This is a genomic window from Amycolatopsis sp. NPDC004368, assembly GCF_053602515.1.
Genome location: NZ_JBSGDT010000019.1, coordinates 115,344 through 160,720 on the forward strand (window position 1 = coordinate 115,344; position 45,377 = coordinate 160,720).

41 protein-coding genes and 2 pseudogenes (1 of these 43 only partly in view) are annotated in these 45,377 nt (G+C 71.5%); 26 read left to right on the forward strand and 17 right to left on the reverse strand.

Translation table 11 applies throughout. The features are described 5' to 3' along the window. From ACWEOE_RS25160 to ACWEOE_RS25175, 4 genes are all read left to right on the forward strand, one after another. A protein-coding gene (locus tag ACWEOE_RS25160; protein WP_452012985.1) for a S8 family serine peptidase crosses the window boundary here: on the forward strand, positions 1 to 2,789 show its 3' portion. 1,363 nt of this gene lie to the left of the window's left edge; the window shows 2,789 of its 4,152 coding nt (coding positions 1,364–4,152); the start codon falls outside the window, past its left edge; the stop codon is at positions 2,787 to 2,789. Positions 2,790 to 2,979: 190 nt separating this feature from the next. After that, positions 2,980 to 3,492 carry an SDR family NAD(P)-dependent oxidoreductase gene (locus tag ACWEOE_RS25165; RefSeq protein WP_452012988.1) on the forward strand — a complete coding sequence of 171 codons (513 nt, stop codon included), beginning with the start codon at positions 2,980 to 2,982 and terminating at the stop codon, positions 3,490 to 3,492. Next, positions 3,377 to 3,835 carry an SDR family NAD(P)-dependent oxidoreductase gene (locus ACWEOE_RS25170; protein ID WP_452012990.1) on the forward strand — a complete coding sequence of 153 codons (459 nt, stop codon included), beginning with the start codon at positions 3,377 to 3,379 and terminating at the stop codon, positions 3,833 to 3,835. Before ACWEOE_RS25165 ends, ACWEOE_RS25170 begins: the two co-directional genes overlap by 116 nt. 394 nt (positions 3,836 to 4,229) lie before the next feature. Then, the gene (locus ACWEOE_RS25175) at positions 4,230 to 4,790 is read left to right on the forward strand and encodes a hypothetical protein (RefSeq protein ID WP_452012993.1); all 561 of its coding nucleotides are present in this window, start codon (positions 4,230 to 4,232) and stop codon (positions 4,788 to 4,790) included. A 5-nt stretch (positions 4,791 to 4,795) separates the two neighbouring features. Here the strand turns inward: ACWEOE_RS25175 and ACWEOE_RS25180 are convergent, their stop codons facing one another. Further along, positions 4,796 to 5,524: a M24 family metallopeptidase gene (locus tag ACWEOE_RS25180; protein ID WP_452012995.1), complete on the reverse strand. Its 729-nt coding sequence runs from the start codon at positions 5,522 to 5,524 to the stop codon at positions 4,796 to 4,798. A 174-nt stretch (positions 5,525 to 5,698) separates the two neighbouring features. Here ACWEOE_RS25180 and ACWEOE_RS25185 point away from each other — a divergent pair, with 174 nt between their 5' ends. Both ACWEOE_RS25185 and ACWEOE_RS25190 read left to right on the forward strand, forming a co-directional pair. Next, entirely contained in the window at positions 5,699 to 7,324 is a 1,626-nt protein-coding gene (locus tag ACWEOE_RS25185; protein ID WP_452012997.1) for a S1C family serine protease, read from the forward strand. A 600-nt stretch (positions 7,325 to 7,924) separates the two neighbouring features. After that, on the forward strand, positions 7,925 to 9,481 hold the full coding sequence (locus ACWEOE_RS25190; protein ID WP_452013090.1) for an AMP-binding protein: 1,557 nt from the start codon (positions 7,925 to 7,927) through the stop codon (positions 9,479 to 9,481). A 1-nt stretch (position 9,482) separates the two neighbouring features. Here ACWEOE_RS25190 and ACWEOE_RS25195 read toward each other — a convergent pair whose 3' ends face one another. Together ACWEOE_RS25195 and ACWEOE_RS25200 are read right to left on the reverse strand one after the other, a co-directional pair. After that, positions 9,483 to 10,532: a class I SAM-dependent methyltransferase gene (locus ACWEOE_RS25195; protein ID WP_452013000.1), complete on the reverse strand. Its 1,050-nt coding sequence runs from the start codon at positions 10,530 to 10,532 to the stop codon at positions 9,483 to 9,485. Positions 10,533 to 10,616: 84 nt separating this feature from the next. Continuing rightward, positions 10,617 to 11,057: pseudogene (locus tag ACWEOE_RS25200) on the reverse strand (glycosyl hydrolase family 18 protein); the annotation flags it as partial. Here ACWEOE_RS25200 and ACWEOE_RS25205 point away from each other — a divergent pair. Beyond that, positions 11,020 to 11,652, forward strand: a complete 633-nt coding sequence (locus ACWEOE_RS25205; RefSeq protein WP_452013092.1) for an IS3 family transposase — start codon at positions 11,020 to 11,022, stop codon at positions 11,650 to 11,652. The pseudogene ACWEOE_RS25200 and the gene ACWEOE_RS25205 overlap by 38 nt on opposite strands. A 56-nt stretch (positions 11,653 to 11,708) precedes the next feature. On the opposite strand, the gene ACWEOE_RS25210 is transcribed toward ACWEOE_RS25205, so the two are convergent. From ACWEOE_RS25210 to ACWEOE_RS25220, 3 genes are all read right to left on the reverse strand, one after another. Then, positions 11,709 to 12,023: a hypothetical protein gene (locus ACWEOE_RS25210; protein WP_452013002.1), complete on the reverse strand. Its 315-nt coding sequence runs from the start codon at positions 12,021 to 12,023 to the stop codon at positions 11,709 to 11,711. An 87-nt stretch (positions 12,024 to 12,110) separates the two neighbouring features. After that, on the reverse strand, positions 12,111 to 12,434 hold the full coding sequence (locus ACWEOE_RS25215; protein ID WP_452013005.1) for a hypothetical protein: 324 nt from the start codon (positions 12,432 to 12,434) through the stop codon (positions 12,111 to 12,113). Positions 12,435 to 12,504: 70 nt separating this feature from the next. After that, positions 12,505 to 12,837 carry a PadR family transcriptional regulator gene (locus ACWEOE_RS25220; RefSeq protein ID WP_452013007.1) on the reverse strand — a complete coding sequence of 111 codons (333 nt, stop codon included), beginning with the start codon at positions 12,835 to 12,837 and terminating at the stop codon, positions 12,505 to 12,507. Between the two features lie 133 nt (positions 12,838 to 12,970). On the opposite strand from ACWEOE_RS25220, the gene ACWEOE_RS25225 reads away from it, so the two are divergent. Together ACWEOE_RS25225 and ACWEOE_RS25230 are read left to right on the forward strand one after the other, a co-directional pair. Then, on the forward strand, positions 12,971 to 14,758 hold the full coding sequence (locus tag ACWEOE_RS25225; RefSeq protein ID WP_452013010.1) for a chitinase: 1,788 nt from the start codon (positions 12,971 to 12,973) through the stop codon (positions 14,756 to 14,758). 85 nt (positions 14,759 to 14,843) lie between these two features. Continuing rightward, on the forward strand, positions 14,844 to 15,593 hold the full coding sequence (locus ACWEOE_RS25230; protein WP_452013013.1) for a short-chain dehydrogenase/reductase: 750 nt from the start codon (positions 14,844 to 14,846) through the stop codon (positions 15,591 to 15,593). Positions 15,594 to 15,598: 5 nt separating this feature from the next. On the opposite strand, the gene ACWEOE_RS25235 is transcribed toward ACWEOE_RS25230, so the two are convergent. Beyond that, on the reverse strand, positions 15,599 to 16,423 hold the full coding sequence (locus ACWEOE_RS25235) for an oxidoreductase (protein WP_452013015.1): 825 nt from the start codon (positions 16,421 to 16,423) through the stop codon (positions 15,599 to 15,601). A gap of 83 nt (positions 16,424 to 16,506) precedes the next feature. On the opposite strand from ACWEOE_RS25235, the gene ACWEOE_RS25240 reads away from it, so the two are divergent. Further along, a complete protein-coding gene (locus ACWEOE_RS25240; RefSeq protein WP_452013018.1) occupies positions 16,507 to 17,046 on the forward strand; it encodes a MarR family winged helix-turn-helix transcriptional regulator in 540 nt (179 codons plus the stop codon). 90 nt (positions 17,047 to 17,136) lie between these two features. Continuing rightward, the gene (locus ACWEOE_RS25245; RefSeq protein ID WP_452013020.1) at positions 17,137 to 17,532 is read left to right on the forward strand and encodes a MerR family transcriptional regulator; all 396 of its coding nucleotides are present in this window, start codon (positions 17,137 to 17,139) and stop codon (positions 17,530 to 17,532) included. Positions 17,533 to 17,576: 44 nt separating this feature from the next. On the opposite strand, the gene fdhA is transcribed toward ACWEOE_RS25245, so the two are convergent. After that, positions 17,577 to 18,791, reverse strand: a complete 1,215-nt coding sequence (fdhA, locus tag ACWEOE_RS25250) for a formaldehyde dehydrogenase, glutathione-independent (RefSeq protein WP_452013022.1) — start codon at positions 18,789 to 18,791, stop codon at positions 17,577 to 17,579. A gap of 226 nt (positions 18,792 to 19,017) precedes the next feature. Here fdhA and ACWEOE_RS25255 point away from each other — a divergent pair, with 226 nt between their 5' ends. The 3 genes and pseudogenes from ACWEOE_RS25255 (at position 19,018) to ACWEOE_RS25265 (ending at position 21,847) form a co-directional block, all read left to right on the forward strand. Further along, positions 19,018 to 20,016 (forward strand): acetamidase/formamidase family protein, encoded by a 999-nt coding sequence (locus ACWEOE_RS25255; RefSeq protein ID WP_452013025.1) that lies wholly within the window; start codon positions 19,018 to 19,020, stop codon positions 20,014 to 20,016. A gap of 10 nt (positions 20,017 to 20,026) precedes the next feature. After that, positions 20,027 to 20,788 (forward strand): SDR family NAD(P)-dependent oxidoreductase, encoded by a 762-nt coding sequence (locus tag ACWEOE_RS25260; protein ID WP_452013027.1) that lies wholly within the window; start codon positions 20,027 to 20,029, stop codon positions 20,786 to 20,788. Between the two features lie 116 nt (positions 20,789 to 20,904). After that, positions 20,905 to 21,847: pseudogene (locus tag ACWEOE_RS25265) on the forward strand (IS481 family transposase). Here the strand turns inward: ACWEOE_RS25265 and ACWEOE_RS25270 are convergent. The 4 genes from ACWEOE_RS25270 to ACWEOE_RS25285 form a co-directional block, all read right to left on the reverse strand. Next, positions 21,844 to 22,527, reverse strand: a complete 684-nt coding sequence (locus tag ACWEOE_RS25270; RefSeq protein ID WP_452013030.1) for an alpha/beta hydrolase family protein — start codon at positions 22,525 to 22,527, stop codon at positions 21,844 to 21,846. The pseudogene ACWEOE_RS25265 and the gene ACWEOE_RS25270 overlap by 4 nt on opposite strands. 80 nt (positions 22,528 to 22,607) lie before the next feature. Next, a complete protein-coding gene (locus ACWEOE_RS25275) occupies positions 22,608 to 22,883 on the reverse strand; it encodes a YggT family protein (RefSeq protein ID WP_452013032.1) in 276 nt (91 codons plus the stop codon). Between the two features lie 99 nt (positions 22,884 to 22,982). Next, a complete protein-coding gene (locus ACWEOE_RS25280; protein WP_452013034.1) occupies positions 22,983 to 25,277 on the reverse strand; it encodes a beta-glucosidase in 2,295 nt (764 codons plus the stop codon). After that, positions 25,274 to 26,293, reverse strand: a complete 1,020-nt coding sequence (locus tag ACWEOE_RS25285; RefSeq protein WP_452013036.1) for a LacI family DNA-binding transcriptional regulator — start codon at positions 26,291 to 26,293, stop codon at positions 25,274 to 25,276. Before ACWEOE_RS25285 ends, ACWEOE_RS25280 begins: the two co-directional genes overlap by 4 nt. 133 nt (positions 26,294 to 26,426) lie before the next feature. Between ACWEOE_RS25285 and ACWEOE_RS25290 the strand changes: the two genes are divergently transcribed. From ACWEOE_RS25290 to ACWEOE_RS25305, 4 genes are all read left to right on the forward strand, one after another. Next, positions 26,427 to 27,719 carry an extracellular solute-binding protein gene (locus ACWEOE_RS25290; RefSeq protein ID WP_452013038.1) on the forward strand — a complete coding sequence of 431 codons (1,293 nt, stop codon included), beginning with the start codon at positions 26,427 to 26,429 and terminating at the stop codon, positions 27,717 to 27,719. Then, a complete protein-coding gene (locus tag ACWEOE_RS25295; RefSeq protein ID WP_452013041.1) occupies positions 27,716 to 28,684 on the forward strand; it encodes a carbohydrate ABC transporter permease in 969 nt (322 codons plus the stop codon). Before ACWEOE_RS25290 ends, ACWEOE_RS25295 begins: the two co-directional genes overlap by 4 nt. A gap of 1 nt (position 28,685) precedes the next feature. After that, positions 28,686 to 29,510 carry a carbohydrate ABC transporter permease gene (locus ACWEOE_RS25300; RefSeq protein WP_452013043.1) on the forward strand — a complete coding sequence of 275 codons (825 nt, stop codon included), beginning with the start codon at positions 28,686 to 28,688 and terminating at the stop codon, positions 29,508 to 29,510. A 68-nt stretch (positions 29,511 to 29,578) separates the two neighbouring features. Continuing rightward, positions 29,579 to 31,315 carry an IlvD/Edd family dehydratase gene (locus ACWEOE_RS25305; protein ID WP_452013046.1) on the forward strand — a complete coding sequence of 579 codons (1,737 nt, stop codon included), beginning with the start codon at positions 29,579 to 29,581 and terminating at the stop codon, positions 31,313 to 31,315. Positions 31,316 to 31,607: 292 nt separating this feature from the next. On the opposite strand, the gene ACWEOE_RS25310 is transcribed toward ACWEOE_RS25305, so the two are convergent. Further along, entirely contained in the window at positions 31,608 to 34,076 is a 2,469-nt protein-coding gene (locus ACWEOE_RS25310; protein WP_452013048.1) for an ATP-binding protein, read from the reverse strand. A 167-nt stretch (positions 34,077 to 34,243) separates the two neighbouring features. Between ACWEOE_RS25310 and ACWEOE_RS25315 the strand changes: the two genes are divergently transcribed. From ACWEOE_RS25315 to crcB (ACWEOE_RS25345), 7 genes are all read left to right on the forward strand, one after another. Beyond that, positions 34,244 to 35,572, forward strand: coding sequence for an alginate lyase family protein (locus ACWEOE_RS25315; protein ID WP_452013051.1), 1,329 nt, complete (start codon positions 34,244 to 34,246; stop codon positions 35,570 to 35,572). A gap of 122 nt (positions 35,573 to 35,694) precedes the next feature. Further along, positions 35,695 to 36,720, forward strand: coding sequence for a 4Fe-4S binding protein (locus ACWEOE_RS25320; RefSeq protein WP_452013053.1), 1,026 nt, complete (start codon positions 35,695 to 35,697; stop codon positions 36,718 to 36,720). Between the two features lie 133 nt (positions 36,721 to 36,853). Continuing rightward, entirely contained in the window at positions 36,854 to 37,096 is a 243-nt protein-coding gene (locus ACWEOE_RS25325; RefSeq protein ID WP_452013055.1) for an isoamylase early set domain-containing protein, read from the forward strand. Between the two features lie 68 nt (positions 37,097 to 37,164). Then, a complete protein-coding gene (locus ACWEOE_RS25330) occupies positions 37,165 to 37,803 on the forward strand; it encodes a helix-turn-helix domain-containing protein (protein WP_452013057.1) in 639 nt (212 codons plus the stop codon). A gap of 105 nt (positions 37,804 to 37,908) precedes the next feature. Further along, complete coding sequence (locus ACWEOE_RS25335) at positions 37,909 to 38,571, forward strand: enoyl-CoA hydratase/isomerase family protein (protein WP_452013059.1); 663 nt, start codon at positions 37,909 to 37,911, stop codon at positions 38,569 to 38,571. A 129-nt stretch (positions 38,572 to 38,700) separates the two neighbouring features. After that, the gene (crcB, locus tag ACWEOE_RS25340) at positions 38,701 to 39,174 is read left to right on the forward strand and encodes a fluoride efflux transporter CrcB (protein ID WP_452013062.1); all 474 of its coding nucleotides are present in this window, start codon (positions 38,701 to 38,703) and stop codon (positions 39,172 to 39,174) included. Further along, a complete protein-coding gene (gene crcB / locus ACWEOE_RS25345) occupies positions 39,171 to 39,539 on the forward strand; it encodes a fluoride efflux transporter CrcB (protein ID WP_452013065.1) in 369 nt (122 codons plus the stop codon). The genes crcB (ACWEOE_RS25340) and crcB (ACWEOE_RS25345) overlap by 4 nt, the downstream gene beginning before the upstream one ends. 4 nt (positions 39,540 to 39,543) lie before the next feature. Here crcB (ACWEOE_RS25345) and ACWEOE_RS25350 read toward each other — a convergent pair whose 3' ends face one another. From ACWEOE_RS25350 to ACWEOE_RS25365, 4 genes are all read right to left on the reverse strand, one after another. Further along, a complete protein-coding gene (locus tag ACWEOE_RS25350; RefSeq protein WP_452013067.1) occupies positions 39,544 to 40,137 on the reverse strand; it encodes a class F sortase in 594 nt (197 codons plus the stop codon). 5 nt (positions 40,138 to 40,142) lie between these two features. Beyond that, on the reverse strand, positions 40,143 to 40,985 hold the full coding sequence (locus tag ACWEOE_RS25355) for a hypothetical protein (RefSeq protein ID WP_452013069.1): 843 nt from the start codon (positions 40,983 to 40,985) through the stop codon (positions 40,143 to 40,145). 263 nt (positions 40,986 to 41,248) lie between these two features. Then, entirely contained in the window at positions 41,249 to 42,481 is a 1,233-nt protein-coding gene (locus ACWEOE_RS25360) for an alpha/beta fold hydrolase (RefSeq protein WP_452013072.1), read from the reverse strand. 475 nt (positions 42,482 to 42,956) lie between these two features. After that, entirely contained in the window at positions 42,957 to 43,250 is a 294-nt protein-coding gene (locus ACWEOE_RS25365; RefSeq protein ID WP_452013074.1) for a hypothetical protein, read from the reverse strand. A 229-nt stretch (positions 43,251 to 43,479) separates the two neighbouring features. Here ACWEOE_RS25365 and ACWEOE_RS25370 point away from each other — a divergent pair, with 229 nt between their 5' ends. Then, positions 43,480 to 45,306: a coagulation factor 5/8 type domain-containing protein gene (locus ACWEOE_RS25370; RefSeq protein WP_452013076.1), complete on the forward strand. Its 1,827-nt coding sequence runs from the start codon at positions 43,480 to 43,482 to the stop codon at positions 45,304 to 45,306. The last annotated feature ends 71 nt before the right edge of the window (positions 45,307 to 45,377 follow it).

Consider the following 45,377-nt stretch of genomic DNA (forward strand, 5'->3'; position numbering starts at 1 on the left):
ACGGCACGCGCCTCTACACCCCGACGGCCGTCGGCCCGGACGGCGGCAGCACGCCCACCGACGTGACGCGCGATGCCCGCGCCACCACCGACATCGCGGACGACCAGTTCTCCACCACACCCACGAAGGTGCTCGACAGCGGCGCGATCGCCGTCGGCGGCACCACGCTCGACGACACGCTCGCCGTGCCGCAGCCGGCCGGCGGCGCGGCCGTGCACAACCCGACGTTCGCCACGACCCGCACCGACGGCGGCGGCATCTTCTCCTCGGGCTTCGGCACCCGAGTGGACGTTTCCGCGCCCAGCGACGGAATCCTGGTGATGGAGCACACGCAGCGCGGTGGCGCGCAGGACGTGACGCCGGTGCTCAACGGCGGCACCTCGGCGTCCGCGCCGATGACCGCGGCCGCCGCGGCGGTGGTGCTGCAGGCCGGCAAGCTCGCCGGCCGCTCGCTGAGCCCGGCCGACGTCCGGTCGGTGCTGGAGCACACGGCCCGGCCGGTGGCGTCGCCGCCGCAGATGGACCGGCCCGTGACGGTCGGCCCGCAGATCGACGTGACCGCGGCCGTGCAGTCGGTGCTCGGGGACCGCAAGGGTCGCGTCGACCCCGCGATCGCCGGGATCTCCGTGGCGCACCGGGTGACCGTGGGCGGTCTCGGGGGTTCGTTCACCGAGAACGCCGACGGCGGCCGCATCGACCTCGGCACCGACGGCACGGGGGAGGGGCTCGTGGGCCCGGTCACCGTCGGCGCCGACGTGGTGGGCGCGCCGGCCGGTGCGACCTACGTGCTGAAGATCCACGGTCACGAGTTCACCTCGGCGGTGCCCGCCGTGCGGCTGAGCCCGCAGGAAATCCTTGCGGCGGCCGGGCTTCCGGTGGTGTCCACAGAGGACCGAGCGGTGCCCGTGACCTTCGAGGTCCGCTCGGGACACCGCGTGGTCGCCTCGGCCGCGCAGACGCTCACCTTCGGGCCCACCGACGGCACGTACGCCGAGGCGCTCGCCCCGGTGGCGCCGGCGACCGTGGCCGTGGGCAAGGACGTCCGCGTGCACTACGACCTGACCGGCGTGCGGAACCTGTCGAACCCGCAGGTGGTCGTGTCGACGCTGGGGCACTGGAACCCGGTCAGCGCACCGCTGTTCGGCACGGGGTTCGTCGCGCCGCTCACCGCGACCAGTGGTGACGTGGTCGTGCCGGCCGGCGCGTTCGCCGGCGGGGCGGGGGTCTACGGGATCGGGATCGTTCAGCGGTCGGTGACCGGCACCGTGGGTGATCCGACGTACGGCGAGTTCGCGGCGATCCGCGTCGGCGGCGCGGCGCAGCGGCCCGACGCGCCGATCCTCACGGCGGGCGGCACTTCCGGGCACTTCCTGGAGATCACGCGGGCCACGCCGGCGTTTTCGCTCGGCTACGACGTGCGCGGGGTGCCGGGGGCGACCGGCGCGGCGGTGGAGGTTTCGGCGCCCGCGCCGACGTTGTACAACTCGTTCAACACCGTCACCAACGCCAACGGCGACCGGCGAGACCAGGGTGGCCCGAGCGCGGGATCCGTGGCGTACCAACAGCTTCCGGCGCGCAATGGCGTCGCGAAGCTCGACGCGGTGAAGCTCGGTCTCGAGGGCTCGGTCGGGTACGACGTGCGCGTGCTCGCCACCGGCCGCCACGGCGAGGTGCTCGGCCAGGCGTCGCCGACGTCATTCCTCGCGCTCGACGACGGGTACGCGCCCGGCGACACCGTGGTGACGAGCTTCGCCGCGGCGGCGCAGGGCATGTCGTACGTCGCGCTGCGCGAGCCCGGCGGTGGTGAAACGGTGCAGGAGTACGACGCCGTGAAGGGCACGTACGGGCGGGTGCTCACGTCCGACGCGTCCGGCGACGGCGGCTACCAGGTGCTCGGCGCGGACGCGGGTGCCCACCGGCTGGCGTTGCTGCACTTCACGAACGAGGGTTGGACGCTCGAAACTTACGACACCACGTCGTCGCAGCGGGTGGCGTCCGTGACCGCCGACGGTTTCTCGGTGCAGGGCGGCCGCGTCGACGCCACCCGCCACCGCGCGGCGATCCTCGCGAAGCGGACGGTGGACAACACCGACTTCGTGCTGCCGTTGACCTTGGCCGACGGCGCTCTCGGCACACCGCTGCTCGCGGACCCGCCGGGTGCGGTGGCGGGCACGTTCAAGATGATCGAGCTCGACGAGGCCACCGGGCTGGTCTACCTCGCGCGCACCGGCGGCGGCCCGATCTGCTTCGGCGGCGGCACCGCGTCGATGGCGGCGGTGGACCTCGATTCGGGGGAGACGCGCCTGTCCGGCGCGGGCAGCGTGTGCGCGGGCGCGATGGCGTATGACGACGGCGCGAACAGGCTGTACCAGCTCGTGTACCGCTCGGTGAGCCTGAACATCGTCGGCACCACCTCGCTCGCCTCGGTCGACGGCGCCACGCTGACGGCGGGCGACTCGTTCACGGTGCGCCAGCAGCAGGCCGCGTTCCTCGCGGTGGACGGGGTGCACCACCTCGCGCTGGTCGCGTTCCGCACGCCGCCGGTGATCTCGCAGTTCGGCAAGGTCAGCGGCGTGATCACCGACAGCAACGCGACGAGCCAGCTCGCCGTGATCGACCTGGCGACGGGCAAGCAGCTGTCGGTGGTGTCGGGGCTGAACTTCGTGTCGAGTCCCTTCGGCGGCGAGTACAACCCGCTGACCGAACGCTCGGTGCAGCTGGACCCGGCGACCCGGACGGGCTGGGTGCCCTCCTACGACGGGAGGCAGCTGCAGCAGTTCCGGTACTGAGTAGCGGGGTGACCATGCGACGGGGCCGGTCCGGGGTTGGACCGGCCCCGCTTGTGGTGCGTGCGTTGGCGGTGGTTGCGTGAGTGCGGGTTCTGGCGCGCCGCGTCTTCCGTCGGCGGTTCGCCCGCGGGCAGAGATCGTGCCATTCCGGACCAGTGGTTCGCCGCGGTCCGGCGGTTTGATGGCGATCATGACAGGAACTTTGACCGGGAAGATCGCCGTCGTCACCGGAGCGACGCGGGGTGTGGGCAAGGGCATCGCGCTCGAGCTCGGTGCCGCGGGTGCCACCGTGTACGTCACCGGCCGCACCACCTCACCCGGGCCGCTGCCCGGCACCGTCGCCGAGACGGCCGCCGAGATCACCGCCCTCGGCGGCACGGGCGTCGCCGTGCCCTGCGACCACCACGACGACGCCCAGGTCGAGGCGGTCTTCACCCGAGTCGCCTCGGAAGCCGGGCGGCTCGACGTGCTGGTGAACAACGTCTTCTCCGCGCCGGATCTGGCGGCGTGGCTGAACCGGCCGTTCTGGGGAGCTGCCGCTCGCGGCGTGGGACGAGGTCCTCGGCATCGGCGCCCGCTCGCACTACGTGGCGAGCGTGTTCGCCGCACCCCTGCTCTTCGCCGCGGGCGGCGGCCTGATCGCCAACATCTCCTCCCCGGGCGCGGCGGCGTACCAGCAGAACACCGTGTACGGCGTCGGTAAGGCCGCGGTCGACAAGATGACCGCCGACATGGCCCTCGAACTGCGCGCCCACGGCGTCGCGGCCGTGTCTTTGTGGCCCGGCCTGGTGCGCACCGAACTGCTCGCGGCGGCCGGCCGCGTGACCCCTTCGGGCCGCACCGTGCTCGACATCCCGGGCGCAGGCGAGTTCGACCTCGCGGCGGCGGAATCCCCGCGCTTCGTGGGCCGTGGCGTGGCTGCTCTCGTCGCGGATCCGTCGGTGCTGTCCCACTCGGGGCTCGTCCACACGACGACGGACCTCGCGACCCGCTACGGCTTCACCGACGTGGACGGCACCCTGCCCGGCGGGATCGCGGCTTCCTGAACTTGCGTGTAGGTCACGGGGTTCTCGACCACACCGGAGCCAGGCGCCAAGGCGGCTGTGGCAGCCGTTGCGGATTCTCGGGCCGGACACGGCCCCGCCCTCCCGAGGGGGGCGTCCCCGAGTCCATTTTACCGGCCCCCACCGACAAAAAAGCTGGTGAAGAGTGGTTCAGGCCTAGTTGTCCACAGCTGGACGGGTGATTACCAGGCCGCGGCGGCGCTGCCCGCATCATTCCCCTTTGACCGAAAAATCCCCGACATACGGAGACATCCCTCGGTGGGTTCACCGCGCAGACCGAGAGGAACACCACCCTCGACAAGTGCTTAGGTTTGCCTAAGCTCACCCGTGCCCGACCTGCCGGGCAGTCCCCTGGAGTCCGGAAAGGACCATCGCCGTGAGTACCCCTGTCACCCAAGCCGCGCTCGTCGCGGGTTCCGTGTCCCCCACCCTCCGGCGGCTGCACGCCGCGGCTGCCGCCCGGATCGTGTTCGGGGTGGTGTGGGCGATCGACGCCACGTTCAAGTGGCTGCCGGGCTTCGTGCACGGCCAGACGCTCGGCAAGGAGCTGGGCAAGGCCGACAAGATCACCACGCCTGTGGTGCACCAGTGGCTCGAGCTGTGGCACACCGTCGCAGGCTGGAGCCCGGCGGCGTTCGCCGTGGGGACCGCCGTCATCGAGACGCTGATCGCGTTCGGGCTGATCTTCGGGGTGTTCTCGAACCTGGTGTTCCTCGGGAGCGCGGTGTTCTCGTTCGGCATCTGGTCGGCGGCCGAAGGGTTCCACCTGCCGTGGACGTCGCCGGGCATGACGGACCTCGGACCGTCGGTGGGCTACATCTTCGCCTCGCTCGGCCTGTACTACGCGGCCGCCGGGTCGGTGTGGAGCGTGGACACGATCCTGCAGCCGAAGCTCGGCAAGCTCTCCTGGCTGGCCGCGAAACCCGCGGCCGGGTAGTCCGTTCAGTCCGCCGCGCCGGCGGACCGCTCGTGGCCGAGGTCGAGCAGTTCCTCGAAGAAGCCCCCGATCCGCCGTTCGCGGTCGACGAGGTGGACCTCGAGGATCCAGTGCGACGCCTGCCCGTTGCGGTCCGGCCGGCGCATCGGCCTGTCGCTGCCCGGGGCGATGTAGGACTCGATGCGCTCGCCGTCGAGGGTCTCGTGCGGGAACTGACCCACGAGGTGCCCGGCGTGCGCGCCGCCGAACTCCCAGCCGGCATCGGCGGCGAGTTCGCTGACATGCGCGTACAGCTGGGCGCCGGTCACGTCCCGGTGCGTCTCGAAGTACTCGCGCCCGGCCCGCCACACCACCGGCAGGCTGTCGCGCAGCCGCAGCTTCACGGGGTCGTCGCCGAGCACGAACGTCCGCCCGAAGTCGGCCTCGAACTCCTCGAAGATCGGGCCGAAGTCGGCGAACACGATGTCGTCCGCGGCGATCACGCGATCCGGCGGATTCTCGCGATAGGGCTTGAGCGTGTTCTCGCCCGAGCGCACGATCCGCTTGTGCCAGTAGCGGTCCACGCCGAACAGCTCGGCCGCGAGGTCGCGCACGGCGTCGCTCGCCTCGGTCTCGCGCACGCCCGGCGCGAGCAGCCCGCGCCGCTCGACCTCCTCGAACAGTTCGACGGCCTTGGCCTGCGCGTCGAGCAGCCGTGCCGCGCGCTGGGCCTCGTCCCCGATCAACTCACCCATGCCCCGAAGGTACCGCCACCCGTGGCGTCCGGTTTGGGTGCGTGCGGGGTCAATCGGGCGATTCCGGGGAGAACTCCACAGGTTGTGCACGGAGCCCGGCAAGGAAAATCTCAGGTACGGGGTGTGTCCTGATCGAGGCGACAAGCCACGAGCGGGACGAGCTGGAGCGGGAACATGAGCGAGCAGGAGCCGGGATCGACCGGCGGACAGGCCGGCGGTTGGCCGCACGGGGACCAGACTCAGCCGGGCGGGTACGGGCAGTCGGGGCCCTACGGTCATCACAACCCCTACGGCTACGGCTACGGCCAGGGCTGGGCACCGCACGGTGCGTGGGCGCCGCAGCCGGGCCCCCAGCAGTTCCCGCAGACGCCCTACCACCGCCCGCCGCGGCCGGTGCGCAGTGCGGCGATTGCCGTGGGCGCGATCGGGCTGTCGGTGATCCTTGGGCTCGGCATCGGGCACTTCGTGTGGACGCCGGGCTCGGATTCCGCCGGGGGCAACCAGAACTTCGGGTCCGTCGCGCCGCCCGGGGGCACCTCGAGCACGTCGATCGACCCCAATGCGATCGCGACGAAGGTCGACCCGGGCCTCGTCGACGTCAACACCGAGCTGGGCTACCAGAGCGCGGCCGCGGCGGGCACCGGCATCGTGCTGACCTCCGACGGCGAGATCCTCACCAACAACCACGTCGTCGAGGGCGCCACCAGCATCAAGGTCACCGACATCGGCGACGGCAAGACCTACACCGCCTCCGTGCTCGGCTACGACCGCAGCCACGACATCGCGGTCATCAAGCTCGCCGGCGCCTCCGGCCTCAAGACCGCGACGCTGGGCAACTCCTCCTCGGTCGCCGTGGGCGACGCCGTGGTGGGCATCGGCAACGCGGGCGGCGCGGGCGGCACCCCCGCCGTCGCCGCGGGCAAGGTGACGGCGCTGAACCAGTCGATCACCGCGTCCGACGAGTCCGCCAGCTCGTCGGAGAATCTCACCGACCTGATCCAGGTGGACGCGGACATCCAGTCCGGTGATTCCGGTGGGCCGTTGGTGAACGCCAACGGGCAGGTGATCGGCGTCGACACCGCGGCGTCGCAGGGTTTCCAGTTCAACGGCGGGCAGGGGCAGGGCGGGTTCGGCCGGGGACAGGGTGGTTTCGGGCAGGGTGGTCTGGGCCAGGGCCGGGGTGGTCAGGGCCAGGGTGATGGTGGTCTGGGTCAGGGTGACGACGGCGGCTTCGGCCAGGGTGACGGCGGCTTTGGCCAGGGTGATGGTGGTTTCGGGCAGGGTCAGGGCGGCCTTGGTGACGGCACCGGCGGGCAGGGCGGCTCGAGCGGCCACCAGGGCTTCGCCGTCCCGATCAACCAGGCGATCGACCTCGCCCACCAGATCATCGGCGGCAAGTCGTCCGACTCCGTCCACATCGGACAGAGCGCCTTCCTCGGTGTCTCCGTGAGCGACGCGGGTCAGCAGTCGCAGGGTGGTCAGGGGCAGGGTGGTCTCGGGCAGGGTGGTGTTGGACAGGGTGGCGCCGGCCAGGGTCAGTCCCCGTCCGCGGGCGGCGAAGGCGCTACTTCCGGTGCCCTCATCCAGGACGTCGTGGCCGGCGGCCCGGCCGCCACGGCCGGCCTCACGGGCGGCGATGTGATCACCGCCCTCGACGGCAAGGCGGTCGACTCCGCGACCACGCTCACGACCCTCATGGACACCCACCACCCGGGCGACAAGCTCACCGTCACGGTGGTGGACCAAGGCGGGCAGCAGCACGATGTCTCGGTGACTCCGGCGAACGGTCCGGTGGGCTGAGCGCTCGCTGGGATTCGCTTCGAGAGCCCCGGCCCGGCGTCCACCGCCGGCCGGGGCTTTTTGCTGTTGTTTCCGGACCGGCTTTCCCCCGGTGCGCTGCGGGGTTCTCGTGGGCCGGTCCGTCGTCCGGCGGTGGTCGGTGGCCGCACGAGCCGCCGGTCTCCCGTGCCCGCGCGAATCACCCGTCCGGCTGTGGACAACTGCCCCGGATCGCGGCTGACCCGGGTTTTTCGTCGGTGGGCGCCGGTAGAATGGGATCAGGGCCTGCCCCCTCGGGAGGGTGGGGCCTGTCGTGGGGCGGGCTGTGCGAACAAAGGCCCCGAACCGCGAGTCCGCCGGCACCACGAAGCCCCTGGAACCCGTGAGCCCCTGGAACCCGCGAGCACCCGGAACCCGCGAGCACAGAGCCCCGCCGGAACGGCGAGCCCCGCCGGTACCACGAGCGCCCGGAATCGCGAGCTCCTGAAACCACCAGGCCCGCCAAAACCCGAGCCCCATCGGAACCACTGCTGGCTCACATTCCCCGTTCCGGACCCCGCACCCGGCCTATTCTCTCCCCGGCACCGTCGCCGAAGTCGGGAGAGGGAATCCGTGGACTTCATCAGCACCCTGTCGTACGAGCCGCTCACGCCGACCGCCTACCTCGATCGCGCCGCGGCGGCGCATGGGGAGCGGGTGGCGGTGGTCGACGGGGTGGACTCCTGGACCTACGCCCAGTTGCACGAGCGGTGCCGCCGGCTGGCCGGGGCGCTGGCGCCGCTCGCGGGTGGGCGGCCGGTGGCCGTGCTGGCGCCCAACACGCACGTGCTGCTGGAGGCGAACTTCGGGGTGCCGTGGGCGGGGGTGCCGCTCGTCGCGGTGAACACGCGGCTCGCGGCGCGCGAGGTGGCCTACATCCTGGGGCATTCGAAGGCCTCGGTGCTGGTGCACGATCCGGTGTTCGACGAGCTGGTCGACCAGGCTCTCGCCCAGCTGGCCGGAGAAGCGCCGCGGCGGATCCGGGCGGGCGAGGAGTACGAGGCGCTGCTGGCCGCCGCGACGCCGAGCTCGATCGCGCCGCGGGACGAGCGCGAAGTGCTGTCCATCAACTACACCTCGGGCACCACCGGCCGCCCGAAGGGTGTGCTGTACAGCCACCGCGGGGCGTACCTGCAGGCGTTGGCGATGGTCGGCCACACGGGCCTCTCGCCCTCGGCCGTGCACCTGTGGACGCTGCCGATGTTCCACTGCAACGGCTGGTGCTTCCCCTGGGCGGTCACGGCGGCCGCCGCGACGCACGTGTGCCTGCCGAAGGTCGAGCCCGCGCGCGTGTGGCAGCTGATCCGCGAGCAGGGCGTCACGCACCTCAACGGCGCGCCGACCGTCCTCTCAATGCTCGCGTACGCGCCGGAAGCCGCGCCGGTCGAGAAGACCGTGCGGGTGGCCACGGGTGGGGCGCCGCCGTCGCCGGCGATCCTGCGGCGGATGAGCGAGCTCGGGTTCGACGTGACGCACCTCTACGGTCTCACCGAAACCTACGGCCCGGCCATGATCTGCGACTGGCGTCCCGAGTGGAACAGCCTCGGCGAACAGGAGCAGGCGCGGCTCAAGGCCCGCCAGGGCGTGGGCAACATGATCTCCTGCACCGCCCGCGTGATCGCCGACGACGGCACCGACGTGCCCGCCGACGCCACCACCATCGGCCAGATCGCCTTGCGCGGCAACAACGTCATGCTCGGCTACCTCGATGATCCCGAAGCGACACGTGCCGCCGTGCCCGACGGGTGGTTCCGCACCGGCGACCTCGGGGTGGTGCACCCGGACGGGTACGTCGAGCTGCGCGACCGCAGCAAGGACGTGATCATCTCCGGCGGCGAGAACATCGCGTCGGTCGAGGTGGAGCAGGCGATCGCCGAGCACCCGGCCGTGCTGGAGGTGGCGGTGGTCGCGGTGCCCGACGAACGCTGGGGCGAGGTGCCGGCCGCGTACGTGACGCTGCGCGAGGGCGAGACCGCAACGGAGGCGGAGATCGTCGAGTTCGTGCGAGAGCGGCTCGCGCGGTTCAAGGCGCCGAAGTCCGTGACGTTCGGCGACCTGCCGAAGACCTCGACCGGGAAGATCCAGAAGTACGTGCTGCGCGAAAAGGCGTGGGCCGGGGTCGAGCGCCGGATCCAGTGACTCAGCCCAGCCGGTAGAAGCGCCAGGTGTCGTGGTCGATCGGCAGCGTCTCGACGCGGTCGAAGCCGGCTTCGCGCGCGTACGCCGCCACGGTGGAACGGCGGATCGCCGTGCCGGTGGCCGCCGAGCCGGTGCTGCTCATGCTGTCGGGCAGGCAGACCGAGATGCTGAAGCCGTACATCAGCCTTTCGACGGCGTCGCCGGGTGCGGTGAACTCGTCCGCGACCTTCATGTCGGCCACGAGCACCGGCCCGCCGAGGCCGCGCATCGCCGCGAGCGCGCGCACGGGGTAGGGCAGGTCGTGCAGGCATTCGAACGCCATCACGAGGTCGTACGGTTCGCCTGTCACCGTGCCGATGTCCTGGCGGTGCACGGTGACCCGATCCGCGAGCCCGGCTTCGGCGACGTTGCGGCGGGCGAGCTCGACCGTCGCGGAGTCGAGGTCGTAGGCGTCCACCCGCGCCTTGGGGAACGCGCGAGCGAGGGCGATCGCGGCCCAGCCGCCGCCGCAGCCGATGTCGGCGACGCGGGACGGTCCGTCGGTGAGCCGGGCGAGCACATCGGGCATCGCGGGCAACCACTGCGACGCCAGCAGGTGCAGGAAACCGGGGCGGTTGAGCGCCGCCTGCGATTCGCGCATGTCGGCGCCGTAGCCCGCCCACGGGAAGCCGTGGCCGGTGCGGAACGCGTTCGCGACCTCGGGCACGTGCCCGGCGGCGCTCACCACCTGCCGCGCCAGCGGGCTCAGGTAGGCCAGCGCGTCCTCGTCGGCGAGCACGGTCGCGGCGCCGGGGGAGAAGCGGTAGCGGCGGTTGTCGTCGGTTCCGGAGACGTCGAGAAACCCGGACACCGCCTGCTGTTCGAGCCATTCGCGGGCGCACCGCTCGTCGGTGCCGGTCGCGGCGGCGAGTTCGCCGGGTGTGTGTTCGCCGCCGGCGAGGCGGCGGTAGTAACCGAGCCGGTCGCCGAGGGCGATGGCGATGACGTCGGAAGTCGCCACGGCCGCGTCGAACACACGCGCGGCCACGGCCTCGACCGGATCTTCGGGCATCACCCAGTATTCGCAGAACGGCACGATCCGGACAACGCCGGGCTTTTCACCGGGGCCCGCGTGGTCCGGGCCCCGGTGAAAAAGTCAGCGCGCGATGGCGCCGAGCAGTTCGGCGTTCGTGGTGTCGCCGGAGAGCTCCCAGGCGAACACGCCACCGAGCCCCTGCGACTTCGCGTAGCCGGCCTTGGCCGACGCCGTGGCGGGCGTGTCGTAGCTCCACCACTGCGAGCCGCACTTCGCGTAGGCCGTGCCGGCGATCAGTCCGTTGGCGGGGCAGGTGGTCTTGAGGACCTGGTAGTTCTCCACGCCGTCCTCGCCCGTGGTCGTGCCCTTGACCGGACCGGTCGCGCTGCCGCCGGGCTGCTTCTGCGTGACGCCGTCCCAGCCGCGGCCGTAGAACCCGAGGCCCAGCAACAGTTTCGCCGACGGCACCCCGTCGCGGCGCAGCTTCTGGATCGCGGCGTCGGCGTAGAACCCGGGCGTGGGGATGTCGTGGTACGAGCGCAGCGGCGAATTCGGCGCGGTCCTCGGCCTGTTCTGCACGGTGCGGCGTCCGCGGCGCTACCGGTCCTGGCTCGGGCAGACCGGGACGGTCGCCGAGAACGTGCTGAACCGCCAGTTCAGCGCCGAGGCCCCGGACACGAAGTGGGTCACCGACGTGACCGAGTTCCGGATCGGCGCCAGCAAGGTCTATCTGTCGCCGGTGATCGACCTGTTCGACCGGTCCGTAGTCGCCTATTCGTGCGGTCTGTCCCCGTCACTGGAGCTGACGAACTCCTCGCTGCGCGAGGCGATCGCCACCCTGCCCGCCGGGGCCGCGCCGCTGGTGCACTCCGACCAAGGCTTTCAGTACCAGCACGCCTCCTGGCGCGCCCTGCTCGACGACGCAGGCCTGACCCAGTCGATGTCACGGGGGGCCAACTGCCTGGACAACTCGATAGCCGAGAACTTCTTCGGCCGTCTGAAGGAAGAACTGTTCCACCACAACAAGTTCGACACCGTCGAAGGGTTCATCTTGGCCCTGAACGAGTACATCGACTGGTACAACACGACCCGCATCTCGACAACGCTTGAGGGCCTGAGCCCGGTCGAATACCGAGCCCAGACCCTCACGGCCTAACCTTCACTTAGCCAGTCCAACTTTCGGGACCCAGTTCACCCCGCGCCGGCCCTGGCTCAGGCCGACGTGACCTCGCAGCGCCATGCCCCGCCGGGCCCGCGGGTGCACGTGAGCTGCTGCTCATCCGTCGCGTCGCCGGGCTGGAGCCACGGCATCACGGTGTCGCCGGCGATGAGGGCGTCGAGGGTCTGCAGCTGGGGGTCGCGGGGCTCGGGGTGGTGCTCGTACCCCGCGCGTCCGAGGGCCAGCGCGATGGCCATGCCGAGCAGGTTGACGTCGTTCGCGTCGGTCGGCAGGTCGCCCGCGGCGGGGCGCAACCGCACCCCGGTCTCGGGCGAGTGGACGATCGCTGCGGTGTAGCTGTCGGACATCGGCCGGCACTCTCCGTTCGTGGACCTTCGGACTCGGCTCACCTTATTTGGCCCGGTCACCCGCGTCACGGCCGACCCGCCGGGTGCTCAGCCGAGTGCTCGCCGCACCCGGGGCGCGCGCACGAGCACGCGGCACGCGTACCGGACCTGCACCCACCGGCCACCGCGCGCCTCGGCGAGGTCGTGCAGCTCCGAGAGGAACAGTTCGGCGTACTCGGCTCGGCTCCCGGCGGGTGGCAGCGCCGCCGCGCAGGTGGCCGTGATCCGCGAGAACTCGATCACCTGCGTGCGCGTGGCGCCCGGTCCGGCCCAGCCGCTCCACCTCGGGCGGCGCGTGCCGAAGCCGTGTCCGGTGAGCACTTCGACGACGTCCGCGCGAGCCGCGTCGAGCCGGTCCGCGAGCTCGGCCACGCAGCGCCGTGCGAGTCGTGGTCGGCACGGTCGGAGCCGTCCAAGCCGAGCAACAAGTCGAGTGGCGCGTTCATCGCGCGTCCCCGGTCAGGCCCGGGCGCAGCCGCGCCAGCGCGCCCGCCGAGGTTTCCGCTCTGTGCAACGCTTCCCGGGCGGCGTCGAGCCCCTGCGGGTCCAGCCGGTAGTAGCGCCGCCGCGGGCGGCCGGCTTCCGACGGGTCGGTCTCCTCCCAGCGCGACCGCAGCCAGCCGGCCTTCTCGAGCCGCGCGAGGATCGGGTGGATCGTGCCGCTGGGCAGCCCGGCGGCGGCACAGATTTCGAGTCCGTAGAGCTCCTGGGCGGACTCCCGCAGCAGTGCGTGCAGCACCAGTTGGGTCGGGAGGGTCATTCGCGGCCCGGCCATGCATGAACTCTACCTAGCCCCCACCGCGAGGGGAAGCCCTCGGCGTCCGGGTGGCCTTCCGGAAAATGGTCTGGACATTTCTCTTGTTGGTCCAGACAATGAACTTCTCCCCCGCCGAAGCCGGAGGTGCGCGATGAGGCGTTCCCGACTGTCCGTGTTCCTGGCCGCCTTCGTGGTGGCCCTGGCGGGGTTCGTGGCCGTGCCCGGGGTGGCCGGCGCGGCGAACCTGCTGACCAACCCGGGGTTCGACGCGGGGTCGACGGCGGGGTGGGAGTGCGCGGCCGGGGCGGCGACCGTGGCCTCACCGGTGCATTCGGGCAGTGGGGCGCTGGCCGTCACGGCGTCGGCGTCGGACCCGGGGCAGTGCAGCCAGACGGTGGCGGTGCGGCCGAGCACGACGTACGCCGTCCAGGCGTGGGTGCGGGGCAATCCGGTGTACCTGGGGGTCACCGGAGGGCCGTCGACGTGGGCTGGGTCGGGTGACTACACGCGCCTGACCCTGTCGTTCACCACCGGCGCGAGCCAGACGTCCGCGCAGCTCTACCTCCACGGCTGGTACGGCGGCGGCACCTACTACTACGCCGACGACGTGAGCCTCGACGGGCCAGGCGGCGGCACGCCGGGCGCGCCACAAGCGCCCCAGGCGCCCCAGGCGCCGAAGCTCGGCACGGTCACCAGCACCTCGATCGGCCTGAGCTGGACGGCGCCGGCGGGCACCGTCACGGGCTACCGCGTGTGCGAGGACGCCGCGCTGCGCACCACGGTCACCGGCACGGCGGCGACGCTCACCGGGCTGTCTCCGTGCAGCACACACAGCTACACCGTCGCCGCGTACAACTCGGTGGGGGAGTCGCCGCGCAGTGCGGTAGTTTCGGGGAGCACCGGGGGCTGCACGAACGCAGGCCTGCCGAAGCACGCCCTCATCGGCTACCTGCACGCCAGTTTCGCCAACGGCTCCGGCTACGTCCGGATGGCCGACGTGCCCGCCGCGTGGGACATCATCGATCTCGCATTCGGCGAGCCGACCACGCCGACGTCGGGCGACATCCGGTTCGACCGCTGCCCGGCGAGCGAGTGCGCCGGCGTGGAGAGCGACGCCGATTTCATCGCGGCGATCCGTGCGAAGCAGGCGCAGGGCAAAAAGGTGCTGATCTCGATCGGCGGCGAGAAGGGCCAGGTGCAGCTCACCACCACGGCCGCGCGCGACACGTTCGTCAGCTCCGTCTCGGCGATCATCGACAAGTACGGCCTCGACGGTCTCGACGTCGATTTCGAAGGCCACTCGCTGTCGCTGAACCCCGGCGACACCGATTTCCGCAACCCGACCACGCCCGTGGTGGTCAACCTGATCTCCGCGCTCAAGACGCTGAAAGCCCGCTACGGCAGCAAGTTCGTGCTCACCATGGCGCCCGAGACGTTTTTCGTGCAGGTCGGCTACCAGTTCTACGGCGGCAAGAGCACCGCAGCCGACGCGCGCACCGGCGCGTACCTGCCGGTGATCGACGCGCTGCGCGACTCGCTGACGGTGCTGCACGTCCAGGACTACAACTCCGGGCCGGTGATGGGCCTGGACAACCAGTACCACACCATGGGCGGCGCCGACTTCCACATCGCGATGACCGACATGCTCAAGGCCGGTTTCACCGTCGCCGGCGGCGCGTTCTTCCCCGGCCTGCGCGACGACCAGATCGCCCTCGGCGTGCCGGCGACCGTCAACGCGGGCAACGGCTACACCGCGCCCGCGGATGTCCAGACCGCTCTGACCTGCCTCGCGAAGGGAACGGGCTGCGGCGGCTACACGCTGCGCGGCGGCACCCAGCCGGGCTTGCGCGGGCTCATGACGTGGTCGATCAACTGGGACCACTTCTCGGGCTGGGCGTTCCAGAACGCGCACGCGCCGTTCCTCGACGCCCTGCCCTGAGCCCTGAGACGAACGAGACATGCCGAATGCTGTTGATCTTCGCCAGACTGGTGGTCCCCCCCCCCAGAATCGTGAGGAACACCGGATGGATCTTCAGCTGAGCGGTGAACGTGCACTGGTGACCGGCGCGTCGAAGGGCATCGGCGCGGCCGTGGCCCGCGTGCTCGCCGCCGAAGGTGCCCACCTTCACCTGGCCGCACGCAACGGTGCCGCACTCGAGGCGCTGGCCGCCACGCTGCGGGAAGAGCATGGCGTCGAAGTGACCGTGCACGCCGTTGACCTGCGGGAAACCGCTTCCCTCGAACACCTCGCCGAGGCCGCGGCCGACGTCGACATCCTCGTGAACAACGCCGGCGACATCCCGGGCGGCACGCTCGACCAGATCGGCTCCGACCGCTGGCGGCACGCGTGGGATCTGAAGGTCTTCGGCTACGTCGACCTGACCCGGCTCGTGTACGCGCGGCTTCGCGAACGCGGTCACGGCGTGATCGTGAACGTGATCGGTTCCGCCGGCGAGCGACCCAAACCGGACTACATCGCCGGCGCGAGCGGCAACGCCGCGCTGATGGCCTTCACACGGGCCCTCGGTGCCGAAGGCCCGCGTGAAGGCGTGCGGGTGGTCGGCGTCAATCCCGGCCCGGTCGCCACCGAGCGGATCGCGGCGCTGCGCGCGGCCCGGCCCGACACCGAGGAGAGCTTCGCCGACCTGCCGTCGCGGCGGTTCGCCGAGCCGTGCGAGGTCGCGGACCTGGTGGCATTCCTGGCGTCCGGGCGCGCCGCCTACATCAGCGGCACGATCGTGACGATCGACGGCGGGTTGTCCGCCGCTTCCTGATCAGCTCACGCGTCCGGGTACCGTGTGTCGAGGGCGACGGACTCCCACGCGTCGAGGTCGGCCAGCTGTTGATGGAGCTTCGCCCGGATGCGCGTGACGGCTTCGGGTCCCAGCGGCAGGCGCAGCGGCGCGTCCGGGGTGTCGACCAGCTTCAGGATGGCCGCGGCCGCGCGGGCGGGGTCGTTGGGCTGGCGGCCGTCCTGGCCGGAGAACTGGGCGCGCAGCCGGCCGGCCGGGGTGTCGGCGTAGTCGGGGATCGCGGTGGCGAAGGTCATCGAGCGGCCCGCGAACTCGGTGCGGAACGGGCCCGGCTCCACGATGCTCACGCGGATCCCGAGCGGCCCGACCTCGCCGGCGAGGGCTTCGGACATGCCCTCCAGCGCGAACTTCGACGTCGCGTAGATCGCGTGCCCCGGGTTGCCGACGACGCCGCCCACCGACGAGAGCTGCACGATGTGCCCGCTGCGCCGCGCGCGCAGGTGCGGCAGCACGGCGCGGGTCACCGCGAGCACGCCGAACACGTTGGTCTCCATGACTTTGCGCGTCTGCTCGTCGGTGAGCTCCTCGAGCGCGCCGATGAGGCCGTGGCCCGCGTTGTTCACGAGCACGTCGATCTGCCCGTACTCCGCGATCGCGGCGGCGACGGCGGACCGGATGGACTCCGGGTCGGTCACGTCGAGCCGCGTGACGAGCGCGCGGTCGGCGAAGTCCTTGACGGCGTCGACGTCGCGCGCGGTCGCGACCACGCGCTCACCCCTCGCGAGCACGGCCTCGGCGAGCACCCGCCCGAAACCGGCGCTCGTGCCCGTGATGAACCAGACCCGGCTCATGTCCTTCTCCTCCGGTTCGCGGTACCTTGATACTCAAACCAAACTACCTTGAGACTCAAGGGAGTGTCCAGCGGGAGGTTCGCATGGAGCAGGACTCGGTCGGCGCCGGCCTCGCCGCTTGGCTGCGCGTGATGCCCGCCGGGGTCGACCCGGACGTCGAGGCGGCGCGCCAGCGCATCGGGCGGCTGTCGCGCCAGTTCGAACAGGTGCTCGGCCGCGCGGCCGCCGCCCACGACCTCACGCCCGGCGACTGGCAGGCCCTCTCGGCGCTGCACCGCTCCGGCGAGCCGCCCGTGCTCACGCCGAAAGAGCTCGGTGACCTGCTGGGCGTCACGTCGGGCACCATCAGCGTCCGCATCGACCGCCTGGCCCGCGCCGGCTTCGTCGAACGCGTCCCCGCCACCGACGGCCGCAGCCGCCCCGTTCGCCTCACCCGCAAGGGCCGCGCCCGCTGGGCCGCCGCCACGGAACAACGCACCGACGACGAACGCGGCCTCTTCGCGGGCGCCCTCGACCCCGGCCGGCTGGCCACCCTCAACACCCTGCTCGCGGACCTGCTGGGGCGCTTCGAGGCGGAGTTCGGTCCTGCGTCCACAGCGGACCGCCTCGGCGGCGAGTCCTGAGCGCGACCGGCCACCCCGGACCCCGAAACCGAACCCCGAACAGCACCCGGAGCTTGACCTGGAGCGCACTCCAGGTGCGACCCTGGCCAGGTGGACTCCTACTCACCCGCCGAAGTGACCGCCAGGACCGGGTTCAGCGTCGACACGCTCCGTTACTACGAGCGCATCGGTCTGCTGCGCGACGTCCGCCGCACCTCGGGAGGGCGCCGCCGGTTCACCGAGGACGACCTGCGGTTCCTGCACCTGCTGCGGTGCCTCAGGGACACGGACATGCCGATCGCCGAGATGCTGCGTTACGTGGAGTTGCTGCGCGAAGGCGACGACACCCAGGCGGAGCGCCTCGAGGTGCTGCAGGAGCACGAGAAGCGCGTGGCCGAGCAGATCGACCGGTTGCGCGGGCACCAGGCGCACATCCGGATGAAGATCGCCCTGTACGGCGGGGCCGTGCCCGAGGCGGAGAACACCGAGGGGTACGCCGCCGTCTGACCCACGCCGGCGGGGCGGCCCGAGCCGCCCCGCCGGCGCCGGGTTCAGTTGAGCAGACCGTGGGGATCCAGCACGTACTTGCGAGCCGCGCCCTGGTCGAACTCGTGGTAACCCCGTGGGGCGTCGCCGAGGGTGATGGGGGTCGCGTTCACGGCCTTCGCGATCTGCACACGATCGTTCAGGATCGCGTTCATCAGCCGCCGGTGGTACTTCATCACGGGGCACTGCCCGGTGGTGAACGAGTGCGACTTCGCCCAGCCCAGCCCGATGCGGATGGACAGCGAGCCGTGGCGCGCCGCCTCGTCGCCGGCACCCGGGTCGCCCGTCACGTAGAGGCCGGGGATGCCCAGCGCGCCGCCCGCGCGGGTGAGGTCCATCAGCGAGTTGAGCACCGTCGCCGGGTGCTCGGTCGCCGACTCGGGCCCGTGGCCGCGCGCCTCGAAGCCGACGGCGTCGACGCCGCAGTCGACCTCAGGTTCGCCCAGGATCTCGGCGATCTGGTCCTTCGGGTCGCCCTTCGACACGTCGACGGTCTCGCAGCCGAAGCTGCGCGCCTGCGCGAGCCGGTCGGCGTTGAGGTCGCCCACGATCACCACCGCGGCCCCGAGCAGCTGGGCCGACGCGGCCGCCGCCAGTCCCACGGGGCCGGCGCCCGCGACGTAGACCGTGGAGCCCACCGTCACCCCCGCCGAAACGCAGCCGTGGAAGCCGGTCGGGAAGATGTCCGACAGCATCGTGAGGTCGAGGATCTTCTCCATCGCCTGCTCGCGATCCGGGAATTTCAACAGGTTCCAATCGGCGTACGGAACCATCACGTACTCCGCCTGGCCGCCGACCCAGCCGCCCATGTCGACGTAGCCGTAGGCCGAACCGGGCCGGTCCGGGTTCACGTTGAGGCAGATCCCGGTCTTGCCCTCCTTGCAGTTGCGGCAGCGTCCGCAAGCGATGTTGAAGGGCACCGATACCAGGTCGCCGACCTTGATGAACTCGACGTCGCGGCCGGTCTCGATCACCTCGCCGGTGATCTCGTGGCCCAGCACCAGCCCCTGCGGTGCCGTGGTGCGGCCGCGGACCATGTGCTGGTCGGAGCCACAGATGTTGGTCGCGACGTTCTTCAGGATCACGCCGTGCGGGGTCTCGCGACCCACGTTCGCCGGGTTCACACCCGGCCCGTCCTTGAGCACGAAGCCGGGGTACTCGATCGTGTCGATCTCGACCTTGCCCGGGCCCACGTAGGTGACCGCCTTGTTGCCTGCCATGATTTTCTTGCCGCCTTTCCTCGTTCTCCGGTGAACAGGTGGCGCGCCGCGGGGGTTTCCCCGTCACGTCAGGCATTCCATGCTAACCCTGTCTCCGGCACCGGCGTGCTGACTTGCCCGCGGCGGCGCGGGTCGGCAAGATCGACCGCGGCGGGGGGCCGGTCGTGCGGAGCCTGGGGCATGAGAGCCGCGGGCATGAGGTGTCCCACGGGCTTAAGGAGTGACGGTGGAGATCGTCGAGTTCACCCCCGAGCGCGAGCAGTACGCGTGGACGTTCGGTGGGGTCGCCCCGATCCGGACGGTGAAGCCCGGGACGGTGTTGAAACTCTGGACCGAGGACGCGTTCAGCGGCCGGTTGCAGAGCGCGTCGGACAGACCGAGCGAGAAGCTCGACATGCGGGAGGTCAATCCCCAGACCGGACCGTTCTTTGTGGACGGCGCGGAACCCGGTGACACGCTCGCGCTGCACTTCGTGGACCTCGAACCGGCGCGCGACTGGGCCGCGTCGGCGACCATCCCGTTCTTCGGCGGCCTCACCGCCACCGACCGCACGGCGATGCTGCACGAACCGCTGCCCGAGCTGACGTGGATCTACCAGCTCGACCGCGAGAAGCAGGTCGTGGTGTTCGAGGCGCTGCGTGGCGAGTTCCGCCTGGACCTGCCGGTGGAACCGATGCTCGGCACGGTCGGTGTCGCCCCGGCGGGGCGTGAGGTCCGGACCTCGCTGGTGCCGGACATGTTCGGCGGCAACATGGACACGCCCGAGATGAAGGCGGGCAGCACTTGCTACCTCGGCGTGAACGTGCCGGGCGCGTTGTTCTCGGTCGGCGACGGGCACTACCGCCAGGGGGAGGGCGAGGCCTGCGGCACGGCCGTGGAAGGTGCCATGAACGTGACGCTGATCGTCGAGCTGATCAAGGGCGGCGCGCCGGTGTGGCCGCGCATCGAGCAGGACGAGAACTACGTGGTGGTCGCGTCTTCGCGCCCGCTCGAGGACGCGTGGCGCTCGAGCCAGCACGGCATGATCGGCTGGCTCGGCGAGCTGTACGGGCTCGACCCGCTCGACGCCTACCAGCTGCTCACGCAGATCAGCCAGGCCCCGCTCGCCAACGTCGTCGACGCGAACTACAGCGCCGTCACCAAGATCGCCAAGCGCTTGTTGCCCACGGGCGAGGCCTACGGCGGAATGCACCGGTACCTGCGCGAGCAGGCCGCGAAGCTCTAGGAGGAAACGCATGGATCTGCGGCTGGCCGGGCGCAAAGCCCTGGTGACCGGCGGTACCAAGGGGATCGGGCGCGCCGTCGTCGCCGCGCTCGCGGGCGAGGGCGCGGCGGTGGCGTTCTGCGCGCGCACCGAATCCGAGGTGCGCGCCACGGAGAAGGAGTTCCGCGACGCCGGCGCGACGGTGTCGGGCGAAACGGTCGACGTCGCCGACGGCCCGGCCCTGTCCGCGTGGGTCGAGCGCGCCGCGACCGAGCTGGACGGCCTCGACGTGGTGGTGGCGAACGTCAGCGCGCTGTCCATCGGCCCCACCGAGGAGAACTGGCGCTCGAGCTTCGAGGTCGACCTCATGCACACGGTGCGCGTCGCCGAGGCCGCGCTGCCGCACCTGGAACGCAGCGAGGCCGCGTCGATCATCGCGATCTCCAGCGTCTCGGGCCGGGAGATCGACTTCGCCGCGCCCGCGTACGGCACGATGAAGGCCGCGGTCGTGCACTACATCCAGGGCCTGGCGTTCCAGCTGGCCCCGAAGGGCATCCGCGCCAACACGGTGTCGCCCGGCAACACGTACTTCGAGGGCGGCATCTGGCACAGCACGGAAAGCGGCAACCCGGAGCTGTTCACCACCGCCCTCGGTCTCAACCCGATGGGTCGCATGGGTACGCCGGAGGAGGTCGCGTACGCGGTGACCATGCTGGCGAGCCCGCTCGCGTCGTTCATCACCGGAACCAACCTGGTCGTCGACGGCGCGTTGACGCGGGGTGTGCAGCTCTAGTTCGTCGGTTCGGGCTCGTTGGTGACGTGGCGACACGGTTGTGATGATCTTGATATAGGTGAGGACCTCGGGTTTCGGTGTGGATCACCACAACCTGCACCGACCCGGAGGCCCTCATGGTTCACCGTAATGCCCCGTTGACGCCGACCGGCAGGCTGAGGCTTGCGCGGTGTGTCGTCGATCAGGGTTGACCGCTGCGGCGAGCAGCTGAGCGGTTCCAGGTCTCACACACCACGGCGTCACGCTGGGCGGCGCGCTACCGCACGAGCGGGCCGGCGGGCATGGCCGACCGCTCCAGTCGTCCGCATCACAGCCCGAACCAGACTTCGGCCGCGGTCGAGAGCCAGGTCGTGGCGTTGCGGCGCGAGCACAAGATCGGGCCGGCCCGGCTGGCCGTGCGCACCGGGATTGCGACTTCGACCGCGCATGCGGTGCTCCGCCGGCACGGCATGCCGCCTGCGACCGCGCCACCGGTGAACCTATCCGCCGTTATGAACGAGCCCGCCCGGGCGAGCTCGTCCACGTCGATGTGAAAAAGCTCGGGCGAATCCCCGACGGCGGCGGACACAAGACCCGCGGACGCGCCGAGGGACGCCGCAACCGCAGCGGGATGGGATACGCCTTCCTGCACACCGCTCTCGACGATCACTCCCGCCTGGGCTACACCGAGATCCTCTCCGACGAGACCGCCGCGACCTGCGCGGCCTTCCTTCGGCGCGCCCGCACCTGGTTCACCCGCCTGGGCATCACCGTCGAACGAGTCCTGACCGACAACGCCTGGGCCTATCGCAAAACCACCTGGCAAACAACCTGCGCCGAGCTGAGCATCCAACGCCGCTACACCCGCCCCTGGCGACCACAGACCAACGGAAAAGTGGAGCGGTTCCACCGCACCCTGCTCGACGAATGGGCCTACCACCAGCCCTACCCTCAGAAACCGCCCGCCACCAAGCGTTCCCCGACTGGCTCGACTGGTACAACTACCACCGACCCCACACCGCAATCGGCGGCAACACCCCAGCCAGCCGCGCCACCAACCTCACCGAACAACACATCTAGTTCGTCGGTTCGGTGCCCGGGTTTTCCTGGGCACCGAGCCTGCGGCGCAGGAAGGCGACACCCAAGGCGGTCATCGCGTCTCGGTCGCGCAGGCCGTAGGCGTGGCCGGCGTCGTCGAGCCAGTGGAACTCGGCGTCGGCGCCCTCGAGCCAGTAGGTGGAGACCAGGGTTTCGCCGTGGCTGATGGGGACGGTGTCGTCCGCCGTGCCGTGGACGACGAGCAGGGGCGCGGCGTTCGCGGTGATGCGGGGGAGCGGGCTCGGCGCGTCGGACGGGGTGGCCGGCGGCAGCCGGGTGAGGTCGCTGGGAGCGCTCCACGCCACGGCGGCCTGCACGCGGGTGTCCCGGTGATCCACCGCGAGCAGCACTGCCAGGAGGCCGCCCGCGCCGTGTCCCCACGCGGCAATGCGGTGCGGGTCCAGGTCGTGGTGCCGATGCAGCCGGCGCACGGCTGCCCGCACCACGGCAGGCCGGGGCGGACGACCGTCCTGTCCGGAGTGGACCTGGGCGACGGCGAAACCCGCGGCGGGCAGGCGTGCGCCGAGGTGGCGGCCCAGCGCGGCGTGCCCGGGCGCACCGCCGGACACGAACACGACGATCGGCCAGCCCGTCGCGGGAGGCGGACCGGCGGGCGCGGCGAGGGCGAGTTCCGGTGGGGCGGCGGGCAGCACGGTGGTCATGCCGCCGACTCTCACCCACCGCCGGATTGCACCGGTAACCGTTCCATCGGGCGGGACTCGGGCGGGCTCGCGGGCAGCCGTCACAGCGCGAAAGCGATCGACCGCACGATCAGCGCCGCGAAGAACACCACGGTGAAGGCGAGGTCGATCGACAGTCCGCCGGCCCGCACCGGCCGCAGCACGCGGCGCACGGGCGCGATCACGGGTTCGGTCGCGCGGTGGCTGTAGTAGCGCGCCTTCCCGAGCCACGGCGGCCCGGTCGTCGCCAGGCGCGTCCAGTCCAGGATCATGCGCGCGATCAGCAAGAGGATGAACAGGGTCAGCGCGTACCCGACCAGTGTTCCGATCAGGCTCATCTCAACTCCTCGGTGGTGGGTCGTTCACCTGGCTCAACGCCGGGCGCGCCCGAGGAGTGTCCCGTTTGCCGGACTTCTCAGCGACTTATCAGCGACTTGTCAGCCGGCGGCCACCGTGACCAGCGGCTGGAGCACGCGTTCGAAGCCCACGAATCGCCGCGCACCCGTCATCGGCAGCGCCAGCACGGTGTGCGCGACGGCGCTCGACGGGCCCACGTGCAGCTCGACCGGCCCGGTGTCGACGATCCGGTCGCCGGCGCGGCCGGTGTAGGACGTGAGATCCGCGTGCAGGTCCAGGTGCACCACGCGGGTCCCGCCCGGCGGCAGCGGTACGCGCGGCGCGGCGATCAGCTGCCGAAGCGGGCGCGCGACCTCGGCCACCGGGTCGTGGAGGTAGACCTGCACGACTTCCGAAATCGGGATCTCGTGCGGGTTGTGCAGGGTCACGCTCACGCGGCACGAGCCGTCGGCCGGCCACTCGGCCGCGCCGGTGACCGAAAGCCACGTGGCCGGGTGGTAGGCGAGGCCGTGCCCGAACGGGAACACGGGCGTCGGGTCGACGGAGCTGACGTCGCTGCGCGCGGCCAGCGCCGCACCGAGGTAGGTCGAGGGCTGGGTCGCCCCGGCGGCGGGGAAGCTCACCGGCAGCCGGCCCGACGGCTCGACCCGGCCCGCGAGCACGCCGGCGAGCGCGGCCGCGCCCTCTTCGCCCGGGTAGAACCCGCACACCACGGCGGCCAGGCGATCGACCTGGCGCGAGAGCTCGTAGGGCCGGCCCGACAGCAGCACCAGCACCACGGGGGTGTCGGTCGCCAGTACGGCTTCGAGCAGCTCCTCCTGCCGGCCGGGCAGCCGCAGGTCGGCGGCGTCGCAGCCTTCGCCGGACGTGCCACCGCCGAACAGGCCCGCGCGGTCACCGAGCACGGCGACGCAGACGTCCGCGGTCGCGGCTGCCTCGACAGCCGCGGCGAGATCCTCGTCCGTCCCGTTGGTGACGCCGCACCCGGCTGCGAAGGTGACGTCGAACGACTCCCGCAGCGCCTCGGCGACCGTGGGCACGACGAGCCCCAACGGGACGTCCGGGTGGTGCACGCCCACGTGCATCGGGAACGAGTAGCAGCCGAGCATCGCGCCCGGCTCGTCGGCGCGCGGGCCCACGACCGCCAGCCGAACACCGGAACGCAGCGGCAACGCTCCGGTGTTCGACAGCAGCACCACCGACCGCTCGGCGAGCTCCCGCGCGAGTGCCCGCGACTCGGTGTCGTCGAGCTCGGTCGCCGTCGGGTGCGGTGACCAGCCGGGATCGAGCAGGCCCAGCTCGCACTTCTGCGTCAGCACCCGGTGCAGCGCTCGGTCCACCAGGGATTCGTCGACGCTGCCGTCCGCGAGTGCGACCACGAGCGGCGCACCGTAACAGTCCACTGTGGGCAGTTCGACGTCGATGCCCGCCGTCAAGGCCTGCCGGGCGGCGTCGGCCTGGCCGGTGGCGACGTGGTGCAGGGTGTGCAGGAACGCCACGGAGAAGTAGTCGGCGACCACGGTTCCGGTGAAGCCGTAGCGCTCGCGCAGCAATGTGGTGAGCAGTTCGGCGTCGGCCGCGGCGGGCAGGCCGTCGCGGTCGGTGTAGGAGTTCATCACCGAGCGCGCCCCGGCGCGCAGCGCGTGTTCGAACGGCGGCAGCAGCACGTCGGCGAACTCGCGCGGCCCGACAGACACCGGGGCGAGGTTGCGGCCGGCCTTCGACGCCGAGTAGCCCGCGAAGTGCTTGAGCGTGGCGACGATCCCGGCCGACTCGAGCCCGGCGACGTAGGCCGCGCCGATCGTGCCCACGAGGTACGGGTCCTCGCCGATGGTCTCCTCGACCCGGCCCCAGCGCAGATCGCGAGCCACGTCGAGCACCGGCGCCAGGCCCTGGTGCACGCCGAGCGCCCGCATCGTCGCACCGATGCGGAAAGCCATGCGCCGCACCAGATCCGGGTCGAAGCTCGCGCCCCAGCTCAGCGGCGCCGGGTACACCGTCGCCTGCCAGGCCGCCAGTCCCGTCAGGCATTCCTCGTGCACCACCGCGGGAATGCCGAAGCGCCCGCGCGCCACGATCTCCTCCTGCGTCCGCGCGAGCCCGTGCGCGCCGATCTCCGGGTCGACCGGCCGGGTGCCGAACGCGCGGGTCAGCTGCCCGACGCCGTGCGGCACGAGCGTGTCCCAGTCCGGCGGGTCGTGGGCGAAGTCGTGCTGGTGCGGCGCGACCTCACCCCCGGAGTCCATGCCGACCCAGATCCCGGACAGCTGCGCCACTTTCTCGCGGGTGGTCATCCGCGCCACGAGGTCGCGCACGCGCTCGGGGACCGGCAGCCGCGGGTCGCGCCACGGGTCCGGCGCGGTTGCGGTGCTCACGAAGCGGTCCGCGGCTCGGCGCTCGACGAGCGCACCACCAGTTTCGTCTCGAGCACCACGGGGGCACGCTCCTCGGGGTCGCCGTTGATGAGTCCGATGAGGACGGTGATGGCGCGGTGGCCCATCTCGCGGATCGGCTGCTCCACCGTGGTGAGTGGGGGAGTGCACAGCGCCGATTCGGGAATGTTGTCGAAGCCGACCACCGAGACGTCGTCCGGCACGGTCAGGCCCAGTGCCGCCGCGGCGTCCAGCGTCGCGAGGGCGGAGGTGTCGTTGGCGGCGAACACCGCCGTCGGCCGGTCGGGGCGCGTCAGCAGCTCCCGCGCCGACGCGGCCGCCAGCTCGCCGTCGTAGTCACCGGCGACGACCAGGGTTTCGTCCACCTCGATGCCTGCCGCGGCCAGCGCGCGCCGGTAGCCGGTTTCGCGCAGCTGGGCCGATTGCAGGTCCGGGCGGCCCGCGAGCAACGCGATCCGCCGGTGCCCGAGTGCGAGCAGGTGCTCGGTCGCCAGCTGCGCGCCGCGCAGGTTGTCGGAGACGATCGCCGGCAGCGGCGAGCGCCCCGTGTGCGGATCCACGGCGACGACCGGGGTTCCGGGCAGGCCTTCGAGTTCGGCCGCGGGCGTCACGAGCACCGCGCCGTCGACGAGTGTGCCGCTCAGGCGCGACAGGTACCGGCGCTCCCAGCCCTGCGGGTCACCTGTCCGTCCGCCGGCCGAGTACACGACGAGCTCGAACCCGGTGCCGCGGATCGCATCGGCCGCGCCCTTGAGCAGCTCGGTGCTGAACGGCTCGAGGTCGGCCACGAGGATGCCGATCACGTTGGTCTTGTGGTTGCGCAGGCTCTGCGCCACCAGGCTCGCCTCGTACCCCAGCTCGTCGATCACGGCGCGGACGCGCGCGAACGTGTCGGCGGCGACGCCGTAGCGCTGGTTGATCACCTTGGACACCGTTGCGACGGACACGCCGGCGCGGGCGGCGACGTCACGGATCGTGACACGGGAACGAGGCTGCACCGCGTCAGACTAGCGATGTAAAACGTTATCGACAACGATTGACACGGGAATTTCGGGCGCGCAGACTCTTCGCCATCCCGGGCGCCGTCACGCCCCGTCCAACTCGGCCGAAGTCGTCAGGAGTGGATCCGTCATGCGTCCCAGCCGGAGATTGCCCCTCGCCGCGCTCGTCGCGGCCGCCGCGCTCGTGCTCTCCGCGTGCGGGGGAGGTGGCGACGACGGACCGGCTGCCGCTTCGGGACCGGTCACGCTGACCTGGTGGCACAACGGCACCGCCGAACCCGTGAAGTCGCTGTGGCAGCAGGTCGCCGACGACTACCACAAGGCGCACCCGGACGTGTCGTTCACGGTGCAGCCGATCCAGAACGAGGAGTTCCCCACGAAGGTGCCGCTGGCGCTGCAGTCGAGCACGCCGCCGGACCTCTACCAGCAGTGGGGCGGCGGGGACGAGGCCTCGCAGGTCGAGTCCGGGCGGGTGGCCGACCTGACGTCGTCGGTGCAGAGCTGGATCGCCGGCGTCGGCTCGACGGCGCAGGGCTGGCAGGTCGGCGGGAAGCAGTACGGCGTGCCGTACGTGCAGCACCTCGTCGGGTTCTGGTACCGCAAAGATCTCTTCGCGCAGGCCGGGATCACGGCGGCGCCGACCACGATGGCCGAGCTCGACGCCGCCGTCGGCAAGCTGAAAGCGGCGGGCATCGCGCCCATCGCGCTCGGCGGCAAGGACCGCTGGCCCGACGCGTTCTACTACAACTACTTCGCCGTGCGCGAGTGCTCCACCCAGGTGCTCAAGGACGAGATCGCCGCCGTGAAGCTGCAGAACCCGTGCTGGGTCGAGGCCGGTCGGGACCTGCAGGGTTTCCTCGCGACCCAGCCGTTCCAGACCGGGTTCAACGGCACGCCGGCGCAGCAGGGCGCGGGCAGCTCGGCCGGCCTGGTCGCCAACGGCAAGGCCGCGATGGAACTGCAGGGTGACTGGGACCCCAGCACGATGTCCGCGCTCACCGACGACAAGCAGCTCGACAGCAAACTCGGCTGGTTCCCGTTCCCGTCCGTGCCCGGTGGCGCGGGTGACCCGGCGGTGCTGCTCGGCGGTGGCGACGGTTTCTCGTGCACGACCCGCGCGGCGGCCGCGTGCGCCGGGTTCCTCCAGTACCTCACGAGCACTCCGGTGCAGCAGAAGATCGCCGAGGCCGGCTCGGGGCTGCCGGTGAACGCCGACGCGGTGGCGTCGCTGAAGAACGAGTCGCTCAAGGCCGTGGCCGAGCAGGCGCGCAAGGCGTCGTACGTGCAGATGTACTTCGACCGCGCGTTCCCGACCGCCGTCGGGCAGGCGCTCAACGACGCCGTCGCGAACCTGTTCGCGGGGCAGGGCAACCCGGAAGCGGTGGTGCAGGCCGTGAACCAGGCCGCCACCGGGAACAAGTGACGGCGGCTCCCGCCCCGGCCCGGGCGGTCGCGGGGACCGTCCACAGTGTACCCCGGCGCCCGCCGCGGCGCCGGGGTCGCACCCGGCTCGAGCTGGCGCTGCTGCTCGGCCCCGCGCTGGTGCTGTTCGCCGGGTTCGTGCTCGTGCCCATCGGCATCGCGGTGTACTACAGCTTCTATTCGTGGAACGGCTTCGGCCCGCTCACGAACTTCGTGGGCTTTCAGAACTACGCCGACGCGTTCGGCGGCGCGGTGTTCCGCGGGGCGATCGGGCACAACGTGCTCATCGCGGTGCTGTCCATCGTGATCCAGCTGCCGCTGAGCATCGGCCTCGCGTTGCTGCTCGACCGCAAGCTCAAGGGCCGCACGGTGCTGCGAATGGTCGTGTTCGCGCCGTACGTGCTGTCGGAGGCGATCACCGCGGTGATCTGGCTGCTCATGTTGCAGCCAGGCGGGTTCGTGGACGAGCTGCTGCGCGGCGTAGGCCTGGGCGGGCTCGTCCACCAGTGGCTCGCGGACCCGTCCCTGGTGCTCTACACGCTGTTCGTGGTCATGACGTGGAAGTACCTCGGCTTCGGCATCATCCTGCTGCTCGCGGGCCTGCAGGGCGTGCCGCCGGAGCTGCGGGAAGCCGCCGCGCTCGACGGCGCCACCGCGTGGCAGACCACACGCCACGTGGTGCTGCCGCTGCTCGGCCCGACGATCCGGATCTGGGTGTTCCTGAGCGTGATCGGCTCGCTGCAGCTGTTCGACCTCGTGTGGATCATGACCCTCGGCGGGCCGGCCAACGCGTCGACCACGATGGCGAGCTACCTCGTGGACCACGGGTTCAAGCGCTACGAGTTCGGCTTCGGCAGCGCGGTCGCCGTGGTGCTTTTCGCCATCTGCTTCGTGTTCGCCCTGGTTTACCAACGGTTCGCGCTGCGCCGTGACACCGCGGGCGCGCTGACCCGGGCGGTGAGCTGACGTGGCGGGCCGGCGCTGGGGCCTGGTCGCGGGTTACGCGGCGGCGGTTGTCGTCGTAGTGGTCACGGTGGTGCCGCTGCTGTTCGTGGTGCTCGGCGGGTTCCGCACCAACGGGCAGCTCAACCGCGATCCGGCGGGCTTGCCGGGACCGTGGGTGTGGGACAACTACCGCAGCGTGCTCACTTCGCCCGACTTCTGGCGGTTCCTCGGCAACAGCGCGCTGATCGCGGTGGTGGCGACTGCGCTGGCCGTGAGCCTGGGTTCGATGGCGGCGTTCGCCTTGTCCCGCTACGCCTTCAAGGGCCGCGAAGCCGTGTACGTCCTGTTCACGCTCGGCCTGCTGTTCCCGCTGGGCGTGGCCACGCTGCCGCTCTACCTGTGGTTGCGCCAGCTCGGGTTGCTGGAGAACCCGCTGGGGGTGGCGATCCCGGAGGCGGCGTTCTCGCTGCCGGTGACGATCGTGATCCTGAGGCCGTTCATGCACTCGGTGCCCGGGGAGCTGGAGGACGCCGCGGTGCTCGACGGCGCGAGCCGGCTCGGGTTCTTCTGGCGGATCATGCTGCCGCTCTCGGCGCCCGCGCTCACCACGGTGTCGGTGCTCGCGTTCGTGACCAGCTGGAACGCCTACCTGCTGCCGCTGCTGGTGTTCAACGACAGCGCGCACTTCACGCTGCCGCTGGGCGTGGCGACGTTCCAGTCGCAGTACTCGCAGGACACCGCGCGGGTGCTGGCGTTCACGGCGCTGTCGATGGTGCCGGCGCTCGGGTTCTTCGTGGTGGCGCAACGGCGGATCGTGGGTGGGCTGACCGGGTCGGTCAAGGGCTGATCACTTGCCCCGTCGCGTGGCGTGCGGTGGAGTGGGGGTGCAGCCACAACCGGCACGGGAGGTTTCGCGTGGAGGAACGGCAGTCTGGTTCACGACGCAGTGCGGCTTGGTTCGGCGCGTCCGGGCGGGCCGGGATGATCCACCGGTCGTGGATGCGGTCGCAGGGCTTCGGTCCGGACGTGTTCGACGGACGGCCGGTGATCGGGATCGCGACGAGCGCATCGGAGCTGGCGCCGTGCAACGTGCACCTCACGCGCGTGGCCGAGGCGGTGAAGCGCGGGGTGTGGCAGGCCGGCGGGTTCCCGTTGGCGTTCCCGACGATGGCCACCGGCGAGACGCTGATGCGGCCCACCGCGATGCTGTACCGGAACCTGATGGCGATGGAGGTCGAAGAGCTGATCCGCGCCAACCCGCTCGACGGCGTGGTGCTGCTGTCCGGCTGCGACAAGACCACCCCGGCGATGCTGATGGGCGCGGCGAGCGTGGACCTGCCGGCGGTGATGGTGACCGGCGGGCCGATGCTGAACGGCAAGTTCCGCGGTGAGGACGTCGGGTCCGGCACGCACGTGTGGAAGTTCGAGGAGGAGCTCAAAGCCGGGCGCATGAGCCAGGAGGAGTGCTTCTTCGCCGAGGGCTGTATGGCGCGGTCCAACGGCCACTGCATGACGATGGGCACGGCCTCGACCATGGCGTGCCTCGCCGAGGCGCTCGGCATGCAGCTGCCCGGCTCGGCGACCTGGCCGGCCGTCGACGCGCGCCGCTTCGAGACTGCGCAGACGGCGGGGCAGCGGATCGTCGCGATGGTGGACGAGGACCTGCGGCCGTCGTCGATTCTCACGCGCGAGGCGTTCGAGAACGCGATCCGCGTGAACGCGGCCATCGGCGGCTCGACCAACGCGATCATCCACCTGCTGGCGCTCGCCGGGCGCGTCGGTGTGCCGCTGGAGATGGCCGATTTCGACGCGCTGGGCCGCGACGTGCCGACGCTGGTGAACCTCATGCCGTCGGGCAAGTTCCTCATGGAGGACTTCTGCTACGCCGGCGGCCTGCCCGTGGTCGTGCGGCGCCTGGCCGAAGCCGGACTGCTGCGGCCGGACACCGTCACCGTGACTGGAAAGTCGTTGGTGGACAACACTTCCGACGCTTCGTGCTGGAACGACGAGGTGATCACGCCGGTCATCGAGCCGTTCCAGCCCGCCGGCACCGGCACCGCCGTGCTCACCGGCAACCTCGCCCCGGACGGCGCGGTGATCAAGCAGTCGGCCGCCTCGCCCGACCTGCTCACGCACACCGGTCCGGCACTCGTGTTCGACACCGCGGAGGACTACCACGGCGTCGCCGACGACCCGGACCTCGACGTCACCCCCGACACCGTCCTGGTGATCCGCGGCGCCGGCCCGAAGGGCTACCCGGGCATGCCCGAGGTCGCCAACGTGCCCCTGCCGGCGAAGCTGCTCAAGGCCGGCGTCACCGACCTCGTCCGCATCTGCGACGGCCGCATGTCCGGCACCGGCTACGGCACGGTCGTGCTCCACGTCAGCCCGGAGTCGGCGGTGGGGGGTCCGCTCGCGCTGGTGCGCACGGGTGACCGGATCACGCTGGACACACCCGGGCGTTCGCTGACGCTGCACGTGCCGGACGAGGAGCTGGCCGCGCGGCGGGCGGGGTGGGAGGCGCCGGAATCGCCGTACGTCAGCGGGTACACGTGGCTGTACACCCAGCATGTGACGCAGGCGCACCAAGGAGCGGACTTCGATTTCCTGCACGGTTCCCGCGGGCCGGGTGTACCGAGGGATTCGCACTGACCGGCGAGGAAGAGCCGACGGCAGCCGTGGCCGGGCTGGTGTCGGCGCGGTCACCGGTTTCGGCCGGACGGTGAACATCGCCGAGGTCGCTTTCGTGCGCGGCACCGTGGAAACACGGCTGCACGCCCAGTGCCCGTTTCGGGTGACGCGGGGCGAAAGAGCGTTGTGCGGTACCGTCGACCCGGCCACGGCGGACGCCGGCCCCGGCGAGGCTTATCGGCGCAACGCGACGATCATCGACAAGTTGGCGCGGAGGCTCACCGAGCGTGTACCCGGCCGCCGCGGATCGGCGTCACTGATCGGCCGTCGTGCGGGTGAACCAGGCGGCCAGGGCTGAACGTGGCCGGACGCCGAGTTTCGTGCGGATGCGCTCGAGGTGCGTGGCGACCGTGCGCGGGGCGATGCCGAGGCGGCGGGCGATCTGCTGGTTGGTGAGGCCGTCGGTCACGAGGGCGGCGACGGTGTGCTCCTGGGCCGTCAGGCGGCCGCGGCCGGTGTGTTCGCTCGCGTCGAGGGCGTGGGCGACGGCCGACGCCAGGGTGACGCGCGCGCCCGCCCGGGTGGCGGCGTGGGCGCGGCGCGGGTCGAGGCTCGCGGTGGCCCTGGCGGTCGCGGTGTGGACGCGGCGTCGCCACGCGGGTTCGGCGACGGCGCCCAGGCCGCGGCGCACGGCGTCGGCGCAGGCGAAGAGGCCGAGGGCGCGTTCGTGGCCGCCGCGGGTGGTCAGGACGATCGCGACGCCTTCGGTGAAGTACGGGACCTTCAGGCCGTCCGTGGGGTTGGTGACGAGCAGCGCCTCGACGAAGCAGGCCTCGGCGCTTGCGTGGTCTTCGGCGGCCAGGGCGAGTGCGCCCGCCGTGTGCAGCACGCTGGCGAGCCGGCCGGGCGTCGCGTGGGCGCGGGCCAGCGGCAGGCCCTCGGCGAGGACGGCGCGGGCCGTGGTGAGGTCGCCGGTCTCCAGGGCGGCCCAGGCGAGATCGTTGAGCAGCAAGGAGAGCACGGCCGGATCGGCGAGCTCGCGGGCGATCTTGAGCGCTTCCCGGTAGTGCCCGTCCGGGTTGTCGCCCGACGCGCGCAGCCCGGCGGCGAGCAGGTCGAGGATCGAGGCGACGCGGGGCGGACGGTCCAAAGTGGACTCGATGGCGAGCGCCCGCCGGCCCAGGCGCAGCTGTTCGGCGTAGCGGCCGGTGCGGTGCGCCGCCTTGCACAGCGCGGCGAGCAGGGAAGCCGTGAGGTCCGGGCGGTCCCGGGTGTGCGGCAGCGCTTCACGCAGCAGGTGCTCGCTTTCGGCGACGTTGCGGCCCAGCGCCAGCCACGCCCGCGCGAGCCCGCAGGCCAGCACGGCGAGCCGCGCGTCGCCGCGGGCCGCGAGCCGGTCGATCGTGGTCAGCACGGGTTCGGCCCGCGCGACCAGGCGCCGGCACAGCCCGTCCGGCAGCAGGAACGCCGCGAGGTGCGGCTCGACCTGCGCGACGAGGTACGCGGCCAACCGCTCGAACGCGGCGTCGGCACCACCGGCCGCGTCGAGCCGCTCCTGCCCGTACGCACGCGCGGCGGCCCACAGGCGCAGCCCGGTGGTGCCGTCGGCTGCGGGCTCGGACACCAGGAGCGACGCCGCCACCAGCCGTTCCAACGTCTCGGGCCCGACGCCGAGCACGGCGGCGAGCTCCGCGTCGAACGGTCCCGGCAGGATCGAGAGCCGTAGCCAGGCCGCCCGCTCGGCCTCCCCGAGCCCCCGCCGGTCCCGCTCGAGGCCCTCCCGCACGGTGGGCGCCAGGTCGAGCGCCGTGGCGAGCCCTTCCAGCGCCCCGGCCGGCCCCAGCAACCGCACCCGCCGCGCGGCCCGCTCCAGCGCCGCCGGCACGCCTTCGAGCCGCCGGCAGACCTCGCCGACGTCCGCGGTGGTCACGGCGAAGAGCGGGTCCAGCAGGTGGATCCGGTCGACCAGCAAGCGCGCCGAGTCGGCGGGGGAGAGGCCGCGCAGGGGAAGGACCTGCTCGCCCTGCACCCCCAGCACCACGCGGCTGGTGGCGACGATCCGCAGCCCGGGGTACTGCCGCAGCAACGACTCGACGAGGACGGCGCTCGCGCCGGGGCGAACATCGCACCCGTCGAGGACGAGGAGGTCCCCGGGATCGGCGCGGAAGGGGGCTGTGCGGCGGTCGGTCGGCGCCTGAGCCGAGTCGGCTGTGTGTTGGTCGGCGGCTGATCCGACGTTGCGCCGGCAGGGGAGCGTGCTTGCCGCCCGTGGGGCGTCGGGGATGGCCTGGGCGCGGTTCGGGTCCGCGTCGCGCGAGTGCTCGTCCGTGGCCGGGTCGGCTGGGCGGCGGGCATTCCTCGCCGCAGGTGTCACGGTTGTGCCGCGACGAAGGTCTTCGTGACCTCCTCCGAGGTCGGTTCGCGCCTGATCCCCGCCGGGCGGGTGCTCGTGGCCCTCCGCTGCGAGCGGGACCCCATCCAGGTTGAGGTCCACAGTGGACACATCCACGAAACGAGCCCCCGCCAGTTCCCTCGCCAGCCGGGTCTTGCCGATGCCGCCCGGGCCGGTGATGGTCACCAGGCGGTGGTGGGTGAGCAGGCGGCGCAGCAGCGCCGTCTCGGTGGCGCGGCCCACGCAGCCCGCGCGGCGGGAGCCCACACGGCGGCGGTAGGCGCGTTGGCGGCACGCGCCGGAGCAGAAGCGGGCGCGCCGGCCGCCCCGGGAGCCGGCAACCACTGGAAGGGCAGCGCCGCAGGTGAGGCAGTGCGCGTTCGTCGGCATGGTATGGACCTTAGCGCCGAGACGTAACGCGACAAGCCGCCATTTGCCCACCACTGACCAGCGGTTTCGTAACGCGGGGCCGTGCTGCCGACTGGGCCCGGCCTGTTCCACTGCCTACCTTGAGTTCACATATCTGCCATGTATTCAGATACTTGAACGGAGTTGCAGTGCTGCCTCCTTCACGGTCCCGTTCCCGGCTGGGCCGGATCTCCCTCGTCCTCGCCACGGTCGCGGGCCTGCTCGCGACCACCGTCACCACGGCCGGCGCCGCGCCCCGGCAGACGTCGTTGTGTGACCTGCCCGTCCTGTCGCTCGCGTGTCAGCCCGACACCGTCGTGCTGGACGGCGCACGGCTGACGCAGAACCGCGTCGGACTGCTGCTCGGCGACAGAACTCTGCGGACCTCCCTCGGTGCCCTGCTCACGCAGGCCGACGCGGCGCTCACCAAGGGCCCGTGGACCGTCGCCGACAAGGAGCGCGTGCCGCCGAGCGGGGACAAGCACGATTACCTCAGCCTGGCGCCCTACTGGTGGCCGAGCCAGCCGAAGACACCTGAAAACCCGCAGGGCTGCCCGTACGTCCAGCGTGACGGCGTGCTCAACCCCGAGACCACGGCCGTGTCCGACAAGGCCGAGCGGCTCACCGCGTTCAGCTCGATCTACCAGCTCTCGCTCGCCTGGTTCTACACGCGCAAGCCCGAATACGCGCAGCGCGCGGCCCTCGACCTGCGCACGTGGTTCCTCGACGCCGCCACGAGGATGAACCCGAACCTGAACTTCGCGCAGGGCATCCCGTGCAAGAACGACGGCCGCGGGATCGGCATCATCGAGTTCGCCTACACCTTCACCCAGGTCCTCGACGCGGCCCGCATCCTCGACGCCGGCGCGCCCGGCTGGTCGAAGTCCGACGCCGCGGCCATGAAGGGCTGGTCGGCCGAGTTCCTGACCTGGTTGCGCACCAGCAAAAACGGTCAGGACGAAGCCGCGGCGACCAACAACCACGGTTCGTTCTACGACATGCTCACCGCCGGCATCGCGCTCTACACCGGCGACAAGGCGCTCACCAGGAACATCGTCACGGGTGCCGAGCAGCGCCTCGACCACCAGATCGCGGCCGACGGCAGCCAGCCCGAGGAGTCCACGCGCACCCGGAGTTTCCACTACCACACGTTCAACCTCGTCGCGCTGACCCGGCTCGCGCAGATCGGCCGCCACGTCGGTGTGAACCTGTGGGCCTACCGCACCCCCGAGGGTGCCGGCCTGTTCACGGCCGTCGACCACCTGCTGCCGGCCGCGACAGGCGGGGCCGCGCAATGGCCGCTGCCGGACCTCAACTTCCTGCAGTACGCCGCCCTCGACAGCGTCCACGCCGCAGCCGACGCCGGTGACGCGCGGGCCAAGGCCGCGCTGACGCACATCCCGGCCCCGCCGGGCGGTGATCTCTACCCGGTCCGGCCGGCCGCCGAGCAGCTCGACGACATCTCGGTCACCGGCTGACCCGCGCGGTGCGGGGGACGTGGCCCACCACGCCCCCCGCACTGGGCTACCCGCTCGGTCTTGTTATCGGACTCAGCACGTGGCACTGTTGGTTGGAAATTCCTACCGAGGGAAGGACCACCGTGCCCGAGCTGCCGCGCAAACTCGCCACCCACCCGTCGGTGCGGGCAGTGCTCGCGAGAGGGGAACGGACTCAGCCGGGGCCGATCGACGCGGCGTGGCTGCGCGAGCTGGCGCTGGCGGCGGGGGCCGACGACGTCGCGGCCGTGTCGCTGGAGCACGCCGACCTGGCGGGGGAGCGGCCGCACGCGCTGGCGGCGCTGCCCGGCACGCGCAGCCTCATCTCGCTGGTCGTGCGGATGAACCGCGACAACGTGCGCACGCCCGCGCGCAGTGTGGCGAACCAGGAGTTCCACCGCAGCGGCGAGATCATCAACGAGGCGGCGCGCACGATCACCCGCGAGCTCCAGGACGCCGGGTACCGGGCGCTGAACCCGTCGGCGACGTTCCCGATGGAGATGGACCGCTTCCCCGGCCGGATCTGGGTGATCGCGCACAAGACCGTCGCGGTCGCGGCCGGCCTGGGTGTGATGGGCCTGCACCGCAACGTGATCCACCCGAAGTTCGGCAACTTCGTCCTGCTGGCCACCCTGCTCGTCGACGCCGAGGTGACGGACTACGGCGAGCCGCTGGACTACAACCCGTGCGTGGACTGCAAGCTGTGCGTGGCCGCGTGCCCGGTGGGCGCGATCGCCAAGACCGGCGAGTTCGACTGGGCCGCCTGCTCCACGCACAACTACCGCGAGTTCATGGGCGGGTTCACCGACTGGGTGGAAACCGTGGCCGACAGCGCGGACGGCGCCGACTTCCGCTCGCGCGTCACCGACTCGGAGAACGCGTCGATGTGGCAGAGCCTTTCCTTCAAGGCAAACTACAAGGCGGCGTACTGCATGGCCGTGTGCCCGGCGGGTGAGGACGTGCTCGGCCCGTACCTCGACGACCGCCGCGAGTTCATGCGCACGGTGCTGCGCCCGTTGCAGGACAAGAAGGAAACCGTCTACGTCACTCCGAACTCGCCCGCGAAGTCCCATGTGGAGCGTCGGTTCCCGCACAAGGTGGTGAAGGAGGTCCCCGGCCGCACGCCGTGACGTCACCCGGACGGGCAAGCGGTTCTCACACGTGGGCGCGCGTGGACGTGGAACGCTTTTCGGCGAACCGGCCGGACAGCGAAGGGGAAGACGAGTGATCAAGACCAGCCGAGGTGGCCGCGGGGTGCGGAAGGTGACGTTCGTCCTCCCGCTCGACACCCCGCCGGGGCCCGTCAGCGTGGTCGGCGACTTCAACGACTGGCAGCCCGGGTGCCACGAGCTGCGCAAGCGCTCCAACGGCACGCGCTCGGCCGCCGTCGAGGTGCGCCCAGGGGCGAAGCTGCGCTTCCGCTACCTCGCGACGGGTGGGCAGTGGCTCGACGACCCCGACGCGACCGCCCGCGACGGTCACGACTGCGTGTACGTGGCCGAATAACCAGGTAATGGAACATGTGTTCCCCAACACCGTTGTTGTGGAGCGCGTGTTCCTTTACGCTCGGGTTCGTGCCCCGACCGCGGATCCACGACCCCGAACACCTGCTCGACGTCGCCGAGCGGATCGTGGCCGAGCGCGGCCCGGAGGAGGTCACCGCGCGTGGGCTCGCGCTCGCGGCGGGGGTGCCGAACAGCGTGATCTACCACGGTTTCGGCTCGCTGCCCGCGCTCGTCGGACGGGTGTGGCTGCGGGCGGCGACCCACTACGTCGACGTGCAGGAGGGTCTGGTCGACGAAGCGCTCGCCGCCGCGGGCCCGGTCGCGGCGGTGGTCGCCGCGGCCGACGCGCCCGCCGTCGTCGCTCGCCTGCGCCCCGATGCCGCACGCCTGATGGTCACCGTCTCGCCCGACCGCGTGCTCGGCCCGCAGCTGCCCGACGAGGTAGTCGAGGCACTGCACGCGCTGGACAAACGCCTGGTGCGCCTGCTCGTCCGGCTCTCGCGCGAGCTGTGGCAGCGCGGCGACGGCGCCGCCGTCGAGGTGATCACCACGTGTGTCGTCGACCTGCCGACCGCGCTCTACCGCCGCGAGCTCGCCGAAGGACGCGTCGGCGAGGACAGCCGCCGCCGGCTCGCCGCTGCGGTGCGAGCGGTGCTCGCCTTGCCGCCGCCGAAGCGTCGCTCGTCCCGTTCCGCCGCCCCTGCCTGAAATAGCACTGCCTGTAAAAGCACCGCCAGAAAAAAGCACCGCCAGAAAAAAGCACCGCCAGAAAAAGCACTGCCTGAAAAGCACCGTCTGAAAAGGACTGCCGAGATGCCCGCGCTGACCCGCCACGATACCGTGTCCGTTCTCGACTTCGGTGCCGACGAGAACCGGTTCTCACTCGCCTGGCTGGACGAGGTGAACACCCACCTCGACACCGTCACGGCCGGCTCGGCGTCCGCCGCGCTCGTGACCACGGGCACCGGCAAGTTCTACTCCAACGGCCTCGACCTCGAGTGGCTCACGGCCCACGGCGGCGAAGCGGGCAAGTACGTGACCGCGGTCCACGAACTGCTGGCCCGCGTGCTCGCACTGCCGGTGCCCACCGTCGCCGCGGTGAACGGGCACGCGTTCGGCGCCGGCGCGATGCTCGCGATGGCCCACGACTTCCGGGTGATGCGCACCGACCGCGGGTTCTTCTGCTTCCCCGAGGCCGACATCAACATCCCGTTCACGCCCGGCATGGCCGCGCTCATCCAGGCCAAGCTCACCCCTGCCGCGGCCGTCGCCTCGATGACCACCGGGCGCCGCTTCGGCGGCCCGCAGGCGCGCGAGCTGGGCCTGGTCGACGTGACGGCCGACGAGAAGGCCCTGCTCACCACGGCGACCGAGGTCGTCGCGGGGCTGGCGGGCAAGGACCGCGGCACGCTCGGAGCCATCAAGTCCACCATGTTCGCGCCCGCGCTGAGCGCCCTGCGGACCCCGGCGAGCTGACCCGCCAGGCTGCGCGTGCGGCGGTGGGGCTCGCCGCTCCGGGCCTTCCGGGCAACCGTGGCGTTCGCTGCCGACAGTCCCTACTCGGGCCGAGGGTACGGTTGTGCCCACGCGGAGTAGGAGACGTTTGTGCCCGAACCAGCTGACTCACCGGATGCCGCCGCCGCGCCGCGCCGGTCCCGCGCGGTCGTGCGGGAGAACGCACCCGTCCTGGCGGTGGTCGGGCTCGGGGGTGGCGCAGGGGCCCTCGCGCGCTACGGCCTGGCCGTGCTCGTCCCTGCCCAGCCCGGGCACTTCCCGTGGTCGACGTTCCTGATCAACGTCTCAGGTTGCTTCCTCATCGGCGTGCTCATGGTCGCGGTGACCGAGGTGTGGCGGGCGCGCCGGCTGGTACGGCCGTTCCTCGGAGTCGGTATCCTCGGCGGGTACACCACGTTCTCGACCTACGCGGTCGAGATCCGTGGCCTGCTGGCCTCGGGCGCGGTGGAGGTCGCGTTCTTCTACCTCGCGGGCACGCTCGTGGCGGCACTGCTCGCGGTGGCCGCGGGGATGTGGCTCGCGCGACGGGTGTTCGTTCGTCCGGAAAGGACGGTCGAGTCGTGACGGTGCTGCTCGTGTTCGCGGGCGCCGTGGTGGGGGCACCGCTGCGCTACGTCACCGACCGGTTCGTGCAGGCGCGCCACCGCGCCGGGTTCCCGTGGGGCACGTTCACGGTCAACCTGGTGGGCTCCCTGGTGCTCGGTTCGCTCGCCGGCGCCGGGTCCGCGTTGCCCGCCACGGTGTCGATCCTCGTCGGCACCGGGTTCTGCGGGGCGCTGACGACCTACAGCACGTTCGGCTACGAGACCGTGAAGCTCCTCGAAAAACGCGCGTACGGCGCGGCGGTGGCCAACGTGGTGCTGAGCGTCGCCGCGGGGGTGGGCGCTGCGGCGCTCGGGTACGCGGTCGTGCACTCGCTCGCCGGGTGACGCCCTACGAGGCCAGGTTGGCGTACACGACGATGTTGTCCTCGTAGCTGTGCTCGGCGTGGTCGAACACACCACCGCAGGTGATCAGGCGCAGTTCGGGCTTCGTGCTGTTGCCGTAGACCGCCTCCTGGGGGAACTGGTCCTTGGGGACGCGCGTGACCCGGTCGACGGTGAACTTCACCTTCTTGCCGTCACTGCGGTCGATGTCCACCTCGTCACCGGGCACGAGGTCCTTCAGCTTGAAGAAGATGCCCGGCTTCTTGTCGCCGTCGACGTGACCGAGCACGACGGCCGGACCGACCTCGCCGGGCACGGGGGAGAGGCGGTACCACGCGGCCTGCATCGGCGTTTTCACCGAAGGCACGGAGATCTTGCCCTCGAGGTTGACCGCCACGGACACCAGGCTCGACTGCGCGCCGATCTTCGGGATGCTCACGGCCGTGGGACGCAGGCCCTTGAACGGTTTCGTGACCGGGACGCTCGATGGCACGGGTTTCGCGGCGGCCGCCGGCGCCGGGGCCGGCGACGAACCGCAGCCGGCGAGCGTCAGGCCGAGAGCCAGCGCCAGCGCGGTTTTCGTGAGGGTGGTGGGCTTCATGGGCGTCAGGACCAGAACCGCGCGGTGCCGCCGAACCCGGTTTCGACGCCGCCCTGGGGCGCGTAGCGGACCTGCACCGCAGGGCGGGTGACGACGGGGCCTGCGGTCGAGGCGGGGGTGTCCGAAGTGGTCACGGGGCCACGGGTCGCGGTTGTGCTCGGGGTTCCCGTCGGGGTTTCGCTCGTGGTCGGGGCGTCCGAAGTGGGTGGTGTGTCCTGCTCGAAGCTGACATCGCCCTGGCCGGGCACGCCGTCGCAGGTCCAGCTGAACGGGGCGGTGGTGGCGGTGCTCGGGTCGGTCACGCGGACGTCGTAGTTCCAGTAGCGGCCGTCGGCACCGTCCTGGTCCGGGCCGGCGGTCACGGTGAGGCCGACGGTGGCGACGTTGCCGGGCGCGCCCGCGGCGCAGGCGATGACCAGCACGCCTTCACCACCGAGGCCGACGAAACCGTGGCCGGCGTTGTCCGTGTAAGGATCGGCGGGAGCGGTGCTGGAGGTCGTGTCGTCGGCCTGGTCGTCGCTCTGGCTGTCGTCGGCGACCCGCGGCTTCGCGGCGGACGGGGCGCGGCGGCCCTCGGTGGTCTGCACCTCGGGGCCCGAGGAGGACTCGATGCCGGCGGTACTCGACGGTGCTTCGGAGGTCGGCGTGCTCGACGTCGGTGTCTCGGAGGTGCTGGTGTCCGATGTGGAGGATGCCGTGGTGTCGGGCGTTTCCGAGCTCTCGGTGGTCACCGTGGTGTCCGGGGCCGCCGTGGGGTCGTCCTGCGCGAAAGCGGCCGGGGCGGAGGCGAGCGTGAGGGCGGCTCCGGCGAGCACGGCACCTGCGAGACGGCCCAGCGGTTTCTTCACGGCGACTCCCTGCTGCGACAGTGCCCGGACGTTGGGCAATGGCGGGATTCTGCCGGAGAAAAGCGCTGGAGGGAAAGGTTTTCGAGGTGGGGAAAACCACGCTCGAAATCCGTAACGGCCGGGCTGTCCGAGGCGATCCAATTGCTTGGGTCCGGTGCCGGGAAACGACCTCATAACGAAGCTGCGCGCCGTGATAACAAACCCGACCGTGACACGGCCACCATACCGGGCCGGAAATCCGGCACTTCTTTTCGATTTTCGGCTCAGGCCCGCCCTCGCACCAGGTCGATCAGCCGCCCGAGCACGTGCTCGCCCGCCGAGCGCAGGCCGTTGTGCTCGTACTCGTTGGTGATCCACGGCCGCATCGTCGGGATGAGCGCGGCGGTCTCCTCGGAGAAGCGGCGGTCCACGTACGCGTCCTCGGTGTAGATCGCCGCGGCGCAGGGCACCTCGCAGTGACGCAGCACGTCGGCGTCGTACAGGCGCGGCCACTCGCGCTCGGCCAGCAGCTCGGCGGCTTCGCGCAGGGGCGCGAGGCCGGGCAGGTCGGTGAAGAGCGAGGGGAACACGTGCTCGCCGGTGAAGAGGGTGACGTCGTCGTGGAACTCGGCAGGGCGGGTGCGCTGCGCCGACCAGCGGGTGGCCTGGCCGTCGGCGTAGCAGGCCTCGTGGATCACCGCGTAGAGCGGGTTGCGCGCCGAAAACGGCAGCGCCGACGCCACGTCGTGCGCGAACGCCGCCGACTCCGGGTCGCGTTCGAGCAGGTAGTGCAGGTTCTCGGCGCCGTCGCTCATGCCGAGCGCGTTGCCGAGCTGGCGGAACAGCCGCGAGGTGATCGGCGTGCCGTCGGGCATGGTCAGCTCGCCGGCGTCGAGGCGGACGTGCAGCTGCCGCACCCGCTCACGGTCACCCGGGTAGCGCAGGTAGTAGCGGCGGTTGCGCTCGAGCATCGTGCGGTAGGTCGCCTCGTACACCTCGTCCGGGTGCCGCGCGACCGGCGGCAGCCCGCCGGTGAAGAAGGCTTCGCGCAGGCTCTGCGGGGCCTGCGAGAGGTAGGCGAGTGCGGTGAACCCGCCGAACGACTGGCCGAGCAGGCTCCACCGGTCCACGTCCAGCCGCTGCCGGATGACCTCGGCGTCCCGCACGATCGAGTCGGCCCGGAAGTGCGCCAGGTACTCGGCCTGCTCGGCGGGCGTGCGCCCCGGCAGCGTGCCGACGGGCGTGGAGTTGCCCGTGCCGCGCTGGTCCAGCAGGAGCACGCGGTAGTCCCGCACCGCCCGCCCGAGCCACCCCGTCGGCCCCGTCGGCCGCGGCGCCTCCTGCCCGGGCCCGCCCTGCAGGAACACCAGGTACGGCCGGTCGGGCCCGCCGTCCACGTCGGCGACCTCCCGGGCGAACACGGTGATCTGCTCGCCGTCCGGGCGGCCGTGGTCGAGCGGGACGGTGAACTCGTGCTCGGTGAGGACCAGGCCGGGAATGCGAACGGAGGCAGGCATGAGTCGATCAAAGCACGCGCGGAGCCGGCCCGGCCAGCGACCGCGAGGGTGTTGTCCCGGGTGGTCCGCGTTGGCCGATCGGCAACCGCAGCGGCGAGCGGCCCGGCGGCGCGGCCACGGTGATCGTGACCGGACCACAAGGTGAAGCACCTGTTCTTCGTCGCGGCGCGGAGAACGGGTCACGCTGACCCCGGACCACGTGCGCGGGCCAGCACTGCACGTGGCCGGTGATCCCGCGGCGCACGACCGGCCGGCGTGGATGCCCAAGGAGTTCACGGCCACCGGCGGTGCGGCCGACGCGGTACCGACCTCCCGGCCTGACCCTCCACAAAGGACGCCCGACCCCGCAACCCCGATCACGCAACCCAGATCACGCAACCCCGATCACGCAACCCCACCAGCGAGATCGCCCCATCCGGAAGCCGGCTCAAAGGCGATCTCGCACGGCCCGCCGGAGGCGGAACCAAAGATACAGTTACTGCTTGCCCATCGACCGCCGGATCTCGGCGAGCTTGTCCTTCGCGGCCTGGTCGCGGTCGGCGATCTTCTTGTCGAGCGACTCCACCGTCTCGGGGCCGCCGATGCCGGCCAGTTCCTGTGCGCCCACCGACGTGTTGTACCGGTTCTCGATGCGGTCGCGGACGAAGTCGAACGACGGCACGCCGCCCTCGCTGTAGTCGGGCTCGGGCAGGTCCGCGGCCGGGACTTCCGGGCTCTCGACGATCTCGGCGTCCAGGGGTTCCTTGTCGCCGGGTTGGTTCGTGGTCATGTGGCACTCCTGTCGTCGCGGTCCCCGTCCTCGACCCTAGCCGTTTTCGGCACCTGTCGCCTTTGCCCGGTAGTGGCGGGCCCGGGGCGTTCAGGACTTTCGGCTGTCCCGGTGACCGACAGCCGTCTTGACACCGGTGAGCCCGGCTCGGAAATGTCGGTGCCGCACGGATTCCTCGGCCCGCACACGCCGCCACGTGTCGTGTCGTGTCGAAAGGACGGTCTTCCCGTTGTCCGCACAGCCCGCACCCTCAGATCACCCCGACCAGACGCTCGCGAGAAGAAGCTTCCTCGCGCTGGGCTCCGGCGCCGCGCTGGCGGCCACCTCGGGGCTTGCCTTCGCGGCCCCCGCCGTGGCCGCACCCGAGCAGGCCCCGAAGACCCCGGCCGCCCCACCGCCGGCCACCCACGCCGCGGGTCAGCCCGACTTCGGCCCCAACGTCCACGTCTTCGACTCCAGCACCGGCACCGCGAACATCCAGGCGACGCTCGACGCGATCTACGCGCAGCAGCGCGGCAGCCAGTTCGGCACGGGCCGCTACGCGCTGCTGTTCAAGCCCGGCGGCTACTCCGTCGACGTGAAGCTCGGCTACTACACCCAGGTCGCGGGCCTCGGCCTGCAGCCCAGCGGCGCCAGCATCACCGGCTCGCTCGGCGTCGAAGGCGACGCCCACGGCAACGGCACCCTCGTGAACTTCTGGCGCGGCGCCGAGAACCTCAACGCCGTGCCCAAGAGCGGCGTCGACACCTGGGCCGTCTCGCAGGCCACCTTCTACCGCCGCATCTACCTGCTCGGCGACCTGAAGCTGTCCGACGGCGGGTACTCCAGCGGCGGCTTCATCGCCGACTGCCAGCTCACCGGGCAGATCAACTCCGGCACCCAGCAGCAGTGGATCACGCGAAACTCGGTCGTCGGCTCGTGGGTGGGCTCGAACTGGAACTTCGTGTTCGTCGGCTCACCCGGCGCGCCGGCGACCTCGTTCCCGACCCCGCCCTACACCTCGATCGACCGCGCGCCGGTGATCTGCGAGAAGCCGTTCCTGTACGTGGACGGCGCCGGGGCGTACCAGGTGTTCGTGCCCGCCGTGCGCACGAACGCGAGTGCCACGAGCTGGGAGGCACGCAAACCCGAGGGCACGTCGCTGCCCATCGAAAGCTTCCACATCGCCCGGCCGACCGAGTCGGCCGCCGACCTCAACGCCGCCCTCGCGCAGGGCAAGCACTTGCTGCTCACACCCGGGATCTACCACGTCGACCAGCCGCTGACGGTCACGCGCGCGAACACCGTGGTGCTCGGCCTCGGTTACGCCACGCTGATCCCCGACAACGGCGTGACCGCGCTCGACGTCGCGGACGTGGACGGCGTGCGAGTCGCCGGACTGCTCGTGGACGCCGGGCCGGTGGCGTCCGACCCGCTGATCCGCTTCGGGCCCGACGGGTCCCGTCGCTCCCACGCGCGGAACCCGAGCTCGCTGCACGACGTGTTCGTGCGCGTCGGCGGTGCCGGCGTGGGCAAGGCCAAGCGCTGCGTGGTCGTGAACAGCGACGACGTGCTGATCGACAACATGTGGCTGTGGCGGGCCGACCACGGCAAGGGGGTCGGCTGGGACGCCAACACCTCCGACGTCGGCCTCGTCGTGAACGGTTCCGGCGTGATCGCCTACGGCCTGTTCGTGGAGCACCACCAGAAAGCGCAGGTGCAGTGGAACGGCGAGGGCGGCCGGACCTACTTCTTCCAGAACGAGATGCCCTACGACCCGCCGAACCAGGCCGCGTGGATGGACGGGACCCACCGCGGTTTTCCGGCCTACGCCGTGGCCGACCACGTGCGCACGCACGAAGCGTGGGGTCTGGGCAGCTACTGCATCTTCGCCGAGGACCGCACGATCGTCTCGGACCGCGCCATCGCCGCGCCCCGGCGGCCGGGGGTGAAGTTCCACGCCATGATCACGTTCTCCCTCGGCGGCGGCCAGGGCACGATCGCCCACGTGGTCAACGACACCGGCGGGCCGTCGGACGCCGTGACCGGACTGGCGATGCTGAAGTCCTACCCCTAGCCGGAAACCCGCGCCGCGACCGTCCACACCGGACGGTCGCGGCGCGGCCGCGCAGCCCACGCAAACCACGT

Excerpts from the sequence above, each read along its gene's own strand:
- ACWEOE_RS25165 (WP_452012988.1), top strand. The coding sequence starts at position 2,980 with ATGACAGGAACTTTGACCGGGAAGATCGCCGTCGTCACCGGAGCGACG.
- ACWEOE_RS25180 (WP_452012995.1), bottom strand. The coding sequence starts at position 5,524 with ATGGGTGAGTTGATCGGGGACGAGGCCCAGCGCGCGGCACGGCTGCTC.
- ACWEOE_RS25185 (WP_452012997.1), top strand. The coding sequence starts at position 5,699 with ATGAGCGAGCAGGAGCCGGGATCGACCGGCGGACAGGCCGGCGGTTGG.
- ACWEOE_RS25195 (WP_452013000.1), bottom strand. The coding sequence starts at position 10,532 with ATGCCCGAAGATCCGGTCGAGGCCGTGGCCGCGCGTGTGTTCGACGCG.
- ACWEOE_RS25205 (WP_452013092.1), top strand. The coding sequence starts at position 11,020 with ATGTCGTGGTACGAGCGCAGCGGCGAATTCGGCGCGGTCCTCGGCCTG.
- ACWEOE_RS25210 (WP_452013002.1), bottom strand. The coding sequence starts at position 12,023 with ATGTCCGACAGCTACACCGCAGCGATCGTCCACTCGCCCGAGACCGGG.
- ACWEOE_RS25220 (WP_452013007.1), bottom strand. The coding sequence starts at position 12,837 with ATGGCCGGGCCGCGAATGACCCTCCCGACCCAACTGGTGCTGCACGCA.
- ACWEOE_RS25225 (WP_452013010.1), top strand. The coding sequence starts at position 12,971 with ATGAGGCGTTCCCGACTGTCCGTGTTCCTGGCCGCCTTCGTGGTGGCC.
- ACWEOE_RS25230 (WP_452013013.1), top strand. The coding sequence starts at position 14,844 with ATGGATCTTCAGCTGAGCGGTGAACGTGCACTGGTGACCGGCGCGTCG.
- ACWEOE_RS25235 (WP_452013015.1), bottom strand. The coding sequence starts at position 16,423 with ATGAGCCGGGTCTGGTTCATCACGGGCACGAGCGCCGGTTTCGGGCGG.
- ACWEOE_RS25240 (WP_452013018.1), top strand. The coding sequence starts at position 16,507 with ATGGAGCAGGACTCGGTCGGCGCCGGCCTCGCCGCTTGGCTGCGCGTG.
- fdhA (WP_452013022.1), bottom strand. The coding sequence starts at position 18,791 with ATGGCAGGCAACAAGGCGGTCACCTACGTGGGCCCGGGCAAGGTCGAG.
- ACWEOE_RS25260 (WP_452013027.1), top strand. The coding sequence starts at position 20,027 with ATGGATCTGCGGCTGGCCGGGCGCAAAGCCCTGGTGACCGGCGGTACC.
- ACWEOE_RS25270 (WP_452013030.1), bottom strand. The coding sequence starts at position 22,527 with ATGACCACCGTGCTGCCCGCCGCCCCACCGGAACTCGCCCTCGCCGCG.
- ACWEOE_RS25275 (WP_452013032.1), bottom strand. The coding sequence starts at position 22,883 with ATGAGCCTGATCGGAACACTGGTCGGGTACGCGCTGACCCTGTTCATC.
- ACWEOE_RS25290 (WP_452013038.1), top strand. The coding sequence starts at position 26,427 with ATGCGTCCCAGCCGGAGATTGCCCCTCGCCGCGCTCGTCGCGGCCGCC.
- ACWEOE_RS25310 (WP_452013048.1), bottom strand. The coding sequence starts at position 34,076 with ATGCCGACGAACGCGCACTGCCTCACCTGCGGCGCTGCCCTTCCAGTG.
- ACWEOE_RS25335 (WP_452013059.1), top strand. The coding sequence starts at position 37,909 with ATGCCCGCGCTGACCCGCCACGATACCGTGTCCGTTCTCGACTTCGGT.
- ACWEOE_RS25350 (WP_452013067.1), bottom strand. The coding sequence starts at position 40,137 with ATGAAGCCCACCACCCTCACGAAAACCGCGCTGGCGCTGGCTCTCGGC.
- ACWEOE_RS25360 (WP_452013072.1), bottom strand. The coding sequence starts at position 42,481 with ATGCCTGCCTCCGTTCGCATTCCCGGCCTGGTCCTCACCGAGCACGAG.
- ACWEOE_RS25365 (WP_452013074.1), bottom strand. The coding sequence starts at position 43,250 with ATGACCACGAACCAACCCGGCGACAAGGAACCCCTGGACGCCGAGATC.